54 protein-coding genes, 2 tRNA genes and 3 pseudogenes (2 of these 59 only partly in view) are annotated in these 57671 nt (G+C 67.6%); 35 read left to right on the forward strand and 24 right to left on the reverse strand.

What is annotated here, in order from left to right; all coding sequences use genetic code 11:
• On the reverse strand, positions 1-26 hold the beginning of the coding sequence (locus ACPPVT_RS14185; protein WP_426561303.1) for an ABC transporter substrate-binding protein. The gene continues 1381 nt to the left of window position 1, outside the view; the window shows 26 of its 1407 coding nt (coding positions 1-26); its start codon is at positions 24-26; its stop codon lies beyond the left edge, outside the window.
• A gap of 245 nt (positions 27-271) precedes the next feature.
• On the opposite strand from ACPPVT_RS14185, the gene ACPPVT_RS14190 reads away from it, so the two are divergent.
• The 6 genes from ACPPVT_RS14190 (at position 272) to ACPPVT_RS14215 (ending at position 5600) form a co-directional block, all read left to right on the forward strand.
• Complete coding sequence (locus ACPPVT_RS14190; protein WP_426567162.1) at positions 272-1354, forward strand: Gfo/Idh/MocA family protein; 1083 nt, start codon at positions 272-274, stop codon at positions 1352-1354.
• A gap of 71 nt (positions 1355-1425) precedes the next feature.
• Entirely contained in the window at positions 1426-2319 is an 894-nt protein-coding gene (locus ACPPVT_RS14195; protein WP_426561305.1) for a sugar phosphate isomerase/epimerase family protein, read from the forward strand.
• On the forward strand, positions 2316-3359 hold the full coding sequence (locus ACPPVT_RS14200) for a Gfo/Idh/MocA family protein (protein ID WP_426561307.1): 1044 nt from the start codon (positions 2316-2318) through the stop codon (positions 3357-3359). Before ACPPVT_RS14195 ends, ACPPVT_RS14200 begins: the two co-directional genes overlap by 4 nt.
• Positions 3356-4177 carry a hypothetical protein gene (locus ACPPVT_RS14205; RefSeq protein ID WP_426561309.1) on the forward strand — a complete coding sequence of 274 codons (822 nt, stop codon included), beginning with the start codon at positions 3356-3358 and terminating at the stop codon, positions 4175-4177. Before ACPPVT_RS14200 ends, ACPPVT_RS14205 begins: the two co-directional genes overlap by 4 nt.
• Positions 4178-4189: 12 nt before the next feature.
• A complete protein-coding gene (locus tag ACPPVT_RS14210; RefSeq protein WP_426561311.1) occupies positions 4190-5041 on the forward strand; it encodes a 3-keto-disaccharide hydrolase in 852 nt (283 codons plus the stop codon).
• Between the two features lie 64 nt (positions 5042-5105).
• Positions 5106-5600 carry a heme-binding protein gene (locus ACPPVT_RS14215; protein ID WP_426561313.1) on the forward strand — a complete coding sequence of 165 codons (495 nt, stop codon included), beginning with the start codon at positions 5106-5108 and terminating at the stop codon, positions 5598-5600.
• Positions 5601-5612: 12 nt separating this feature from the next.
• Here the strand turns inward: ACPPVT_RS14215 and ACPPVT_RS14220 are convergent, their stop codons facing one another.
• Positions 5613-5777 (reverse strand): hypothetical protein, encoded by a 165-nt coding sequence (locus tag ACPPVT_RS14220; protein ID WP_426561315.1) that lies wholly within the window; start codon positions 5775-5777, stop codon positions 5613-5615.
• A 127-nt stretch (positions 5778-5904) separates the two neighbouring features.
• Here ACPPVT_RS14220 and ACPPVT_RS14225 point away from each other — a divergent pair, with 127 nt between their 5' ends.
• A complete protein-coding gene (locus ACPPVT_RS14225; protein ID WP_426561316.1) occupies positions 5905-6942 on the forward strand; it encodes a Gfo/Idh/MocA family protein in 1038 nt (345 codons plus the stop codon).
• A 46-nt stretch (positions 6943-6988) separates the two neighbouring features.
• Here ACPPVT_RS14225 and ACPPVT_RS14230 read toward each other — a convergent pair.
• A pseudogene (locus ACPPVT_RS14230) lies at positions 6989-7155 on the reverse strand (SDR family NAD(P)-dependent oxidoreductase); the annotation flags it as partial.
• Positions 7152-8332 (reverse strand): annotated as a pseudogene (locus tag ACPPVT_RS14235) (phytanoyl-CoA dioxygenase family protein). The pseudogenes ACPPVT_RS14230 and ACPPVT_RS14235, both read right to left, overlap by 4 nt.
• Before the next feature lie 117 nt (positions 8333-8449).
• On the opposite strand from ACPPVT_RS14235, the gene ACPPVT_RS14240 reads away from it, so the two are divergent.
• Positions 8450-9502, forward strand: coding sequence for a LacI family DNA-binding transcriptional regulator (locus ACPPVT_RS14240; RefSeq protein ID WP_426561318.1), 1053 nt, complete (start codon positions 8450-8452; stop codon positions 9500-9502).
• On the opposite strand, the gene ACPPVT_RS14245 is transcribed toward ACPPVT_RS14240, so the two are convergent.
• Positions 9400-9735 (reverse strand): DUF1990 family protein, encoded by a 336-nt coding sequence (locus ACPPVT_RS14245; RefSeq protein ID WP_426561320.1) that lies wholly within the window; start codon positions 9733-9735, stop codon positions 9400-9402. The two genes, ACPPVT_RS14240 and ACPPVT_RS14245, sit on opposite strands and share 103 nt — an antisense overlap.
• Before the next feature lie 16 nt (positions 9736-9751).
• Positions 9752-10000, reverse strand: a complete 249-nt coding sequence (locus tag ACPPVT_RS14250) for a hypothetical protein (protein WP_426561322.1) — start codon at positions 9998-10000, stop codon at positions 9752-9754.
• A 139-nt stretch (positions 10001-10139) separates the two neighbouring features.
• Here ACPPVT_RS14250 and ACPPVT_RS14255 point away from each other — a divergent pair, with 139 nt between their 5' ends.
• Positions 10140-10658 carry a hypothetical protein gene (locus tag ACPPVT_RS14255; RefSeq protein WP_426561324.1) on the forward strand — a complete coding sequence of 173 codons (519 nt, stop codon included), beginning with the start codon at positions 10140-10142 and terminating at the stop codon, positions 10656-10658.
• Positions 10659-10968: 310 nt separating this feature from the next.
• Here the strand turns inward: ACPPVT_RS14255 and ACPPVT_RS14260 are convergent.
• A tRNA-Ile gene (locus ACPPVT_RS14260) sits at positions 10969-11042 on the reverse strand.
• Positions 11043-11082: 40 nt separating this feature from the next.
• A complete protein-coding gene (locus ACPPVT_RS14265) occupies positions 11083-11259 on the reverse strand; it encodes a hypothetical protein (protein ID WP_426561326.1) in 177 nt (58 codons plus the stop codon).
• A gap of 422 nt (positions 11260-11681) precedes the next feature.
• Here ACPPVT_RS14265 and ACPPVT_RS14270 point away from each other — a divergent pair, with 422 nt between their 5' ends.
• Positions 11682-11837, forward strand: a complete 156-nt coding sequence (locus ACPPVT_RS14270) for a hypothetical protein (RefSeq protein WP_426561328.1) — start codon at positions 11682-11684, stop codon at positions 11835-11837.
• A 12-nt stretch (positions 11838-11849) separates the two neighbouring features.
• Here ACPPVT_RS14270 and ACPPVT_RS14275 read toward each other — a convergent pair whose 3' ends face one another.
• The 3 genes from ACPPVT_RS14275 to ACPPVT_RS14285 form a co-directional block, all read right to left on the reverse strand.
• Positions 11850-14153, reverse strand: a complete 2304-nt coding sequence (locus tag ACPPVT_RS14275) for a putative bifunctional diguanylate cyclase/phosphodiesterase (protein WP_426561329.1) — start codon at positions 14151-14153, stop codon at positions 11850-11852.
• Positions 14154-14310: 157 nt separating this feature from the next.
• Positions 14311-15414, reverse strand: coding sequence for a branched-chain amino acid ABC transporter substrate-binding protein (locus tag ACPPVT_RS14280; protein WP_426561331.1), 1104 nt, complete (start codon positions 15412-15414; stop codon positions 14311-14313).
• A gap of 1061 nt (positions 15415-16475) precedes the next feature.
• Positions 16476-16907 carry a DUF6584 family protein gene (locus ACPPVT_RS14285; protein ID WP_426561333.1) on the reverse strand — a complete coding sequence of 144 codons (432 nt, stop codon included), beginning with the start codon at positions 16905-16907 and terminating at the stop codon, positions 16476-16478.
• A 169-nt stretch (positions 16908-17076) separates the two neighbouring features.
• On the opposite strand from ACPPVT_RS14285, the gene ACPPVT_RS14290 reads away from it, so the two are divergent.
• A complete protein-coding gene (locus tag ACPPVT_RS14290; protein WP_426561336.1) occupies positions 17077-18030 on the forward strand; it encodes a DUF2971 domain-containing protein in 954 nt (317 codons plus the stop codon).
• A 249-nt stretch (positions 18031-18279) separates the two neighbouring features.
• Here ACPPVT_RS14290 and ACPPVT_RS14295 read toward each other — a convergent pair whose 3' ends face one another.
• The 4 genes from ACPPVT_RS14295 to ACPPVT_RS14310 form a co-directional block, all read right to left on the reverse strand.
• Positions 18280-18918: a hypothetical protein gene (locus ACPPVT_RS14295; protein ID WP_426561338.1), complete on the reverse strand. Its 639-nt coding sequence runs from the start codon at positions 18916-18918 to the stop codon at positions 18280-18282.
• A 263-nt stretch (positions 18919-19181) separates the two neighbouring features.
• A complete protein-coding gene (locus ACPPVT_RS14300; protein WP_426561340.1) occupies positions 19182-20054 on the reverse strand; it encodes an IS3 family transposase in 873 nt (290 codons plus the stop codon).
• Entirely contained in the window at positions 20054-20347 is a 294-nt protein-coding gene (locus ACPPVT_RS14305) for a transposase (RefSeq protein ID WP_426561342.1), read from the reverse strand. Before ACPPVT_RS14305 ends, ACPPVT_RS14300 begins: the two co-directional genes overlap by 1 nt.
• 301 nt (positions 20348-20648) lie before the next feature.
• Positions 20649-21890: an IS110 family transposase gene (locus ACPPVT_RS14310; RefSeq protein ID WP_426567163.1), complete on the reverse strand. Its 1242-nt coding sequence runs from the start codon at positions 21888-21890 to the stop codon at positions 20649-20651.
• A 698-nt stretch (positions 21891-22588) separates the two neighbouring features.
• Between ACPPVT_RS14310 and ACPPVT_RS14315 the strand changes: the two genes are divergently transcribed.
• From ACPPVT_RS14315 to ACPPVT_RS14335, 5 genes and pseudogenes are all read left to right on the forward strand, one after another.
• Positions 22589-23881: an AlbA family DNA-binding domain-containing protein gene (locus ACPPVT_RS14315; protein ID WP_426561344.1), complete on the forward strand. Its 1293-nt coding sequence runs from the start codon at positions 22589-22591 to the stop codon at positions 23879-23881.
• A 415-nt stretch (positions 23882-24296) separates the two neighbouring features.
• The gene (locus tag ACPPVT_RS14320; RefSeq protein ID WP_426561346.1) at positions 24297-24911 is read left to right on the forward strand and encodes a hypothetical protein; all 615 of its coding nucleotides are present in this window, start codon (positions 24297-24299) and stop codon (positions 24909-24911) included.
• A 952-nt stretch (positions 24912-25863) separates the two neighbouring features.
• Positions 25864-26310: pseudogene (locus ACPPVT_RS14325) on the forward strand (hypothetical protein); the annotation flags it as partial.
• 466 nt (positions 26311-26776) lie between these two features.
• Entirely contained in the window at positions 26777-27985 is a 1209-nt protein-coding gene (locus tag ACPPVT_RS14330) for an IS30 family transposase (protein ID WP_426561348.1), read from the forward strand.
• A gap of 124 nt (positions 27986-28109) precedes the next feature.
• The gene (locus ACPPVT_RS14335; RefSeq protein ID WP_426561350.1) at positions 28110-28838 is read left to right on the forward strand and encodes a zinc-ribbon domain-containing protein; all 729 of its coding nucleotides are present in this window, start codon (positions 28110-28112) and stop codon (positions 28836-28838) included.
• A 147-nt stretch (positions 28839-28985) separates the two neighbouring features.
• On the opposite strand, the gene ACPPVT_RS14340 is transcribed toward ACPPVT_RS14335, so the two are convergent.
• Entirely contained in the window at positions 28986-30140 is a 1155-nt protein-coding gene (locus tag ACPPVT_RS14340) for a hypothetical protein (protein ID WP_426561351.1), read from the reverse strand.
• A gap of 567 nt (positions 30141-30707) precedes the next feature.
• Between ACPPVT_RS14340 and ACPPVT_RS14345 the strand changes: the two genes are divergently transcribed.
• From ACPPVT_RS14345 to ACPPVT_RS14390, 10 genes are all read left to right on the forward strand, one after another.
• Positions 30708-31670, forward strand: coding sequence for an AAA family ATPase (locus tag ACPPVT_RS14345; RefSeq protein ID WP_426561353.1), 963 nt, complete (start codon positions 30708-30710; stop codon positions 31668-31670).
• Positions 31671-32037: 367 nt separating this feature from the next.
• The gene (locus ACPPVT_RS14350; RefSeq protein ID WP_426567164.1) at positions 32038-34203 is read left to right on the forward strand and encodes a S8 family peptidase; all 2166 of its coding nucleotides are present in this window, start codon (positions 32038-32040) and stop codon (positions 34201-34203) included.
• 411 nt (positions 34204-34614) lie between these two features.
• Complete coding sequence (locus ACPPVT_RS14355; protein WP_426561355.1) at positions 34615-34917, forward strand: hypothetical protein; 303 nt, start codon at positions 34615-34617, stop codon at positions 34915-34917.
• A gap of 17 nt (positions 34918-34934) precedes the next feature.
• Positions 34935-35318 carry a hypothetical protein gene (locus ACPPVT_RS14360; RefSeq protein WP_426561357.1) on the forward strand — a complete coding sequence of 128 codons (384 nt, stop codon included), beginning with the start codon at positions 34935-34937 and terminating at the stop codon, positions 35316-35318.
• On the forward strand, positions 35315-37873 hold the full coding sequence (locus ACPPVT_RS14365; RefSeq protein ID WP_426561359.1) for an ATP-binding protein: 2559 nt from the start codon (positions 35315-35317) through the stop codon (positions 37871-37873). Before ACPPVT_RS14360 ends, ACPPVT_RS14365 begins: the two co-directional genes overlap by 4 nt.
• Entirely contained in the window at positions 37870-39906 is a 2037-nt protein-coding gene (locus ACPPVT_RS14370) for a hypothetical protein (RefSeq protein ID WP_426561361.1), read from the forward strand. Before ACPPVT_RS14365 ends, ACPPVT_RS14370 begins: the two co-directional genes overlap by 4 nt.
• Entirely contained in the window at positions 39903-40511 is a 609-nt protein-coding gene (locus ACPPVT_RS14375; RefSeq protein WP_426561363.1) for a hypothetical protein, read from the forward strand. Before ACPPVT_RS14370 ends, ACPPVT_RS14375 begins: the two co-directional genes overlap by 4 nt.
• On the forward strand, positions 40508-41545 hold the full coding sequence (locus ACPPVT_RS14380) for a M23 family metallopeptidase (protein WP_426561365.1): 1038 nt from the start codon (positions 40508-40510) through the stop codon (positions 41543-41545). The genes ACPPVT_RS14375 and ACPPVT_RS14380 overlap by 4 nt, the downstream gene beginning before the upstream one ends.
• Positions 41542-41799 carry a hypothetical protein gene (locus tag ACPPVT_RS14385; protein WP_426561367.1) on the forward strand — a complete coding sequence of 86 codons (258 nt, stop codon included), beginning with the start codon at positions 41542-41544 and terminating at the stop codon, positions 41797-41799. The genes ACPPVT_RS14380 and ACPPVT_RS14385 overlap by 4 nt, the downstream gene beginning before the upstream one ends.
• A 1-nt stretch (position 41800) precedes the next feature.
• On the forward strand, positions 41801-42205 hold the full coding sequence (locus ACPPVT_RS14390) for a hypothetical protein (protein WP_426561369.1): 405 nt from the start codon (positions 41801-41803) through the stop codon (positions 42203-42205).
• 336 nt (positions 42206-42541) lie between these two features.
• Here ACPPVT_RS14390 and ACPPVT_RS14395 read toward each other — a convergent pair whose 3' ends face one another.
• From ACPPVT_RS14395 to ACPPVT_RS14415, 5 genes are all read right to left on the reverse strand, one after another.
• The gene (locus ACPPVT_RS14395) at positions 42542-43726 is read right to left on the reverse strand and encodes a hypothetical protein (RefSeq protein WP_426561370.1); all 1185 of its coding nucleotides are present in this window, start codon (positions 43724-43726) and stop codon (positions 42542-42544) included.
• A gap of 271 nt (positions 43727-43997) precedes the next feature.
• Positions 43998-44579: a hypothetical protein gene (locus ACPPVT_RS14400; protein ID WP_426561372.1), complete on the reverse strand. Its 582-nt coding sequence runs from the start codon at positions 44577-44579 to the stop codon at positions 43998-44000.
• Between the two features lie 141 nt (positions 44580-44720).
• Positions 44721-45293, reverse strand: coding sequence for a flavoprotein (locus tag ACPPVT_RS14405; protein WP_426561374.1), 573 nt, complete (start codon positions 45291-45293; stop codon positions 44721-44723).
• Positions 45290-46483, reverse strand: coding sequence for a helix-turn-helix domain-containing protein (locus ACPPVT_RS14410; protein WP_426561376.1), 1194 nt, complete (start codon positions 46481-46483; stop codon positions 45290-45292). Before ACPPVT_RS14410 ends, ACPPVT_RS14405 begins: the two co-directional genes overlap by 4 nt.
• A 105-nt stretch (positions 46484-46588) precedes the next feature.
• Complete coding sequence (locus tag ACPPVT_RS14415; RefSeq protein WP_426561378.1) at positions 46589-46900, reverse strand: GntR family transcriptional regulator; 312 nt, start codon at positions 46898-46900, stop codon at positions 46589-46591.
• Positions 46901-47104: 204 nt separating this feature from the next.
• Between ACPPVT_RS14415 and ACPPVT_RS14420 the strand changes: the two genes are divergently transcribed.
• From ACPPVT_RS14420 to ACPPVT_RS14460, 9 genes are all read left to right on the forward strand, one after another.
• On the forward strand, positions 47105-47614 hold the full coding sequence (locus ACPPVT_RS14420) for a hypothetical protein (RefSeq protein ID WP_426561380.1): 510 nt from the start codon (positions 47105-47107) through the stop codon (positions 47612-47614).
• Between the two features lie 107 nt (positions 47615-47721).
• Positions 47722-47961 carry a WhiB family transcriptional regulator gene (locus ACPPVT_RS14425; protein WP_426561382.1) on the forward strand — a complete coding sequence of 80 codons (240 nt, stop codon included), beginning with the start codon at positions 47722-47724 and terminating at the stop codon, positions 47959-47961.
• Positions 47958-48212, forward strand: a complete 255-nt coding sequence (locus ACPPVT_RS14430) for a hypothetical protein (protein WP_426561384.1) — start codon at positions 47958-47960, stop codon at positions 48210-48212. The genes ACPPVT_RS14425 and ACPPVT_RS14430 overlap by 4 nt, the downstream gene beginning before the upstream one ends.
• Positions 48209-48415: a hypothetical protein gene (locus ACPPVT_RS14435; protein ID WP_426561386.1), complete on the forward strand. Its 207-nt coding sequence runs from the start codon at positions 48209-48211 to the stop codon at positions 48413-48415. The genes ACPPVT_RS14430 and ACPPVT_RS14435 overlap by 4 nt, the downstream gene beginning before the upstream one ends.
• 1399 nt (positions 48416-49814) lie before the next feature.
• Complete coding sequence (locus tag ACPPVT_RS14440; protein WP_426561388.1) at positions 49815-51452, forward strand: cell division protein FtsK; 1638 nt, start codon at positions 49815-49817, stop codon at positions 51450-51452.
• A 222-nt stretch (positions 51453-51674) separates the two neighbouring features.
• Complete coding sequence (locus ACPPVT_RS14445) at positions 51675-52700, forward strand: bifunctional DNA primase/polymerase (protein ID WP_426561389.1); 1026 nt, start codon at positions 51675-51677, stop codon at positions 52698-52700.
• On the forward strand, positions 52697-54370 hold the full coding sequence (locus tag ACPPVT_RS14450) for a hypothetical protein (protein ID WP_426561391.1): 1674 nt from the start codon (positions 52697-52699) through the stop codon (positions 54368-54370). The genes ACPPVT_RS14445 and ACPPVT_RS14450 overlap by 4 nt, the downstream gene beginning before the upstream one ends.
• 271 nt (positions 54371-54641) lie before the next feature.
• Entirely contained in the window at positions 54642-54881 is a 240-nt protein-coding gene (locus ACPPVT_RS14455; protein WP_426561393.1) for a helix-turn-helix domain-containing protein, read from the forward strand.
• A gap of 89 nt (positions 54882-54970) precedes the next feature.
• A complete protein-coding gene (locus ACPPVT_RS14460; protein WP_426561395.1) occupies positions 54971-56170 on the forward strand; it encodes a tyrosine-type recombinase/integrase in 1200 nt (399 codons plus the stop codon).
• Positions 56171-56347: 177 nt separating this feature from the next.
• Here ACPPVT_RS14460 and ACPPVT_RS14465 read toward each other — a convergent pair.
• The 3 genes from ACPPVT_RS14465 to dnaG form a co-directional block, all read right to left on the reverse strand.
• Positions 56348-56422: transfer RNA gene (locus ACPPVT_RS14465), tRNA-Asn, on the reverse strand.
• Positions 56423-56464: 42 nt separating this feature from the next.
• A complete protein-coding gene (locus ACPPVT_RS14470; protein WP_426561397.1) occupies positions 56465-57013 on the reverse strand; it encodes a hypothetical protein in 549 nt (182 codons plus the stop codon).
• 104 nt (positions 57014-57117) lie between these two features.
• On the reverse strand, positions 57118-57671 hold the end of the coding sequence (dnaG, locus tag ACPPVT_RS14475) for a DNA primase (protein WP_426561399.1). Its footprint extends 1363 nt past the window's final position; only the last 554 of its 1917 coding nucleotides appear in the window; its start codon lies off the right edge, out of view; its stop codon occupies positions 57118-57120.

The following is a 57671-nucleotide window of genomic DNA, read 5'->3' on the forward strand; positions in this document are numbered from 1 at the left end:
AAATGCCCATCCACGTATGCCTGCAATGTCTGAATATTGCTTTCTGCGGACCTAACTCAGTCCTTGTACCCACTCTCGTGCGTCCCTAGCGTCAGCCTCACCCCGATGCCGTGCGACTGACGCGCCGGACGGCCTCGACTAAAAGCTCGCCAGATCAAGAGGTGGCGCCGTGGCAAGCGACCTGACGGTGGACGGTCCGCACCCGACATCGACGCAGGTCCCGCGCCAGCGCGAACACCCAGCGCCACGCGTCGCCATCATCGGCACCGGGATGATCGCAGCCGTGCACCGGCGCAGTGCGCTGATCGCCGGCGGGCAGGTCGTGGGTGTCCTGGGGTCAAGCCAGCAACGGTCGCGGGAAGCCGCCCAGGCGTGGGGCGTCGCGGATGGCTACTCGAGCCTCGAGCAGCTGGCGGCCAGCGAGGCCGAGGTCGTCCACGTGTGCAGTCCCAACGCCACGCACGCGCCGTACGTGCAGGCACTTCTGGCGGCCGGTAAGCACGTGATCTGCGAGAAGCCTCTCGGTGTCACCGCGGCACAGGCTCAGGAGATGACGGACCTCGCCGCACGCGCCGGCGTGGTGGCCACCGTGCCCTTCGTCTACCGCTACCACCCGGTCGTGCGGGAGATCCGAGCCCGCGTGCAAGCCGGCGAGTTCGGCGACTGGAACCTCCTGCACGGCCACTACCTCCAGGACTGGCTGCGCTCGGCGCACGCGTCGAACTGGCGTGTCGACCCCGCGCAGGGTGGTGCCTCCCGAGCGTTCGCCGACATCGGATCGCACTGGTGCGACCTGGTGGAGTGGGTGAGCGGCCAGCGGATCCAGGAGCTGACGGCACAGCTGTCGATCGCCATCGCCGAACGACCTGACGGCGGCGGCGCCACGTTCGGCGGTCGTGCCGACGGCAAGACCGCAGCGGTGTCCACCGAGGACATCGCAACCGTCCTGTTCCGGACGGCGGACCGGATCCCTGGGTCGGTGGTGATCTCGCAGGTGGCCGCGGGGCGAAAGAACCGGCTGTGGTTCGAGCTCGACGGTGCCGGCGGCAGCGCGTCCTTCGACCAGGAGAATCCGGAGTCGTTCTGGCTCGGCAGTAGCGAAGGAAGCCGCTGCGTGGTCCGCGACTCGGCGTCCGGGTCGGCCGAGCAACGTCGGCTCAGCTACCTGCCGGCTGGGCACGCCCAGGGTTACGGGGACTGCTTTGCCGCCTTCGTCGCGGACACGTACGCGGCGGTGCGCGGCGAGCAGCCCGACGGGCTGCCCACCTTCGCCGACGGAGCCCGCTCGGCAGTGATCGTCGACGCCGTCGTCCGATCCGCGCGCGAGGCAGCGTGGACGGCGGTGACCCCTTGAAGCTCGGCGTGCTGACCGCCCCAGCCTGACCCGCTCGAGATCAACCCCTCAACGAACGGAGTACGTCTCACATGGCACTCGCATCGAAGGTCGCCGTGAACCCGCTGCCGTGGGTGCTCGGACCGGATGGCTTCGACCTCAGCCCGACGACGGTCCGCGCCGCGGTCGCTGGAATCGCCGACGCCGGCTTCACGGCGATGCACTCCGACGTGCCGGAGCAGTGGTCCGCCGCCGAGTACCGCGCCGTCCTCGCCGACCACGGCGTGCGTCCGGCCCCCGGCTACTTCGGCGCATACTTCGACGTCCCGGTCGACGAGCTGCCCGCACTGGTCGAGGCGGCGAAGGCGCACGCCGGTGTCCAGCTGGAGCTCGGCCTGAGCGAGGTGTTCCTGGCCAGCCACCTCAGCCCCGAGCGGATCGCCAGTCCGGCGGTCGGCGCGGACTTCGACGCGTCCCGCCTGGAGCTGGTCATCGAGCGGATTGCGTTGGTAGCCGGGGCGATCACGGCTGAGGGCCTAACCCCGTGTTTCCACCCGCACGTCGGCAGCTGGATCGAGACCGAGCACGAGGTGCGCGCCATGCTGGACACCATCGACGCCTCCGTGCTGTCCTTCGGCCCGGACACCGGCCACCTCTTCTGGGGCGGCAGCGACCCAGCCGCCCTCGTCGGGGACTACGCGGACCGGGTCGGCGCGGTGCACCTCAAGGACGTCCACCGGGTCGCCGCCGCAACGGCCCGCGACCAGCAGGACGACTACATGGCTGCCACCACCGTCGAGCACGTCTGGACCGAACCGGGCCGAGGCGACGTCGACTTCGAGGCCGTCTTCGCAGCCCTTCCGGCGACCTACGACGGCTGGTTCGTGGTAGAGGTCGACGTCCCGGACCTGCCCAGCAAGGAGGAGTCGACTGCCGCGTCGTTCCGCTGGATCACCGAACAGCCTGAACAGGCAGGGTCGGCATGAGTCAGACGCTCGGGGTCGGGATCCTCGGTGCCGGGCCGGTGACGCAGGCGATCCACCTGCCGACCCTCGCCCGGCAGGCCGACCGCTTCCGCGTCGTGTCCGTGATGGACGTCGACGCGTCGGTCGCGGAGTCAGTCGCCGCCCGGGCGGGTGCCGAGGCGGCGACCACCATGGAGGCCGTTCTGGACAACCCAGAAGTCGAGGTCGTGGCGGTCTGCAGCCCTCACCAGTTCCACGCCGGGCAGGTGGCCGCGATCTGTGCGGCCGGCAAGCGCGGGATCCTGTGCGAGAAGCCGTTGGCGACCACGCGGGACGAGGCCACCCAGATCGCCGAGGCAGTGACCGCGGCGGGCGTACCGCTGGTGGTGGGAGCCATGCACGCCTACGACCCGGGCTGGCTGGCAGCACTGGACGCCTGCGCCGACCGGATCGACAGCGCGCACACCGTCCGGTCCACGATCGTGCTGCCGTTCAACGACCGGTACGAGGACTGGGCGACCCAGATCGCCAGCCGCCCCGCTCCGCCGGCACCGTCCGGACCGCCCGACACGCAGGCGCGGATGGATCGCATCCGAGGCCTCGTCCTAGGACTGTCCGTGCACGACCTCTCGCTGGTCCGCACCTTCGCGCCGACGTTGGACTCCATCGACCACGCCGAGTTCTTCACGCCGTTCGGTGGTGCGATCTCGCTCACCGCCGCGGGACGCCGGGTCGACCTGCTCGCGTTCATGCGACCGCTGTGGCGACCTGACTGGCGCCTGGAGGTCTGGGGGGACGACTGGTCTCTGCGGGTGCAGTTCACCCCGTCCTACGTGCATGGCGGGTCGGCCACCGCGATCATCCGCGGAGCGCTCGGCGAGCAGCGGCTCGGACCGTGGTCGCACAACGGCTACGAAGGCGAGTGGATCGAGCTGCACGACTTGGTGACCGGGCAGACGCAGCCGCACCATCCGCTGAGCGACGTGCTGGACGACCTGACGTTCACGACGGACATCGCGGACGGCGCCGCCGCCGCCATCGAGCGCGGGGCTGCGGCATGAGCAGGCTGCTGCAGGTGGGTGTGGCCGACCGGTCGGGGGACGACTTCCTGGCTTCACAGCGCATCGTGTGGGCCAGCCTGCCGCTGTCGCTCGGTGTCGCCGCGTCCGAACCGGCGCAGCTGGTTGCGGTCGACGGCCGGCAACGGGACTGGCTCACCGTCGCCACCGAGACTGCGTCGTCCGGCGTGCTCGGCATCCTCGTCGTGCACCCACGTCCCGGACCAGCCGCCGCCGCCGTCCACGAGCTGGCCGCTCGGGCCCGGGACAACGGGCTCCCGGTCGTTGTCGAGACCGTCTGGGCAGCGCATCCGGCGGTGGCCCAGCTCGCTGACTCGACGCGGGCGCGGTTGGACGACGTAGCCCTCGCCGACAGCGTGGCCATCGTGGCGAAGGACGATCCCCGTTCTCCGGCAAGCGTTCTGCTCGACCAGCTGGCCCTCCTGCGCGCCGTCCTCGGGCCGATCGACGAGGTGACATTCAGCGCGTCAGGGGCAAGCGGCCATACCGTGAACGCGCGGCGCGGGGCGAGCGCAGTTGCGTTGTCGGCGGTCCGCACCTCGGTCTCCCCCGCCGGGGCGCGACTGGCCATCTACACGGCGTCCGGCGAGGCCCACCTCGTCGTCCCCGAAGGCGGGACGGCGGCGCCCGCCAGGGCATCCGTGGTCGACGACCAGGGTGAGTCGGTGCTGCCGTCCTGGTACGAGTCGGCGTCGCGCGCGTCGTGGCGGAGACTCGTCGAGGCGGTCACGTCGCAGCAGGCGTTGGCGGACCTCGACTTCCTCGCGGACGACCTGGACCGCATCGCCAGCCTGACCTGAGGAGGAGGGGTAGTGACCGGTCGAACCGAGCCCGGCTTCGAGCCAATCTTCGACGGCCGTTCGCTGGATGGCTGGTTCGCCGTGCCGCGGACCTACGGGACGGTGTGGCCGGGCGGCCCGACGGTGCGCGAGGTCAACCCCGACCTGCCTGCGGACTACGAGGTGAACGCGGCCGCGCATCCTGCCCGCTGGGAGGTCGTGGACGGCGTGATCGAGGGCTACCAGGACCCTGAGCTTCCCGGGTACGGCGGCTACCTCGTCAGCGAGCGCGAGTTCGGCGACTTCGAGCTCGTGCTGGAGATGAACCCGGACTGGCCCGCCGACACCGGAGTCATGGTCCGCCGTCGTCCCGACTCGTGGGAAGGCTTCCAGGTCCTGGTGGACCACCGGAAGTCGGGCTCGATCGGCGGCTTCTTCGGGAACGGAACCGGCAGCTTCCATGCCGTCCCGTTCGTCCTCGATGCTGTGTACGACATGAGCGGCCGAGCGAGCGGGCTCACGCTGGAGGACCCCGCGACCAGCGTCGAGCCGATGACCGAGGACAAGCTGGCTATGTTGTCCCGCAAGGGGGACGGCGCAGAGTTCCTGTCGCGCTGGCGGTTCGGCGACTGGAACACGCTGCGTATCCGTTGCGTCGGCGCGAAGCCGGTCATCACCACCTGGGTGAACGACCTGCTGGTGGCGGAGATAGACCTCGGCGCCATCGACCACCCCAACTACGACGCGGACGCCGTCGCCGCAGCGCTCGGACCCGCCGGCCGGCTCTCTCTCGAGGTGCACGACAACGATCCTTTGATGGGCGGACAACGCTGGGGACCCGGCGCACGTTGCCGCTGGCGCAACATCGCGATTCGAGAGCTCTGACACCTCGTGCGGCCACGATCGCGACGCGACCACCTCACCGAGATAGCCGAGCCAGGGAGTCGTCATGGCACAGGACAGCCCGAGCAGGGCCGCAGAGCTTGCTTCGCGAGAGAGTCAGCTCGTGCTCGACTCCTTCGACAACGCCGCGGCGTGGCGGCTCGGTGAGCAGATGGTGGCACGTGCCCTGCGCGAGGGCGCGGCCGTGATCATCGACGTCCAGCGTCCGGGCCTGGTCCTGTTCCGTTCCGCTCTTGCCGGCGCCACTGCTGAGAACCAGGCCTGGCTGGACCGCAAGGCTCGGACGGTCTTTCGGTTCGAGATGAGCACGGCCCTGCTGGCGGAACGCTTCGCGGCGCAGGGAGTTGATGTGTGGACCGCGGGATGGTTCGACTCCCAGCTGTACACGAACGCCGGAGGCTCCTTTCCCCTCAGGGTCCGCGGGGTCGGGGTGGTCGCGGCCGTCACCGTCTCCGGACTCACCTCGGATGAGGACCACGACTTCATCGTCGCCTCGCTCCAGGAGTACCTGGATCAGGGCCCGTCGACCTCGGCTGAGTGAGGACGACCACCGTCAGCGGTCGTTGACAGAGCCACCAGTGACCGGGAAGGTGCGCGGGTTCTCATCAACTCGGCCGCAGCGCAGGCACTTGTTGTAGAAGTCTCGACTGCTGGTGCTGCCGGGTGCCCGGATGTGAGCCCAGTCGTGTCCGAGGACCATGCAGATGATGCGCGTCATGCCTCACCTCCCGCCTCAGCTGACGATCCACGTCGGCGACTACGTCGTCAACCTCATCATCTCCCATCTCGCCCAGGTGCGAGACTGTCGCGCTCCTGGACACCGAACGCGAGGGTGAGGCCCGACGATGACCCAGGCTGAAGGCAAACCCGACGAGACGACCCAAAACCGAGCTCTGCGCTGGGGCGTGGTCGGCACCGGAACGATCGCCCGGCGGGTCATGTCCGACCTGCTCCGCCTCCCGGACGCGGAGCTCGTCGCGGTGGCCTCGCGCTCGGCCGAAAGAGGTCAGGCGTTCGCCGCCGACCTGCTCGTCCCGGAAGGTGGCCAGCGACCCACCCTCGCGGTCTTCGAGCAGGTGGCCGACATGCTGCCGGAGATCGACGTCCTCTACGTCGCCACGCCGCACCCCTTCCATGCCGCCGCGGCCCTGCCTGCGCTCGAGTCCGGCACTGCGGTGCTGGTGGAGAAGGCGATCACCTCGCGGTACGCGGACGCCGTCGAGCTGGTGGCAGCCTCCCGGACACACGGTTCCTTCCTCATGGAGGCCGTATGGACGCGGTTCACGGTCCTGTCGACGAGGGCACGAGAGCTCATAGCGGACGGCGTGCTGGGCGACGTCATGAGGATCGTGGCCGACTTCAGCTTCCAGTTCCCGCCGGCGGACGTCGAGCACCGGCTGTGGAACCCGGCACTCGGTGGTGGCGCGCTCTTCGACATGGGGCCGTACCCGGTCTCGCTCATCCAGTCGCTGCTCGGCGAGCCGACCGAACTGTCGGTCGTGGGCTCGCTGGCCGGCACGGGCGTCGATGAGAGCGTCACGCTGCTCATGGGCTATCCGAACGGCGCCGCGGGCGTGGCAACGTGCTCGCTGCGACTCGACGGCCCGAGCAGCGCGCTGGTCCAGGGGACGTCGGGCGCCCAGATCACGCTCGGTCCCCCGCTGTACAACTCGGAACGGATGACGCTGCACCGACCCGGGCGGGCTCCCGTCGAGTTCCTGGCCGAGACGGAAGGATCCGGCTACCTGCCGCAACTGCGCGAGGTGCAGCGAGGCGTGCGGGCCGGGGACATCCAGAGCCCGGTCATGCCGCACGATGACACCCTCGCCATCCTGCGAGTGCTCACCACGGCTCACGCGCGGCTCGGAGCCGTCAGCGCGTGACCTGAACTGGCCTGGCCACAACCCTTCCTGGCGCGAACAGGGCGCCGCGGCCACCTCGCTTCTGCAGCTCGGCCGCTAGGTCGCGGCCGACGTCTTGGCGTCGCCCGAAGACGGCAACGGTGGCGCCGGCGTCGACTGCGGCACGGGCCACGGCTGCGCCGACTCCCTGGCTCCCCCGCTTACCAGCACGACCTTGTCGTCCAGCAGGGTCAACACGAGCCTGCCGTCGAGCGTCGACGGGTGTGGTCCTGGAGGAGGTCCGACAGCTCGGCCTCGGGGACACCGGCGTCCAGGGCGTCCTGGACGATCTCGGCCTGCGATCGGGGAGTGAGGCCGCCGATGGGCTGGTCGAGGTCGAGGTTGGTGGGGAACGGATAGCCCTCGGCAGCCGCGGCCAGCGCGTTGGCCACTCCGGCTTCGGTCAGGCCGTTCGCCTTGCGGCCCAGCAGGGACGGGTAGAGGGCCCGGACAACGCGGGCACGGTCGACGGACTCCATCGCGCGGCCTAACGCGGACGACACCTGTAGCAGGTTGGCGACGCGCTGGATGTCAGCGGGACGTTCGTCCCGGCGCCGTGGAACAGCGCAGGGTTGAAGAACACGGCGTCCCCCTTAGCCAGCGGGAGCTGCACGAAGTGCTCGCCGAAGTAGCTGCGGAACTGCGGAAGGCGCCAGGCCAGGTAGCCCGGGACGTACTGGTGCGAGTACGGCAGGTACATCGTGGGTCCGCTCTCCACCGGCATGTCCGAGTGGGCGACGGCGCCCTGCAGCGTCAGTACGGGCGAGAGCAGGTGCACGTGGGTCGGGTACCGCTCCACGAGCTCGTTCTCCAGGAACCCGAGGTGGTAGTCGCGGTGCGGGTCCTGAGCCTGCCCACCAGGCCGGACGACGTTGACCTGTGAGGTGACCTGGTAGGCAGGGCCGAGCCAGGCGCGCGAGAGCAGCGCGATGATGTCGTTGGCGTAGTAGTCCACGAACGTCTCGGGGTCGCGGACTGCCAGTTTCTCCAGCGCGTTCCACACCCGGTCGTTGGCGCCCGCCTTCGCGAAGTGGTCCCCGACCGTACCCCCGGCCTCCTTCTCCTCGGCGATGATCGCCTCGAAGGAGACCGTCGCGCGGTCGACGAAGGCCCCGCGAATGGCCACCACGCCCGGCCCGTCGGTGAGGGCCCGCACGAGCTCGGCGGCCACTCGCTCCTCGCCGTCCGGGCTTGCCACCTCCTCGCGGAGCCGGCCCGCGTCGTAGATCAGGACGTTGTCGACCACCTCGCCGGCGCGGGGGAAGTTGGCGAGGTCGGTGCGCTGCTGCACCAGGCCGATGAAGCCCTCGACGTCGCAGTCGGCGCTGCTCAACCGCGCCGGGTGGTGATCGAGAGTGGGGAAAGTAGCCATCGCGTGCCCTCCGGCGTCGTCCTCAGGTGGGGTGGTTCATGCCACGCTAGGCCGGATCAGAGACATGATGAGGCCTGGAAGTGCCTCAAGAACGCCTCATCCCAGGACGGGCTGACCATGACCACGACGGGGCGGCCGCACCGGATCAGCGACATCGCTGCGCAGGCCGGGTTGAGCCGGGCCACCGTAGACAGGGTGCTGCACGCGCGTTTAGGGGTGCGCCCTGCCACCGCGTCACAGGTCGAGCAGGCGATCGTCGAGCTGGACCGTCAGCAGTCGCAGGTGCGGCTGTCCGGGCGCACCTTCCTCATCGACCTGGTGATGCAGACCCCGCGCCGGTTCGGGTCGGCGAGCCAGTCGGCTCTGGAGTCCGCGCTGCCGGGACTGCGCCCGGCCGTGTTCCGGGCACGGTTCCACCTGACCGAGGAGTCCGACGCCGATCGGGCTGCCGCCACGCTCGATGCCATCAGGCATCGGGGTTCGAGCGGCGTCATCCTCAAGGCCCCGGACGACCCACGCGTCGTGGAGGCCGTGCACGACCTCGCGACCGCCGGTGTCCCCGTGGTCACGTTCGTCACCGACCTGCCCTTCAGTGGCCGGGTGGCTTACGTCGGCGTCGACAACCGGGCGGCCGGCGCGACTGCCGCCTACCTGGTCACGCAGTGGGCGACCGGCGACGAGGGCGGGGTCCTGGTGACGTTGAGCAGCTCGTCCTTCAGGGGCGAGGAGGAGCGTGAGATCGGTTTCCGCGCGACGCTGCGTGACCTCGCGCCCGCGCGAACGATCCACGAGGTGACCGGCACCGATGGCCTCGACAGCACCATGCTCGAGGCCGTCGGCGCCGCCCTCGAGGCCGGGCGCAGTATCAGCGCGGTCTACTCCGTCGGCGGCGGGAACAGCGCAACCCTGGCCGCGTTCCGTGCGCTCGGACGGACTCCGCAGGTCTTCGTGGCGCACGACCTCGACGACGACAACCGCGCCCTGCTCAGGACGCGTCAGGTCTCGGCCGTTCTGCACCACGACCTGCGGGCCGACATGCGACGGGCTTGCCGACTGCTGATGCAGGCTCAGGGCGCTCTGCCGGGCAGTCCGTTGAGCATCCCCTCCCAGGTGCAGATCATCACCCCGTTCAACGAGCCGGCAGGGTTGATCGCCGCCGATTCCCGCTGACCTCCGACCAACGGACCCTTGAGGCGTTCTTGAGGCAGCAAGCGCCAACTGGTTACGGTCGAGACTCTGATGCCACCTCCTCGAGCTGCACCCCGGCAGACACCGCCTGCAGTGCCGGAACTGCGCACTTGCAGCCCGGCGCTCCGGTGGACCTGCCATGACAACAGCGCAGCAGCGGCTTCCTCGAAGCGGGCCGAGCTATGTCCGATCGTGGGTGACCGTTCCGGGCACACGTAACCGTCGGGCGGGCTACTCCTCGTCGTCGCCCTGAAGGGCGGACTTTCTCCGCTCCAGCAGCCAGTGGATCTCGTGAGTCTCCGGGTGCCGCCACTCGCGCAGCCGGAACTCGAAACCTGGCAACAGCACGATCGGGATCGGGTCTGGTGACGCCGGTGCGACCGCCCCCACGACGATCTTCGCGTCGACGGGGATGAACGGGGACTGCGCGGGAATCGGTGCCGTCACGATCTCTACCGGGTCTCCATAGGGGCGGGCCATGCGGGTGACGTTAGCACAGGGGTCACAGTGGGTCGAGATAGAACTGGTTAGCGCTCTCATAGAAGCTTGATAGAGTTCTATGCAGCGTCGGTCGCCATTAGGGTCGCCGGGCGAACGACAACCAACGAAGGTTCAAAACATGCGCAAGATCATCCTCGGCATCGCGGCAACCGCCGCGATCGCCGCCCCGCTCGCAGTCGCTGGGACCGCCTCCGCCACCCCGGCCCCGGCCGGCAAGGCGACCGGCAGCGTCACGTGGGACTTCAACCACGGCCAGGTCACCGGCCAGGTCATCTTCAACGCGAACGCCAAGACCGGCGGCACGCTCGACTACCAGGCCAGCAACGGCATGTGGCTGCACGGCGTCGTCACCGCCAGCTCGTACCACCAGATCGACGCCGACACGGCCGTCTTCGCTGGCGAGATCACCAGCGGCAGCGACGACTACACCGTGCACCACGCAGGTACCGACTACTTCTCCGTCAAGGTCGTCGACGGCGGCACGTCCGGCAGGAACGGGGACATGATCGCGGTGCTCGCCAACATGGACGGCAACGGCCAGTGGCTCACCGGCCCGAACGCCGACACCACCGTCGACTACCCGATGACGCCGGCGACTGCCGGGATCGTCACCGGCGGCAACCTCACCATCCACTGATCCACCCGCATCACCGCAACGCCTCCGGCCGCAAGGCCTGGGGCGTTGCCTGTTTCGGATCTGCCACAGCACCGGACCCGGAGCACGATTTCGGCAGATCCGGAGCATCAGAGCCGCGGCTGGTTGTCGGGCCGGACTCAGCGCGCGCCAGCCTCGGGCCACGGCGTGGGCACGACCTACCCGCACGTCACACCCGACGCGCTGAGGGCCGCATCGGGCGTCACAGAACCCGGCCATCCCGTAACACGGACCCTCGGGAGGTCACTCGACCCCTAGCCCAGAACCGTTGCGCCACAACACAATCCAGCGGTGGGGCGGGAGGGGCTCGAACCCTCGACCGACGGATTATGAGTCCGCTGCTCTGACCGGCTGAGCTACCGCCCCGACGACCTGCGTCAGGGGCGAGGTTACGGCACCCGACCGTTCAGGCCGCGCGAGGCTCACTGGGCTGCGACGGCGCTCGCATCGCGAGCGTGCGTCGGCGGTTGCGCCGCTGGGCGGCGCTCTCCACCGCCATCGCGGCCGGCACGCCCACTGCGGCTGCCAGCAGGCCACCCAGCACTCCCCCGGCGACGGCGAGGCTGCGTTCGGTCCCGTTCATGGTGCGCTTCCTTCCAGTGTGGTCAGGAAGTAGACCCGCTACGGGACCTCGCTGATACCTGCCGCCTGCCGGCGATCCTGCTCTGCGCAAGTCGCAACCCCGGACTCGCGGAGTCGAGCACCTCGGACGGGACAGCCGGGTGGCCAGCCGGGCGGCCAGCGCCCCGGTCAACTAGGCCAGCAGCACCGCAGCCTGGACATCGTCGACGCCTCGCGACCACCACCGCAGGGCGACCAACGCCGGGTCGTCGGAGCCACCGAGGCGATGGGCCACCAGGCGCGCCGAAACCACCCGGGAACAGATCCACGTCCGCGAGCGCTGCACACCATGGACGGGACGCCGCCGCGGACTTCGAGCCGCTGAGCGCGACCGCCCACAGCGCCGCCGATCGAGTGGTGCGCCAGATCCAGCGAGGAGACACCATGAGCACGCGTACCTGCACCCAGAACGAGACCGACGAGCGCACCGACAACGTGATCGACCTGCGGGACCTGCCGCTGGCGACCCAGGGCCGCATCGCGCAGCGCCTGTTGGCCACCCGCGGCAGCGGCCGCATGTCGGCCGCGACCCCGAGCTGACGGACGACCTGGCTACGGGAGGCGAGGCGCCGGTGGCAGACCGGCGCCCACGCTGACCGCCGGAGTCCACTGCTGACCCACCAGCTCGGCGGCCTGGTCGGCCGGCAGCGGCCGGCCGAGCCACCAGCCCTGACCGCGGGTGATGCCGAGCTCGACCAGCGACTGGCACTGCTCCTTGGTCTCGATGCCCTCGGCGACCACGTCCAGCCCGAGCGCCTGAGCCATGGCGGCGGTGGCTCGCACGATGGCGTGGTCCTCCGGCCGCGTCGTCAGTCCAGCCACGAACGAGCGGTCGATCTTGACCTCGTGGACCTGCAGCTTGCTGACGTAGCTCAGTGAGGAGTAGCCGGTGCCGAAGTCGTCGACCGAGACGCGCACACCGGCGCGCCCGAGGTCGTGCAGCGACTGGACGGCGACGACGTCGTCCCCGACCAGCGTCGACTCGGTGACCTCCAGCCGCAGCGCGCACGTCGGCAGCTCCCGGTGCGCCAGCGCGGCCAGCACGCGTCCGGTGAACTGCGGGTCCTGCAGCTGGCGGCCGGACACGTTCACGTTGACGCTGAGGTCGCGCGGTGAGTCCGCGCGCCAGCGCAGCAGCTCGTCCAGTGCCCGACCCAGGATGAAGTCACCGATCGGCAGGATCAGGCCGTTGTCCTCGGCCGCAGCGATGAACACGTCCGGCGTCGACGGACCGGCGTCCGGGCGGTTCCATCGGGCCAGCGCCTCGAAGCCGAGCAGCGTCCCGGTGACCAGGTCCACGATCGGCTGGTACGCGACGTCCAGCTCGCCACGACCCAGCGCCTGCCGCAGCGCACGGTCCAGCTCGACCCGGCCGCGAACCAGTGCTCCCATCGAGGCCTCGTAGACCACCGCACGGTTGCGACCGGCGTCCTTGGCCCGGTACATCGCGGTGTCCGCGTCCCGGATCAGGTCGGTGGCCGACTGCCGCACCCCCTTGGTGGACGTCGCGATTCCGATCGAGCTGGTGACGACCACGTCGCCGACCGAGAGGGGGAACGGCTGGGAGAGCTCGGCGATCAGGTTCTCAGCGAAGACCAGTCCATCGGGATCCTGCTGGCGGACCGGGGCGACCAGGATGAACTCGTCGCCGCCGCCCCGAGACAGCAGCACGTGTTCGGGCAGCGCGTGGCGCATCCGCTCGGCCACCTGCACCAGCAGGTCGTCACCGACCGAGTGCCCCCACGAGTCGTTGACCAGCTTGAAGCCGTCCAGATCGACGAAGTGCACGTTCACCGCGCGCCCGAGGGACATCAGCTCGTCCAATCGGTCGTTGACCGCACTGCGGGTCATCAGCTCGGTCAGCGAGTCGTGCGTGGCCATGTGCTCGAAGGCGCGCCGCGACTCGGTCTGCTGGTGCACGGCACGCCCGGCGCGGACCAGCACAGCGGCGAACAGCGCGACGACGCCGACCGCCTGGACGACGCGCACCCGACCCGGCAGGGTGCCGTCCGGCAGCACGAGCACCGAGGGCACGAGCAGAGCAGGCACCAGCATCGCGAGGCGCTGCCAGGACCAGGCCTGCACCGGCTCCTGCCGGCCGGCGCTCAGCTGCGTCATGGACGGGTGCAGCGCGGACGCACCGAGCAGCACGAACGCCAGCAGGAACGGCAGGTTCAGGATCGGCGGGCCCGACAGTTGCCCGCCCCAGGCGTGCACGTTGTAGGCGACGTCGCCGACGAGCAGCGAGACCGCACCCGCCCGGATCAGCAGCACCGAGAGCACCCGGCCGCCGGTGGTGAAGGACAACGTGATCGTCAGCGCGAGCAGCGCGACGTCCAGCACCGGGTAGAGCGAGGTCATCACCGCGACCCAGGTCGGCATCGCGGTGTTCGTCAGCATCGGGGGGATCAGGAAGCTGATCGACAGCAAGGTCGCGCCGACCGTGATCACCGCGACGTCGAGGATGGCGTCGGGGTTGCGGCCGCCGCGCAGACGCAGCACCCGCCAGAAGGTGGCCAGCAGAAGCAGGTACCCCGCGAGCATCACCAGGTCGGGCAGGGCGACGACGACGCCGCCGGCGTGCTCGAGCAGGCGGCGTCCGGGCGGGCTCAGCGAGAAGAGCAGGCAGACCACGAGCAGCCGGCGCCAGGTGACTCGGTCCGGCGAGCCGAACAACCGTGGGCCGGTGGCCATCGCGGCTGCGGTGGCGACGGCAGTGAGCGCGAACGCGACCGTGCGCAGCAGCGTCGAGACGTCCAGCACGGCGACCAGCAGGCACACGACGGTGAACACCAGGTACGCGCGGAAGGGCAACTGGGCGCGCTGCTCGCCGATGCCGGCGCGGCGCTCGCTCATCCCTGGGCCCCCGAGGTCAGGGCACCGCCAGGGACCACGGGCCCCGCGATGCTGTGAGTGCTGTCCTCCGCCTCATCGGCGGCCGGCGCGATTTCTGTAGGACTGCCGACAAACTCGCCGGGTGAGGAGGCCGACGGGCCAGCGGGCCTCCCCCCAGTCAGCCGAGGGGTCGCAGGGGGGTGAAAGCTCCGCCGCGAACCTCGTAGGCCCAGACCGTGGGGTCGAGGGGCTCGCCATCCGAGCGCCAGCCGACCTGCCCCGCGGCACCGTTCGCTCGGAAGGTGCCGAGAAAGCGATTGAGCGCCGCTCGGTCGGTGGCACCGGCGTCAATTCCCGCGAGCAGTGCCTTCGCCCCGTCGTAGCTCTCCGCACCGTAGGTGCCGGGATCGCGGTGATACGCGGCGCGGTAGGCGCTAGCAAAAGTCTTGGCTCGCTCGGCCGGTATGCACGGGCAGGTGACGACGGAACCCTCAGCCGCGTCGGCCCCAGCGGTCTCGATCATCGCCGGGTCTTTAGCACCGTCGTCACTGACGAACCTTGCGCGCACTCCCGCCTGGCGGAGTTGGCGGAGCAACAGTCCCGCTTCCGCGTAGTAGCCACCGAAGTAGACGGAGTCGACATGTGCGGCCTGCACTTTGATGACTGTGGAGGAGAAGTCGGTCTGCTTGGCCTGAACGGTGTCGTGACCAACCGCAGCCTTGGCTAGCTGATCCCGCACGATGTCAGCCAGCCCAGACCCGTACTCAGAGGCATCATCGACGACGAAGACTCGCCTTGCGCCGGAAGAGATCAGGTAACGCACTGCGGCCGGGGCCTGGGTCGCGTCGTTGCCGAGGACGCGATGAAACGTCGTCCAGCCGTTGGAAGCCAGAGCAGGATTCGTGGCGGTTGTTACCCAAGGCAGACCTGCCTCGTTCAGGAGCGGCCCAGCCGCCTTGGACTCACCGCTGAACGCCGGCCCAACCAAGCCAACCAGGTCCTGGGTGTCGATGGCCTTCTTGGCCAGGGCAGGCGCCTGAGCGGGGTCGGCCTGCGAGTCAAATGTCTTCAGCCGCACGTGACAAGGGTTGGCTTCGGCCTCGTGCTGGCGGACTGCGAGCTCAACCGCCTGCCGGATGTTCTGGCCCAGTCCTGCGTAATCGCCAGTCGTTGCCCCGAAGAACCCGATGCTGACCTCACACTCCGCTGGGCGAGATGATTTCGAAGTCACTCCCCCACACCCGACTAGCGATACGGCGAGAACCGCCGCCCCCACAAGCATGACTGATCGACGCACAGTCTTACCCCCCAAGAGACACGAGCGACAACGTTCGCTTTTCGGATGATTCCGGTACATCGTACGCAGTTCGAACACACTGTCGTCGGCCGGCGTCTGGGACCGCAACCCCGGCGACCAGCTCTTCCAGTAGGCGGATCTTCTCTCACCCCACGGCGCTCACGTTTGCCGCGCTCGCTCGAGCGTCGAGCGACCCCTCCCCGGATTCGCCGTCAGCGACCGGTCGAGCACCTCGCTCGCGCCCAGGTAACGTCCAGCATGTGACCAGGCGCACGCCGCACCGGTGCAGCGTGAGCAGTCCGTGAGCGATGCAGCGCAGTTGGAAGGTGCACGCGCCACATGAAGAGGGCCCCTCACACTGCGTTTCGCAGGTGAGAGGCCCTCTGACGCTGGCTCCCGCGACTGGATTCGAACCAGTAACCGTCCGATTAACAGGAGGCGACCCGCGTGACACCCGACTGCATTGCATGATCGTTCTCCCCTCGTCCACGCACAAGAGGGCGATGCGGGATGCTCCTCCTGCCGTGTTCAGGCCAACCCGGCCGCCAGCGTCTGTGATCAATGCGTGATCGGTGTGCAGACATGGCCTGGCCCGGTCTCAAGCAAAGCTCACCGAGAAGACCAATTCGGGCCGTCGCTTCGCGACGCGGCGAAAAGAGGGTCGGCCGTGACCTCATGGCCGTCCACGTCTCAGATCAGGGGGCAATGATCAGGTATCTCCCGGACACGACCGAGCTGGTCTTGCGCCAGGCCTAATCGCCGTAGTCATCGCGCCGTCCGGCGTGGCCGCACCACCCGCTGTGATCGAGGGCGGTGGCTTCAGCTTCAACTTCGGTGCTGAAGTCAAGGTCGAGTCCGTTCCTCGCATGCCTGCGACGTTTCCCAAGGGGTTCAGTTCGCAGCAGCGGCGACACTGGACGGACGGCGCCTAGCACGTACGCGTATGGACCTCGGCGACGGCAGCCGGCGTCTGACCGAAGTCCGTTTGCGGCGGATAGACGCACGCCCACACCGCGGCAGAGTGCGTGGTTCGTTTGGAGGAACGCTCAGCGCCAGGTCCGCTTCGACCGGAAGATGGCCGCGCCACGACTGAGTGCGGCGAACGGCCCCTCACGGCGATCCCGATCGCGCTTGCGAGGGAGGTCTCGCAGGAGGCGCCGCCCTGAGTCGTCCGCGATCGCCGCGAGATCGTCGATCTGGAGCAGCCAGCGTAGTCGGGCCTCCGTGATCCGAGTCCGCCGGCCATAGGCGCTGTGCCACTCGAAGGCCCGGCGCTCCCTGTCGGTGGCAGCCAGACCGATGAGGTAGCCCCACCTCCCGGCCTCGGGCCACTGCCGATCGCGTCGGTACGCCTCGGCCAGCAGCGTGCGGACCTCCCGGCTCTGCGGGTAGGTAACGAGGAGCCCCTTGAGACGGTCACGCGCCTTGCGTACGTCACCGCGCTCCAAGTCGTTGACAGTCCGCGCGAGTCCGTCCACGCCTGACAGCATGCCCTGCCATCACCCGTGGCGCGCACACCCTCATCGCGGCAGACGAGTGCACACGGTTGACACTCGCGACCTCCCGGCTCAGCCAGCTCACTCAGGTGTTGGATCCGCCGGCCGTGTCAGCCGCGGGCCGACCCCTGTCGCCTGACATCCTGGTTCGGTGGACGCAATTGAGCTCGAGGGACGAACGCTCGCCCGATTCTCCTTTGACGATCAACCCGAACCGGATGACCGATGCATGTTTCACTACACCTCTGCGGACGCTCTCGCCTCGATCATCGACAGCGGACGATTTCGATTCGGACAGCTACGGCGCATGAACGATCCACGGGAGAACCGAACGTGGGACTACAACATCCAGTCGCCTGCAGACATCAGTGAGGCTGAGCGTCCCGCGCTGCAGGCTGAGTTTGATCAACTGGTGCGATCGCCTGTTCGCATCATCGCTGCCACAGTTGAAGACCCGAGGAAGGTCGGGGATTCGGACGACGCCACGTTCCTGCGAGGCTTCTCAAGATCGAGGAACTGGGCGCAGTACGCAGACGATCATCGAGGCGCCTGCCTGGTCTTGGACCGTCAAGCGTTGCTGCGCGCAGTATCTGCGGAGGCAGCCGGATACGCCGGCGCCACCGTCCATGCTGAACGCGTCATTTATGAGGACAGGCAGGCCACCCGCCTCGAGGCCGGTCCGTTTATCGAGGTCCGGCGCTCCCCCGGGGACTGGTCAACTAGCGCGGCCGCGGAAGCGGCCCGCTGGCATGCAGAGCACTGGCGCGACCTGTTCTTTCGCAAAAATCTTGACTGGGCAAGTGAGCGCGAGTACCGGATAGCTGTCATTGGTGTCGCGGAGAGCGAATCGTTTGAAGTCGACCTCACGGATGCGCTGCTTGCGATCGCGCTCGGAGTGGAGTTTCCGCCTCACCACGAGAGCGTGCTGGACCACCGCCTGAACAGTGGTGGATTCCCATACACAGTCGTCGGCAAGATGACCTACCGCAACGGCGCACCCGACGTGACAGGTGCCCGCTTCGGGCTTGAGCCTCGGATGTTCAACGACGCCTCCCTGATGGAGCAACTCGAGGAGCTACGGCAGATCGGTCATCGTTCGCCGTGATGGAGAAAGGCATTCGCGGGGGCAACGGCTGCGGCGGTATGACTGTGAGGATCGCCTGCTGCGCAGGCCGACGGTGGTGGTCTGTGGGTTGGTGACCGCGGGTGTGACCCCGGAATGACTGGCTTTGTGCCTTGCTGCGACATCTCCACTCGCGGTTGCCGGCCCCGGCCCGGTTAGAGGAGCTGGCTCCCTACTCGCCGCGATTGACTTGCACACTTGTGCTTTAGGCCCCCATCGATTAGCGGGACCTCACGCTGAAGGCGAGACTGGATAGGTCATCGGCGTGGACTGCTTCGAGCTTCGAGTCCCAGGAAATATCGCACCGAATGCGATTAATCCGCCCCCGATAAGCAACACATAGGTGCCGGGCTGTACGTCGATATGTATCGTCTGCAGGCTCGAGAGCCTGTCCAGCCCCTTGGCGACCCCACTCGCGGGATCGGCATCCTCGGTCGACTCCGTGTCACCATCGCCAACTGTCACACTGACGGTGGACGTGGCATCGAAGATGTTCCCAGTCACAAGGACGTCCGCATAATTCTTCGACGGATCGACAATGATGTACGCCGCCAGCGCGGCGAAGCCCACACCGAGTATCAGGGCGAGCAGTCGGCAGATGAGGGCTCTGCCACGACTAGACCACAAGGTGAAGATCGCGCACAGTGCCACGACACACGACAGGGCGAGCAGAACCCAACCCCCGTCATGTAAACCTCCCACAGAATGCTTCGGGGCGAAGTCAAGCCGGAGAACCCGCCAATCGACGTGAACATTCACGGTCTGGAGGGCAATCCACGGTAGAAGTGCGCCGACCGCGACACACGCCGCGCCGAGAATCATCAAGGTGCCTGCGGCCTTGTTGCTGTGGACATAGTCCCGTCTTGCCACGATGCCTCCCCCACACGGCGGAATCACAGACTGACCTATCTTCCGAGACGTCGCAAGGGTTGTTGCCCCACCTGGTGGCCCACGAATGTTGCGGCCCCGCGTGCCGTTCTGCGCTCGCGTTGCCGTCGGCAGTCGCTGTCCAGCGAAGCAACCGGATCAGGGCGTCAAGAGGGGCCCGCTCTGGATTAGCCTCGATCCACCGTTCCGGTTGAGGTGAGCGGCGGGAGCCTGACCCGGTCTCCCGGACACGTTCGGTGTGTTGATCATGCCGCCGGAGCGGCGGTGGTGTGAAGGGCTTCGTACTCGGCTGGGGCGAGGTCTCCGAGGCTGGTGTGCCGGCGTCGGGGGTTGTACCAGCCCTCGATCCACTCGAAGATCGCCGAGGCGAGCTGTTCCTGGCTGTCCCAGCTGCGGACGTCGAGGAGCTCGCGTTGCATCGTGGACCAGAACGATTCGATCATCGTGTTGTCCACGGAGGAGGCGACCCGGCCCATGGAGCCGAGCAGGCCGGCGGTGCGCAGCCGGTGCCCGAAGACCCACGAGGTGTACTGCGGGCCGCGGTCGGCGTGCACCACGGTTCCCGGTTCGGGGTGGCGCCGCCAGGTGGCCATCTGCAGGGCGTCGACGACCAGCTCGGCGCGGATGTGGTCGGCGATCGACCAGCCCACGATCGTGCGGGAGTACACGTCCAGCACCGCGCAGCAGTACACCTTGCCGGTGCTCGTGGGATGTTCGGTGACGTCGGTGCACCACAGCTTGTCGGGTGAGTCGGCGACGAACCGGCGTTGCACCAGGTCCTCGTGCGGGGCCGGCAGCGGCCGGTGCCGACCCCGCTTGCGGCGGTGGCAAATCCCTTGCAGGCCAGCGGCTCTCATCAACCTGGCGACCCGCTTGCGCCCACACGCCAGACCCAGCCCGAGGCGCAGCTCGGCATGCACCCGCGGCGCACCATAGGAGCACCGCGACATCTGATGGACCTGCACGATCGTGGCGGTCAGCGCAGCATCAGCCACCGCGCGCGGTGATGGCGGGCGACCCAACCACTCGTAGTAGCCCGAACGCGAGACCCTCAACAACCGGCAGGCCACCGCGACGGACACTCCGTCGCCGGCGAGCTCACGGACCAGCCGGAACACTATTTTGGGTTCGGCAGCACGTTCTCTCGAGCGAAGTAGGCCGAGGCCCGCTTCAGGATCTCGATCTCCATCTGGGCCACCCGCAGCTCGCGGCGCAACCGAACCAGCTCCGCCCGCTCGGAACTGGTGACGCCCTCGACGCGGCCGGCCTCGACATCGTCGACCTTCATCCAGCGGCGCAGACACGACTCACTGATGCCCAGATCATGAGCGATCTGAGCCACCGGCTTGTCTCCCTGACGAGCCAGTTCCACCGCCCGACGGCGGAACTCCCGCGGCTTGGCAACAGGCATCCAGACTCCCCTCGAAGGTGACATCGTCACCTCAGATCGGGTGTCCGGGGAAGTGGGTCAGGCTCCGGCGGGTCGTGACGCACGAATGCCCTGCTGCGCGAAGAGAATGTGGCTTGCGAAGGTCACAAGATCAAACGCACAGAAGGGCATCCGTTGGATGCGAGTCTGCCATGGCGTCAACGCCGTCTTTGATGATCCCAACCTCGTGTCGTGCGCGGGCCTGGCGCCGGTGCTGGAGCTCTTCGGAAGGCGGTGCCACTGCCCTAATGCGGCCGGGACAGAGGTGTCCCTATCTGATTCGTCAAGCCGCGGAGGGTGACTCGGAGGTCGGCGGGCGTGAAGGGTCGAGCCGGTCGGCTTGGTAGCACTGGCGGTCTCGGATCATCGCGTGGAGAACGTCAACTCGGCGCCGGGCCAGACAGGTCAGCGCCGCGGTGTGCGTCTTGCCTTCGGCTCTCTTGCGGTCGTAGTAGGTGCGGCTGGCTGGGTGCCTGAGGCTGGCGAACGCAGACACGTACAGGGCGCTGCGAAGTGAGCGGTTGCCGCGTCGAGCCTGCTGTTCTCCGCGGATGCTGCGCCCGGACTGGCGGGTCGTCGGCGCCAGACCGGCGTAGGAGGCGATGTGTGCGGCGCTGGCGAAGTTCGACCCATCACCGATGGTGCGCAACAGCTCGATGGCCGTGCGCGGACCGACGCCCGGCATCGAGGTCAGGATCTCGGCCATTGGGTGGGTGTCGAGCAGCTCTTCGAGCTCGGCCGCCAGCGCCTGGCGTAGTTCCAGGACCGACATCAGCTGTGCTGCCAGGGCGCGGATGACCTTGCCGTACTGCTCGGTGGCGGGGACCACGACCGTCTGCTCGGACAATGCGGTCAGGATGTCGCTGGTCACGGCGGCCGCGATCCGTGGGGACCCCGCCGCGATGATCTTCTTGATCCGAGCGTGGCCGAGGTTTGCGATCGCGCCCGGAGTGCCCGTCGCGGCCAGCAGGCGCAGGACGCCAGGGCGGCGAAAGTGCCTGCCCAGCAGCCGTTCCAGCGCCGGGTGGACGTGGAGCAGTGCGTCATGCAGGCGGTTGGTCACGCGGGTGGCCTCGGTGGCCAGGTCGGCGTCATAGCCGGCCAGCACGGCAAGCTCGACGGTGGTCTGCTCCTCGAACCCCACCCGGCGCAGCGCGTGCGGCAGGGTGCGTGCTGCGTCGGCGATGATGTGGGCGTCGCGTGCGTCGGTCTTGGCTTCTCCGGGGTAAAGGTCGGCGATTCGTCTCATCGACAGACCAGGCAGGTAGGCCACGGCCACACCTCGTGAGCGGGCGACGGCGACCGCCAGCGCGCCGATCGAGGCAAGCTGGTCGACCACCACCAAGACCCGTCCGTGCACCTCGAGCTCGGCGAAGAGCGCGATCAGCTCAGGTTCGGCGTTCGGCAGTGGGCGGTCGATCAACCGCCGCCCACCAGGATCGAGGGCGACGGCGTGGTGAGTCTCGCGGGCGACGTCGATCCCGCAGAACACTTCGAATCCGGCCGCGGCCGGCGGGTGGGACAGGCTGGATCTGGACAACTGGCTTCCTTCCTCCGAGCGGGCAGACCAGCCCTGGACGAAGCGCCGGCAGCCACGTTACGAGAAGGCATCCACAAGTGGGCCCAAGTCCCTATCAGCGGTCACACACGTCCTGCGATCCCCGGTGACAACACCTCTGTGATCATCAACGACAGGAGCCAGAAGTCATGCCGAGGAACGCTGGCCTGCACCCTCAATCTGAGGGTCCGAAGAAGGTAACGGGAGCCGGAAAGCAGTCGGGTCTGCTGCACGGATAGGTGACAGGTTGGGTCACGCGGCCTGAGTGGCCGGTGCGGTCATGCCTGCGGCGGCGGTGGTAGGTCCTCTCGATCCAGGGACACGACTCGCTGATCCCGAAGTCGGCCGCGATCTGCTTCAAATGCTGGCCAGGCTCACGATCACGGGCAACTCGCACGACGTCGTCGCGGAACTCCTTGGGAAATGGCTTCGGCACGGTGCACACCCTTCCAGCGGCACCTCTCGGCACCACAGATCAGATGTCACCTATCCGTGCAGCGGACCCAGGCCCGTGGAGTGTCTGGACTGTCTTCGTGTATGGCTCCTTGGTCCTGTCTTGTCCGCCTGACTGAGCGCCCATGATCTGTCAGCCTTAGCCGGCGTGACGATGCACTTCGGGTACATCCGACGCAACGGCAGGTGCAGAGCCGCACTAGCGTTGGGCCGTGCCATGGACCCCGCTGCATGCCGCCCTGGGGGTGAGCAACGTCGACTTGTCGTTCGATCTGATCCAAGCGGCGACTGCCCAGCGCCTCAGTGAACGAGCGGATCTCGACTGGAAGGCGCAACTGCCCCTAACGTCCGCGGACAGCGAGGGTAAGAGAGATCAGCAGGCGGAACTGGCGAAGGATGTCGCCGCCATGGCCAACTCAGGCGGCGGCATGGTGGTTTACGGGGTCCGCGAGGCGCAGGACGGCGATGGCCCGCGAGCCGACTCCATCGAACCCGTAGGACAAGTTTCGGAATCTACCCTTCAACAGATCCGACAAGTGGCTGGCAACCTGATCTACCCGCCTGTGGCTGGACTCGAACTAACGCCCCTGGCACCGGCGAACGCTCCAGCCGACGGTGTGCTGGCCATGCTCGTTCCGGACAGCCCGGAAGCGCCGCACCTCATCCATCCGAAGGGGCGTGGTGAATGGTTCGCATCGCCATGGCGCGACGGACCACACACGAGCTGGATGGTGGAGCGGCAGATCGCCGCGGCGTACCGAGAACGCGAACAGTTTCGTCGGATGCGAGCGGCGGAGTTGCTCGACCTCCACGAGGCACTTGGCCGGGCCAGCGGTACTGCTGGAGGTGCTTCGTGGATCTTGGCCGTCGCCACACCCGATCGCCCCGTGGCCAGGCCGAGGGCCCTAACTCCGCCTCGTGCCGACTTGTCGTTGGCTACAGCGACCAACTCGGAGCTTGTCGGCTATGGCGCACTTCGGCTCACAGCCCAAGCCCGGACGCGGCGGGGTCTGCGGCTGTTCTACCGGAGCGCCCAGGACGCCGGCTTTTACAACTCACATCCGAGAGGACGTGTCGAGGTACACGGCGACGGATCGGTGGCCGTCGCGTTCACACGGGATGGCAACTTTCCTGGGGAACCAGGTACTCAGAACCACATCGCGATCGAGGACCTGGAGTCCGTTGCCCGGGACTTGTTGGTTCTGCTCCTGACGCACCGACGGGCCGTCCAAGTGCCGGGGGACTATGTGTTTCGGCTTGGTCTGGCCCCGTCGACTCAGTTGTTCAGGAGGCGGGACCCCGGGGAGGCTGCCTTCATCCCCTTTGACGAGCAGCAGCGGGTGCTGGACTTTCGCACCGTCGAAGGGCCGATCCTGCTCTCGCACGGCATCGAGGCGGGGGTAGAGACTTGGTTTGAGGTGATAGAGGACGCCGTTCATCAGACTGGTACTGAGCTCTGGTATCGACCTACGTACATCGTGAGCGAGCTCTCGCTGGATGGGTGAGCACAACCCGAGGCGTAAGACGGTGCTTCGACTCGACGCGAACCAGCCGTAGAGAAGGTCGCGCGAAGCTGCGATCGTGAGCTGGCATGCGCCGACTAAGGGCGGGTCGGAACCGAACGCGATCCAAATCCTGAAACGTCTGGCATGCCGTCGATCTTGGAAACCATCAAGCTGGCCACAACGGCATTGGGACGACTCAGCAGCGAGGGGCCGGACGTGCTGTCGGTACCCGTTAAGAAGGCGCGGTAGGGAACAGCAGGGGCATTCTGGAAGACGGGGACCCATACCGACATGGAACGCAAGCTTCAGTCGCTCCGCGCCGGCCTGCCGGCGCATGGCCAGACAGACTCATGCCGGCCCTGAACGGCGCGCACATCTCGGAGGGCATGTGGACCAAGGGACAGCAACGCTGATAGTGGGGATCGCCAGCAGCGCAGTCGCCGCGGTGGCGGTCGTCACTGCCGCTGTCACGACCACCTACGTGACGCGCAAGACGCTGCACTCGCAGGCGGCGACCGCGAAGGAAGAGAGAGCTTCGGAGCGTCGTAGCGCCGCCGAGGCCCGGTTGTGGGAGACCCGCGCGGACCTCTACCGGAAACTTTCCGAGTGGCTGGTCGACGCACGACAGGCGGGCAATGGTCTTCACCCAGCCGACGCCGGCTTCCGAGGGCCATACTCCGTCGAATTCCCCGCCGATCTTCTACCCGCGGCCGACGTGTTCGCTGGGAACGAGGTCCGCATCGAAGTGCACACCTTGAACCTCATGGCGGCCAGGGAGGAGGAGCAGCTGCGCATTTACAAGGACATCGAGATGGCCCTCCCACAGCCCTCAAAGACCGAAGCGGAGGTTTACGCCCAGTTCGGAACGCACCCGTTCAATTGGGAGAACGGCGCCGACGCCATCCACGAAATCCTCCAGACGCGTGGCAGGTGGTTAGAAGCTCGAGCGGCCCTGGCACAGGCCCTGCGGGACGAGTACGAACCGCACGGGCAAGGGCCTGCGCTGCCCAACCAGGCGCCGGACCAATAGCACCGCATTTGCCCGGGCCCGGGACTACTGCGCACGGCTCGCCGCGGTGTACGCGGCGTACGGCGTTGCAAAGCACGCGGACCGTGGCTCGGACAGCGGCAGAGCCAACCCAAACTTCATGCGGAGGCAGCGATTCTGGAGTGGTGGCGAGTCGAGCTCGCCCCCCACGGCCTTGCGGCACGCACAGATGCCTCAACGCGGAGCGAGCGAGATCGCGGGCCTCGACTTGATCGACTTAGACGCCGCCGCCGGCCGAATCTCAGAACTGGTCGACCGGGACGCCGAGCACCACTCGTCAAGCTGAGACGAGGGCTGGCGGCAAGTTCTGGGTTGCCCCACAAACGGCGACCCGAATCTGGCTCCCGATGTAGCCGACCCACGGCAAGGTGTTCATCCCTCACAGCGCAGCACCCGAGATGCGGCCGCATGAGGCGGGTCGAGTTGGGCACTCGCCCGTGCTGTGCGTCCCGGGACCGGCAGCGCCCCACCAGCACGGCTCAAAGAGCACGCGGGTGGAGACCTGGCCGAGCTACCGTGTTCGGCCCGTATGGTCACTGCGGTTGCTAGGGCCCTAACGCGATTCGGCCTTGGCCCGAGAGGTGCCGACCGGGACCTGGCCCGCGCCTCTCGCCGGTACCCGACGAGATGAGCCGAACCTGGACGAGTGGATCCCGGCCGGAAGGCGCAGCCACGCAGCCGACGGTTCTGTCACCATCTTTCAATGGTTGCTGAGTCTCAAGGGTGCGCGGAGCCCGGCTGCAGCGAGCCCGCTGCCTACAAGACGCGCACCAAGCCCGCGTGGTGCGACAGCCACATCACCGACATCTTGAGGCGCGGCGGGATTGAGCCGCTCGAGCCGTTCACGCCACCCAAGGCGTGGCGACTCACGCGCTGCCTTGCCTGCGGGTCAGAGGCGCACTACCGGTTCGAATACACACTGGACCAGAACTCCATGGGCAAGCCGACCTGCAGGGCCTGCCACTGGCGCAGATGGGCAGAGGACGCCCGCACGCTCCAAGGCGCGTGGGCGAATCGGACACCAGTGCCGGCAGCCACCGCCCGAGCTCACGCCGAGCAGCACGGGTACGAGTACCTGGGTGCGCTGACCGACCCATCTCTGCAGGACGACCCGCACCGGACACGATGCCTGCACTGCGGGCGCATCACTGTTGAACGGCTCGGCGACATCGGCTTCGGCTGCTCATGCCAGTCCAACCCGCGCCGCGACGCGCAGACGACGAACGTCTCCGGACCACGGAGGAAGGACCTCCTGAAGGATGCCGGGCTGCCGGCCCTCCAATGGTGGGACCACGATGCCAACGACGAAGCCCTGCTCGCGACTGTGCCCGTACGTGGGTATCGCGAGGCCGCGTGGCGATGCCCGGACTGCGGCCACAGCTTTCGCGCGCGCGTACTGGATATGACCGCTGCTGGGCCCCAGTGTCCGATCTGCGAAGGGAGCAGGCGGGCCACGTTCGATGAGCAATACGACAGGTACACCCGGACGCCGGTCTCGGAGTTCCCCGAACTAGTTGCCGCCTGGGCGGACGAGGCCGACCCGTCGACCGTAATGATGGCCGGCGAATGGCAGCTGCGCCGGTTCCGGTGCCCCAAGGGTCATCACCCCCGTGTGCGGCCGTGGCGTTTCCTTGAAGACGGCTGCCCGTCCTGCCGGGGTAACGAGACCCGCGCAGCCAGGCTCGAGGCGGTCGAACACGACCCGACAGCCCACCAGATGAACCGGGAAATAGCCTCCCAGTTCGACCCCACCCGAAATGTGTCGACGACGCTCGAAAACGAGGCCATAGCGACGCGGTGGTTTCCAGTGACCATCGCAACGAGGACCACTCGAAAGGGGTTCTCGTATGTCTGCTCGTCGCGTTCCGAAGGGTCCGGGGCGCCGGCCGATGTCGCAGAAGCGACGTCAGTTCGTGGAGTTGCTGGCCAAGGGTTGGTCGCTGAACGCGGCCTGCCGCGAACTCGGGATCGGGCGCTCGACGGGTCACATCTGGAAGAACGGCACGGTGGTGCGCCGCAAGGATGGCACGGTCAAGGTCGTGCCACCGCTTGAGCCGCTCGCCGTCCGCGTCATCTCGCCGAGGTTCCTCTCCGAGCAGGAACGGATCCAGATCGCCGATCTCGCCAGCCGAGGACACGGCCCCACCGTGATTGGGAGGGCGCTGGGGAGGTCGCCGTCGACGATCAGCCGCGAGTTGCGACGGAACCTGCACACCTCTGGGCAGTACCGGCCCTTCCACGCCCACGCCGTCGCGGCCACCAGACGACGCAGGACCCATCCCCTCAAGCTGAGGGCCGACTCCGTCCTGCGCGCCTTCGTGATCGAGCGGCTGCGGGAGCGTTGGAGTCCACAGCAGATCAGCCGGGCCCTGCGGCTGGCGCACCCCGACGATCCCGCGCGCCGACTGGCCACCGAGACGATCTACCAGGCGATCTACCGCCCGGGCTCTGGCATCGTCCGCAAGCCGGCGCCGTCGCCGCTGCGCACTGGACGTGACCATCGCCGCGGCCACAGCCGCCAGGTCCGCGCTGGACGACGGTTTGCCCAACCGATGCTGTCGGTCCACGACCGCGGGTTCGAACCCACCGACCGATCAGAGGCCGGGCATTGGGAGGGCGATCTGATCGTCGGTCCGCACAACCGCTCAGCGATCGGCACGCTGGTCGAGCGGCAGACCCGCTACGTCAAGCTCCTGCATCTGCCTGCCCACAACTCGAGCGAGTTGCACGCTGCGCTCGTCCGGGTGTTCGGGCAGCTGCCGCCCCGGTTGCGGAGGACCCTCACCTGGGACCAGGGCACCGAGATGGCCAAGCACCTCAACGTCACCGCCGACACCGGCATGCGGATCCACTTCTGCGACGCCGCCAGCCCTTGGCAGCGCGGCAGCAACGAGAACGCAAACGGGCTCCTGCGCCAGTACTTCCCGAAGTCGACCGACCTCTCAGTCCATACCGCACGAGACCTCGCGCGAGTCGAATCCGAACTCAACAAACGACCCCGCATCGTCCTGGACGACCGCACGCCCCACGACCTCTTCACCGCATTGCTAGCCTGACTACCTCACGGTTCGTTGCGATGACCGCTGGAATGCAAGGCGTCGCATCGGCCTCAGATTCGAGCGTCGCCGACAAAATGGGAACCTGGCCAAGGAGAAACTGTCGCCCAACTCTAAGCGGACGGTGTGGTGGCATGACCCAGACTGCGGGCACGAATGGCAGGCTACGCCAGCCGAGCGTGAGAAGGGGCAGCGGCTGCGCTGTCCGACCTGCCGAACCATCCTGGATTCGCTGGCCTACCACTACCCCGAGCTGGCCGCCGAGTGGGCACCCACCAACCCCCTGTCGGCGTGGCAGGTACGACCTAGCGGACAGACGGCGTTCACGCCGCAGTGGGTGTGCTCGCACAACCCCGACCACACGTGGGTAGCCACGTTGGGCTCGCGAGCAGCCGGCTCGGGATGTCCGGAGTGCCGCGAGACAGGAAAGTCCAAAGTCGAGCTCGACCATCACGCAGCGGCGCAACGACTGTTTGGCCGAGCGTCCTCCGGCCAGGCCCTGACGAGCGCTGCCTTCCAGCGACGAGCCCGCTGGCTCGTCGACATCACCACCGTCACACCCGACGGCACCCCACTTGCCGTCGAGTACGACGGCTCCTACTGGCACGCGGACAAGATCGACATCGACACAGCCAAGTCGCTTGACCTGCTCGCCGCAGGCTACCGAGTTGTCAGGCTGCGAGAGCATCCGCTACCACGTCTCCGTATCGACGACATCAGGTACTTCGAGCTCGTTGTGTACGCGAGCTCTCCACGACCTGAGGAGACCATGCGGCTCGTGCACCGATGGGCCACGAGCGAGTCGTCTACCTGGGCCTTGGCAGTCGACGCTGCGGGCGAGATGGAGGCCTGAACAGTCGCGTGACGCGCCTGCTCGTCGGTAGTTGATAGCGTCGGGACCGGGCGTGGTCCACTTCGGGTGGCACGCACACGCGGCGGTGTGACGCACCACAGGGAGTCGCGGGATCCCGAACCCCAAGGCAACCCATCCAGGGCAGTCTCACTGGCGTGGAATGACCACGGCGATGAGTGTCAGCTTTATCGCCCGTCGTTTGTCATTCGGCGAGTTGAGAGTGAAGTCTCTGGGCTCGGCGACATCCGCGGTCGAGGTGGGACAGCCAAGCGTGCTCGGGTGGGACTCAAGGACCTTGTGCGCCTCGCGTATTGCCGCCGAGACATTCTTGGTGTCTCGAATGAACAGAATCATTGCCACGCGCGTGTCGCGCCAAACCACGTACCGGTCGAGCAGTTGATCAACTCCCTCGCGAAACTTCGAGGCCCCATCCCAGATCTTGCACTCCGCGATGAATGCATCACGATCGCGCCAACGCAACAGGATGTCACTCTTGCCACGGTTGACGAAGGTCTCGCCAGTGGCTTGGCCGGACCAGTTCGCATTCAAAATGAAGAGGAGCACGTCACGCAGGCTCTGCTCGTCGGCCCCCGCGACTCTGTCTGCGGTGACGGGAGACCGCTCCAACGCCTTGCCAAACGCCTGAATCTGAGCCACCAGCGAATCCGCAATGTCGACCGCAAGGCGATATTCGGACGCCCCCGATTCAGCCAACTTTTCGACCCTTTCAAGGCTGAGGGCACGAGGTGAGAGCTGGACGAGTTGCGGTGTGTCTGAAGGCGATAGGCGCACGTCGGCAGCGGCGATCGCCGCATGGACCAGGCGGAGCCTCGCCGATCGTTGGCTCAGGATGTCTCGAACTGCAAGCCGAGCCGTCTCGCGATGCGCATCGACCTCGATGTTTGCTTTCGCGGCCCCGTCGAGCAACTTAGTCCGCCACTCAGCGATGACTCGCTGCAGGCCGAGTTCGACCTCGGATGAATCTGACTCCGAGACTTCGCCGAGGGTGAGCCCCATCGACACGCGCCATCCTTGCTTGCCAGGGCCTAGGGGATAGGTGCCAGCGCTCGTATACAGATTCTTACGGTCCAGCATTTGCGCGGCGCCCGTAACCGGCGCGTGAATGAGCAGTTCGAGGGGCGGCATTGACCCGTCTGGATCCGGGTCAGCGGGGCGAGCCACCTCGCGCCGCTCGCTCCACATTTGATCGACGATTACCTCGACGGTCGCGGCCGCGCACTCGTCGATGATCGCGGCCGTAAGGACATCAATATCGGTCGTCAGCAGTGTGGACTCGCCCACGTCCCGAGCCTCACGTGTTGCAAGCGACAACCTCTGCGTCAAGTCAGCTTCCCACTCGGGAAGCCTCAAGACCGTGCGGCGTCCGTTCACATTGTGACCGTAGCGTCGCTGGCAACATGTCGGCGCCTCTGTCGAAATCTTGGCCGTGGATGATGTCGAGTGGGCGAAGCATTCAGGCTCAACTAACCCGCCGGAATGGCAGGTAAGTCGAGTTCTGATGCCAGGCTGGACAACTGCAGCCAGGCAGGTCGGTAGGTGCCGACGGTGAGGCCCGCCAAGCGCGACGTCCCGGCGCCCCATGGACTGGAACGGCGCTGGCGCGTGGACGAACGATTGCGGTCTTGTCCAAGTCCCACATCCCGCAAGCGGCGGAATGGCGCGCCCATCTCTCCGAGCTCGCGCGTGCCGCGGACACGATTCCCACCTCCGGCGCTGGGCGCCCCGTGCCGTTGGAGCCGTCCAATCTTGCGGTCCGGCGACCGTCCCTGCAGGACGTGTTCGGTCCATTTCTGCGGGTGGTGCCCCCTAGACTGCGCTTACGGGGACAGATGCGGCGGGAGGTGTGTTGTGGCGGGTAGTGCTGAGCATTTCAAGGCGCTCGTGCGCACTCATGCTGCTGGTGACGACGCCGCGTTCTACTCGGTCGCGATGCAGGTCGCGGCGCAAGAGGCGCGCAAGGGGCACCACAAGATCGCGGCCGACCTGAAGTCGGCGGTCGAGTCGTCCCGTACTTCGGGCCCGAAGGTGACATCGATCGCGCAGCCGCGCGGCGACCTCGCGGATCTGGTCATCGCGACGCATCCCGCTGTCGCGCTGAAGGAACTTGTGCTGCCGCCAGGGTTGGCGTCCCAGGTCCGACGGATCCTGACCGAGCAGCGCCAGCGCAAGGACCTCTTGGACCATGGCTTCGAGCCGGCACACCGACTGCTATTGGAAGGGCCTCCGGGAACGGGCAAGACGATGACCGCAGCAGTGCTCGCCCATGAGCTTTCGATGCCCCTGCTGACGATCCGCCTGGACAGCTTGATGAGCAAGTTCATGGGCGAAACAGCCAGCAAACTGCGGGTGATCTTCGACGCAGCCGAGCAGCAGCGCGCGGTCTACCTATTCGACGAGTTCGACGCACTCGGCGGCGACCGTACCGGCAACGACGTCGGTGAAGCTCGCCGGATCTTGAACTCGTTCTTGGTGTTCTTGGAAAACAACAGGAATGAGAGCCTGATCATAGCTGCCACCAACCATCGCCAGATCCTTGACCGAGCGTTGTTCCGGCGTTTCGACATGGTCTTGGACTACGCACTCCCAGACCCCAAGCAGGGAGCTGCTGTGATTCGCGGACGCCTGGGGACACTGGCGAAGGGCGTGCGCTGGGCGAGCCTCGCGCCGGTGATGCAAGGTCTGTCGCACGCAGATCTCGTGCGGGCAGCCGAGTCGGCTGCCAAAAGCGTGATCTTGAACGGCAGCACTCAGATCACGGCCGAGGATCTACGCGATTCGCTGGAGGCCCGGAAGGCCGCCAGCCTTGGCTGAACCTCGTCAGCATCTGAGCCATCTCCTAGTTGAGAACAGGTCCACAGATGAGGAGTTCCGGCGTCGCGGCGGAGGCGATCCCAAGATTCGATCGGTCGAGAGCCGCTCTGGACACGGCGGAGGACGCCTCGCTGAGACTCGAACAGCACTGGATGCTGCCGATCAGGCACGAGCCGAGCTGCTGACCGAGGAAGAGCTACGCGCGCTCGGAACCGTGATCACCCTGGAAGGGGCCAACGCCGAGTACCCGCTTGCGATCGAACGCCTGGAACGTATGTCCACGCACCGCAAGACGCCTAAGCGTCCGCAGTGGCTGCTCCTCGCGGTACTCCCGGCGCAGCCTGACCTAGACCTTCCGGAGCGAGCGATGGTATGGGTCAGTGACGGATATCGAACCCAGTTCCTGAAGCTCTTCGAGGACTATCTCGAGCGTTCCACTTCTGCTGGGAATCCGAGGAACAACGAGCTGGTGGCGAACATCGCCCGGATCCGTCAGAGCGTGCTCGCCGACTTGTGGCAGTCCGACGGCCAGCCCGCGCAGACCGGGAAGCGTTGGTGGGAAGTCTGGCTTCGGCCTACGGCTGACGGTCCGGAGCTCCTACGTCGCTACGCGCAGGTCGCAGACCTTCGCGTCTCGCCGCGCGTCTTGCGATTGATCGACCGCAACGTGACGTGGGTGCAAGCCACCTGGTCTCAGCTCGAAGCTCTTCCGTTCACGGCGGTCCCGGTAGCGGAGATCCGTCGCCCTGAGTTTGTGGACACGATAGAGGACCTGACACTGGAGGAGCAGCAGGAATACCTCGACGATCTCCTACAGCGGCTTGAACCGGCGCCGGAGACCGCGCCAGCCGTCTGCCATCTCGATACCGGTGTGGCGCGCACCCATGTACTGCTGGGCGAATCGCTCCCCGAGCAGGACCTGCACACCGTGCTCGGAGTCAGCGGCTTCGACCAAGACGGCCACGGAACCAAGATGGCCGGAATCGCCTTGTTCGGCGACCTGGAAGCACACCTTTCAGGATCCGCTCCCGTGGTGCTGCGGCACCGCCTGGAGTCGGTGAGGATCATCCCGCAGAATGGTGAACCGCAGCACGACCCGATCACCTATGGCGACGTGACCGCCCAGGCGGTCGCGATCCCCGAGACAGTCGCCAGTCGGGGCCGCGTGTTCTGCATGCCTGTCAGCGTCAAGTCCGATACCGCTGACGTACCGGGTCAGCCAACCCTCTGGTCGGCAACCGTGGACGCGCTCGCTGTCGGGGCTGAGGTTGTCCGTAACGGCGACGAACTTGACCTGCTCTCCGCGCCGGATCCTGAACGGGCACGGCTGCTGGTGGTCTCGGCCGGAAACACCGACCAGTGCGTCGCTGATCATCTTGTTCAGTCTGATCTGTCGGCGGTCCTGGATCCTGGACAAGCCTGGAATGCACTGACTGTCGGCGCACATACGGAGCTCACCGATCCGCCGACGGACCCTGCGTACACGGGGTGGGAGGTGGTCGCCGAGGACGGCGAGCTTTCCCCGTACAGCCGTACCTCGTTGCTGTTTGGGATCAAGCCATGGCCGATCAAGCCGGACATCGTGATGGAGGGCGGCAACGTCCTTCACGACGGGGCTTCGCTGTTCGAATCGGGATTACCGGCGCTGTCGACCAGAACCACCGGACATGCCAACGATCTCGCGCTGGCGTCGGCTCACGCCACCAGTGCGGCCACTGCTCAAGGTGCGCGTCTCGCTGCACTGGCGATGGCCACTTACCCGGAGTACTGGCCGGAGACCATCCGCGCGCTTGTGGTGCACGGAGCAGAGTGGACCGCGGTGATGAGGGCTGCCGTGAAGGAATCCGGTAAGTCCGGCAAGAAGGACCAGCAGGCCATGTTGCGGCGATATGGCTGGGGAGTTCCGACCGAGGACCGAGTGCTCTACTCGACGAACCAGGCGGTGACCCTGGTCGTGCAAGACGAGTTCATTCCGTTCGAGGGTGACGAGTTCAAGATCCCCTCGTTCCGTCTCCACGACCTGCCCTGGCCGACACAAGTCCTCCAAGACCTAGGAGAAGCCCAGGTTGACCTGCGGGTCACACTCTCCTACTTCGTCGAGCCCACCGCGTCGCGCCGCGGATGGCGCCGCCGCTACAGCTACGCCTCTCACCACCTGCGCTTCGAGGTTCAAGATCCCTTGGAATCCGAATCGCAGTTCGTACAACGGGTCAACCATGACGCCCGAACGGAAGAGGCCGGCGGACGCCCCGGGGGCGGACAAGTCAAGTGGCTGGTGGGCGCCAACCAGCGCAACCTCGGCTCGCTACACCAGGACATCTGGCAGACCTCCGGCGTCGAGCTTGCGCACTCGGGGAAGCTCGCAGTCTTCCCGGTCGGTGGCTGGTGGAAGAACAACGCTGTCAAAGCCCGAGTCGACCAGCCGGTTCGGTATGCACTCGTGATCTCTCTGAGGACCGCCGAACAGGACGTCGACCTGTACACCCCGGTTGCGAACACCCTCCAGATTCCAACCCCGATCGTGATCGAATAGCTCTCGTTAGCGGACGACCGGTCTGAGGACCCGCGTCCGTTGATCAGCCAGTCGTGGGCGACGAGCACAACCCTGCCGCTGCCTGGTTGAGTCAATCTGGGCGGAAAGCCCCCTCTCGTCGGCTGCTTGTTGATTGACGCGTGGCCGGGTGCCGCCGCCCGCACCACGGTGAGCGACCGGTCCCGAGCCGCCGCTGGCTATCCAGGCGTCGGGCGTGGCCAAGGACCGAGCGGGTCCCGGGGCAATTCGTGCGGCGAGTTTCCGCAACGTGGAACAACGAGAACCCGTTGCGTTGGGCGTGGCGCGTCACGCCCCTTATATCCGCTTTGGCTGAATAGAGTGAAATCGGCACTCAGGCACAAGCAATCGCTTGTACGCCCAACTTCGTTGCAGTGGGGGAGTTTCATCACCATGACCACGCTTTTCGTCACCTCAGCGCAAGAGCTTCAGATCGCCGCCGACAGCCCCGCGGGCAAGGCCCCGGGCTTTCTGAATGGTGACTCGATCACCGGACTGATGATCTTCGCGTTCTCGGTCATCTTGTCGTTCATCGCCGTGCGGGCGCTGCTCAAGCACGGCGCGGCGGGGAACATCAAGGGCGCCAGCAACGTCACTGTCGCGAGCCTGATCTGCGCGATTCCGTTGGCGTTGGCCGTAACGGCGGGCTGGTACAGCATCGCCGCCGACTCTTTGAGCTTCTTCACCAACTCCTGACATGGCCAGTTCCTGACATGGCCAGGCTGCGCACAGATGATGCGGCCCGCCGGTTGGACTTCCCGGTCGGACCTCCACTGCTGAAGGCGCCGTTCCCCGTCTGGGGCGTCTTCTGCACGGTCACCGTCGCCGGTTGGGTGATCGCCGGCCTGCTGGTCAGCCACCTGGCCCCCGCGGCGCCGGGCCCGATCCTGTTGGCCGCCTGCGTCCCGCTCGCGCCGGCCACGATCCTGGCCCTGATGTCCAAGCGGTGGATCAACCGGGTCACCCCACTGCTGTACCACCTCAGAACGCTCGTGAACGAGGTCCGCGCGCCGCGACCGGAAAGCAATGAGCCGACCGCCTACGAGACATGCGTATCGGTCGACCTGTTTGCACCGTCAATAGGGAGTCATAAGTGAAGCTGCCCGTCATTGCGCCGTTCAAGCGCACCGGCCCGAGCGAGCCGGCCCAACCCGCGAACGCTCCGTTGAGGACGACGGCCATTCGGGGCAACCTGGCGATCTGCGAGGACGGCCTGTGGGCCTGGTTCGCGTTGACCGAAGCCGACTGGCTGTTCACCTCAGCGGGCAGCCGCGACCAGCTGCGACACGCTCTGGCCGTGCGCTTCGCCAGCCTGGCTGGCCATCGCATCCACCTGCGGATGACCAGCCAGCCCCTTCGCACCGACGAGTGGGCGCGCAACCTCGATGAGGACTCTCCGAACCGACTGCCGGATGAGCCCGGGGCCGAGACGTGGCAGCACTACCTGGTCGCCCAGCAGCTGCAGGTTGATACCGAACGGCTGGAGGAGGCGGCGGTGTACCTGGGGGTGCGGGTGACCGAGCAGAAGGTGGTCGCGGACCAGCTGGAGGCGATTGCTGGGATCCGAGCCATCGAGCGCGACGTCGCCCCGGTCCGCAAGGTGCTTCGGACCATCACCGAGTCCCTGCGCCGCTCGGGAACCGAGGCCAAACCCGTCACTGCTGTCGGGCTGGGATGGCTCTACCACGCATCGATCGCGCTCGGCGCCCCGGTCAGCAGCAACGCGCTGCGCGTTCAGGGCGCGGCTTGGGACGGTCATGACCTGAAGTCCGTGACGGCGCCTGTCCGTGTCGTGGCGGCTGCCTACTCACCCCATGTGGAAGTCATCGCCCGCCGCGACGGGCATCAGCATCAGCACTACGCAACGATCCTGACGCTCGGGAAGATCGGCGAGCGAGACACCGAGAGCACCGAGACCTGGCCCTGGCTGTCCTACCCACGTCATCTGGCCATCCCCTTCGAGCTGTCCGCGGTCCTCGACGTGTTCTCCGGAGAGAGTGTGCGCAAGGCCGCCGAGTACTTCCGCTCCCGCGCCGAGCATCTGGCCGACTCCTACGTCGACGACGAGCGCCGTCCGCCCGCGCATATCGAACGGGCGATCGGCGACGCGTACCGCATCGAGGACGAGGTGGTCTCCGGCACCCGCGAGGCTTCGGCTCGGGTGTATGGCACCTTCTACACCGCGCTGTGGGCCAACACTGCAGAGGACCTCGAAGAGGTCGTCGCGGAGTTCATGGATGCCACCAGCCGTGACCTGCGCGATGAGTGGGTGCAAGCCTTCGGCCAGTGGGCTTGTGCCCGGTCGTTCATCCCCGGCGAGGGCGCACCGGATGACGGCGGCTACGAGACGATGCAGCCGGCGACGTTCCTGGCGGCCGGCGTGCCCCACGCATCAGTTCAGCTGGGCGACAACGAGGGCTCCTACTTCGCCAGGCCGGTTAGCTTCGGCCGGCGTCCGATGTTCCTGGATCCCACCTGGGGCCCACGGCACAACAGGTCCGGCGTCATCTTCTGCGTCGCTGACGTGGGCGCGGGAAAGTCCACCGCCGAGGGCGCTTTGGCCGACGACAGTGCAAGACGAGGCCGGCGAACCGTGATGTTCGACCCGGCCGGGCCGGCGGCGGCGCTGACCCGCCTGCCGCACCTGGCGCGGCACTCCCGGCACATCGAGTTGGCCAGCATGGCGGACGGCGTCTTGAGCCCCGGCACGATGATCCCCGAGCCGAACCGCGCGGAGTATGAGAGTGCCGTTGAGTGGGAGGCGGCGCGCCGCGAGGTCGCCGGCGAGCGGGTCGAGCTCATGGTCGACAGCATGCTCGGGCTTCTGCCTCCCGCCCAGGTTGACGGCCAGCTCGGTGTGGTCAGCGCGGTCGAGACCGCCTGCGGCGCAGTCGGTGGCGAGTATGGGGTGAACCCGTGGCAGGTGCTGGACCAGCTGGCTCATCAGGGCGGTTGGCAGCGAGACATCGCTGAGTCCCTGCGAACCGCCGCCGGGATGCGTGGCGGCACGCTGATCTTCGCGCGGCGCGACTGCGAGCCGGACGTCGACTTCGACGCCGTGCTCACCGTGATCACCATGCAAGGCATGGTCGTACCGCCCAGGGGCGTGCCCAGGACGGCCTGGTCCCGCGCCGAGCGGATGTCCGTTCCGCTGCTACGCCTGGCCTCGCACCTGGCCACCAGAGCGATGTACCTGGATCTCGAGCCGAAGCTGATCACCTCCGACGAGGCCGGGATGAACGCTGCGGGCAACTCCTCCTTCGCGTCGTCGCTGACCAGGTGGTCCCTGGAGACGCGCAAGCGCAACTGTGCGGTGGTGGTGGCCGGGCAGAACCCCTCGCACCTGACCGGGATCAGCGACGAGGTGGCCAACCTGGCCGGGATGGTCATGGTGGGGCGCATCACCGACCAGGCGGTGGCCCGCGCGGGCCTGGACCTGCTTGGCATCCCTCAGGGCTACGGCTACGAACGGACCTTCGCCGGGCTGGAGTCCGGGCAGTTCGTCATCCGGGACTGGGAACACCGGTTCGGTGTCCGCCAGGTGGACGTCTCGCACCGGCCCCAGCTGGCCGCCGCGTTGAACACGACGCCGCCGGCGCTGTCGGCCCGTGAGGACCGCGATCGACTGCAGTTCGTCGAGGACGTCGCGTGATGCGGCGCCTGGTGACCGCACTGGTTCTGGCCAGCGCCCTGGCCATCCCGGTGACTGGCGCGCTGGCTGTTCCGTCGGCGGCGCCGGCGGCGGCGATACCCAACCCGGTCGGCGGGCTCACCGACTGCACCAACCCTCCGGTGCCGGCGTTCCCCGACACTGGCGCCGGGTCGATCGACGCCGGTCCCGCCACCATCACCGCGGACGCCGATCCCTTTGCCAAGGACGCGAAGGTCTCCATCTACGACGTCTACGGGTGGGGGCCTTCGGAGGTCACCAACTACGACCTTGGCTGCGGAGCGGATGCGTTGCGCGACCCCGCCGCGGCGACCAACGGGACCTTCGCCAACGCCGGGCTTCGTAACCTGCTCAGCGCGTGTGCGGCGGCGGTCGTCGTCCTGCGGTGGGCGACGAATCCCAGCACTGTCTCGGCGTTCGACCCGGTGACCACGCTGATGACCAATGCCTTCGGGAGCCACATCTTCGTCCCCCTGTTTGGGCTCAGCCTGATGCTGCTCTCCCTCCTGCTGCTCGGGCGAGCCCGCATCGGCGACGTCCGGGATTCCAGCCACGGTGTCGCCTGGGGTGTTGGTGTGGCGGTCGTCGGCTTCGCAGCCATCTCTTGGCCGCTGGCCGCTGCGCCCTTCGTGGTGGGTAACACGACGAAGGCGGTCAGCATCGTGAACTCCGCCGTGGCCCAGGTGACCCCCGGCATCGATGCCCCGGACATGGCATCCGCCGCGGCCGGAAACCTGCAGCGCACCCTTGCCTACAACACCTGGCTGGCGATGTCGCTGGGTGCATCCAATGGTGCCGCTGCCAAGGAGTACGGACCTCGCCTGTACAAGGCGTCCGCGTTCACTCGGGCCGAAGCGGCGCGCATCCGCGCCAACCCGAACCTGGCCAAGCCGCTGACCGAGGCCAAGCAGGAGGAGTTCAAGCGAGCAGCAGCCGAGGTGAAGGACAAGTACCCCGACGCCTACCAGTACCTGTCTGGCCATCAGAACGGGGACCGGCTGACCTCGGCGACGATCGGCTGGGCCGGCTGGGCGGCCACTGCCGCCCTACCCGCCGTCCTGGGAGCCATGATCCTGTTCCTCGGAGCCCTGGTCGCCCTCGGCATCGGGGTGCTGCCGCTGACCGCCCTGGCGGGCGCCCACCGCCGCTTCGCTGGCCTGATCACCGGCCCGGCGAACTACCTGGGCGGCGCCGTGATGGCCGTCGTGGTGTTCGGTGCCGTCACAGCCGCCCACATCGCGGCAGCCGGTGGCCTGCTGGAGCCCGCGGCCGGAAAGAACCAACTGCTTGCGCTAGCGCTGCTCGCCGTATTGACGATCGCAACGTTCATCCTGTTGTGGCCAGTGTTCAAGATGGTCTCCCCTCGTCGCCTCGCGCAGGCCGTCAGCACCGGCAACAGCCGAGCCCGGCAGAGCGCAGACGAAGCCGGGCGACGCGAGGCCGTCGCCGACGTCGACAGCGACAAGCTGATCTATGACGCGGCGGGGAACGCCATCGGTAGCGCAGCGGGGTCCACCCACGGCACAGGTGCCGCAGCGCCTGCGGAGGCTCGCCCACATCGACAGCTGGGTCGCTCAGCCCTCACCGGAGCCGCACAGGGCGCCATCTCCAGCGTCGCCCTGGGCGCCGCAACCGGCGGCACGGCGACCGTCGCCGCCGCGGCCGCCGGCGCCGCCAAGGGCGCCGCCGCTTCGGCCGCGATCGAGGCGGCCGGCCCAACCGCGGGCCGGGCACTGGATGCGGGCGACCTCGCGCGAGGCAAGCACCGAGCCGCCAGGCAGGACAGCCGAGCCGCCGCGGCGTCCGGCGCAGCGTCCGCCCCGAGGCTCACCGCCGGGTCGGCCTCGCCCGACCCGGGTCAGGGCGCTGGCTCGTCCACTCGAACGACCGCCGGGGTCCGCATCTACCGTCCCGGAGACGACATTCCGGCGGGCTCCCTGAGCGCGAACGAGGGACGTCTTCACGAGGGCAGAACCACCTACACGATCTTTACCCCAGTCGGAGCTGCAACATGATCTCCGCAGCGCTGCGCTGGATCGTCACCACACCTCGTCGAGCGTTGACGGTCGCCGTGCTGGCAGCCGTCCTGCTCATTTGCCTGCCAGGGCTACAGCTGGTCAGGGCCGCCGGCCACGCCAACCTCGTGGCCGGCCAGCTGATCGCGCAGTCCCGGGCCGCCCGGACCACTGACCCGGCCACCGCGGGCGCCACTGACGTCGGACCAACGGACAACCCGTCGTCCACGGACGCCGCGACGGCGGACCTGCATGCTGGGGCGTCGCCGGCCGGCGAACGCCCGGCGCCCGAGCCCCCGCAGGGGGCTGTGAGCGCCGCGAGGAGTTTCGCCACTCTCTGGCTGGCTGGGCGGACGGCGACGAGCACCTCGGCGTGGCTGGCTTCGCTCCGCCCTGTCGTGGCGCCGGGTCTGGTGCCGTTCCTGTCGACGACGAACCGTCAGGAGATCCCGCTCGGGCAGGCGGGGGCGCCGGTCCCGGACCTGCAGGGAACCGCCACGACCCAGCGCTTCACCGTGGCTACCACCCCCACGACCAAGCTTGAAGTGGATGTGGACTTCGACGGCACGCGGTGGATGGTCACGACGTTCGGCCCCGTTGCGTGAACGCTGTCCCCAAGGTCGCCGTGCTTACCGCCCTCGGCAGTGGCTTGCTGGCGGCCATCCTGGTCACATCTACCGTTGCCGGCGATTCGTCGTCCGCCGCCCTGAACCTGGCTGCTGATCTGAACGGCAACAACAACGCCAATTGCTTGGTAACGGCGGATGGAACCGCGCTGCCGAGCCTGGACGGCGAACAGTCGTCCATCGTGCGCGTCATCTACGCGGCAGCCATCACCGCGGGCGTGGGCCCGCAGGGGGCTGTCGTCGGCGTCGCCACGGCCAAGCAGGAGTCCGACCTGCGAAACCTCGAGTACGGGGACCGTGACTCCCTCGGGGTGTTCCAGCAGCGGGCTGCCTGGGCACCGGCCGGCGACCGGAACGACCCGGTCAAGGCAGCCCGCATGTTCTTCACCGGCGGTCTGGCAGGCCAGCCCGGGCTCACCGACGTTCACGGCTGGCGCGCCATGCCGGTCTGGCAAGCGGCCCAGGCCGTGCAGGTCTCGGCGTTTCCGACGGCCTACGCCAAGTGGACCGCGCTGGCTGTCTCCGCGGTCACCGCCGTGTCGGGGTCGAGCATCAACGTGGCCGACTGCGGCCAGGCACCAGCGATCCTGCCCGGAGCCTGGACAACACCAGTAGCTGAAGGCGAGTACCGGATCACGAGTGACTTCGGACCCCGCCAGTCCCCAGGTGGCATCGGCTCCACCTTCCACAAAGGGCTCGACTTCGCCGCCCCCATCGGGACGACCGCGCGGGCGGCCGCGGCGGGTTCTGTCACCGCGGTCAAGGGCGTTGAGGTCTCAGGCGGGTACGGCAACCTCATCATCATCGATCATGGCGGTGGCACCAGCACCTACTACGCCCACCTGTCCGCGGTGGACGTGCGTCCGGGCCAGCGGGTGGTGCCAGGCATGCCGATCGGGAAGGTCGGCTCAACAGGTGACTCCACCGGCCCCCACCTGCACTTCGAGGTCCGCCGTGACGGCGTGCCCATCCCACCCAACCCATGGCTGCGCCAACACGGAGTGACACCATGAACGACTCCCAATCAACAGATGACCCAACGGTTGAGGCCGCCCGAGCTGCGCATCAACTCCTGGGTCGAGCGCGCACCACGCAGGTGCAGGCACTCAAGGAATTGGAGAGAGCCGTCCGTGCCGCCTATCGCGCGCATCCCGAGCTTGGGCCGACCGCACTGGCCCGGGCCATCGGCATCCCGGAGGGCACACTGCGCGGGTATACCCGTGACCTCGCGCGCGAACGTCGGCAGACCCTCAAGGAAGTCAGCTGACGTGAGCCCGCCCACCGAGTCGCGTGGGCTGTTCGCCCAGGCCTCGGTGGCGGCGTACTCCACCTTGCGCCCTCACGGACGAGCCCGCTTCGACGCAATGCTCGGCGCTGACGCCGGCCCCGCGGCAGCGGTCCGATTCCTCGCCTCAGCTGTCCACAGCGACCGTTGGGCAGAACGCATCATCCCGTGGTGGAACGCGCATGCCGACTACCTCACCGAGGCCCTGATCTTCCTGACCGGTGTCTCAACTGAGGACTCACGCGCTCTTCTCACGGCCGTCCTCTATCTGGACGCCGGCCAAGATGATGACCTCGCCACGCACGCTGTCCTCAGACATGCTGAGCGGGCCGCAGCCTTCATGGCCGGAGAGCGCCTAGCGTCCGCTCGCTCGCTCGAGGGTGCCTGATCCACCTTCGCCCACCTTCGCGCGCGGCCACCCAGCCCAATGAAACGTGTCGGGACGCCGCGCGACCCCTCGCACTTCCGGCGCGACTTCCGCGCAGCCACCCGTGAGGCCGAGGGCATCGATGCCGACACGTGGACGCCCCCGCGGACTGCGGCACAGCCTCGTCTCACTGCTCCCCGACAGCGGCGTGCCAATAGAGCCCCCGGCCCCGTCGGCCACAGCAGCACGACCACATGACAAGAGCGCCACGGCAACTTGCCGAGACGCCTGTCAAGGAACCGCTAGCCAGTCCTCCGAGTTGTGCTTCTATGAAAGTCAAGGCAGGGGCGTAAAGAGCTAATCCTCCGCACCCTGGGGCAGAAGCCCGACGGCTGACCGCAGCGCGGCGAGCCGGGCGGCCGACACGTGCCCAAGCGTTCGCAACTCCAGCAGCGCTACCGCGAGACTCTCGACCCCTTCCACAGCCACGCGCGCGACCTCGCGAATGGACCCGTGAACCAGTCCGTTGCGGATCCCGTACATCCTGCCGACAGACTGGTTAATGATCTTCCGCTCGACGCCGAGCAGGTCAGCGACGGCCACCTTCACTGGGCCGATGTTGGCATTCTCTCCCAGTTCCAGGGCTTCCACACATAGCCAATAGGAAATATATCGCTGAACAAGCTCCTGCTCGGCATCAGCGTGCCAGTACCACTGAGCAGCAACTTTGATCCTATTCCGCATCTCCTCTGGCATTCTCAAGAAGGCGTCCATCGCAGGCGATAAGCGATCAATGACGCTCTGCCCGTCGATGAAGTCCAGTCGCGCCTGGCTCTCCATGGCGATCGTTCGACCGCCAAGCAGGCGATTCCAGTGCCAATCTTCGAAGATCGCGCCAACCTCCTCGGTAAGCACAGGACCCAGGAGTCGCTCGCCGTACATGAAGTCAATCATCGCTCTGAGTGACGCCACTCCCGCTCGCCCAGCAGCCATCATCTCGTCGAAGCGTTCCCAGTCTCCCTCGGGGAGGTGGTAGAGGATCTCGATATGGTTTGCATACGGGGTAGTTTCCTGATGCGCCTGAATCCTAATATTGACGTTCGGCTCATACTTATATTGCCACTTCGGGGGGACCCTTTCCATGGTCCCCCACTCAGGCACTAGGAAGCTTCCAGACCGTCTTCCTTCGATGGCCCCGGAAAACCTGGGTTCTCCCAACGTGACGGGTCCATTCTGAAAAGTGATTCTGAGGTTCGACAAACCGATTTCCACGTCTTGAATCGGGACGGTCCGAATGGTCTTGTGTACGACCCGGTAGCCGGGCTTCCCATCGCCGGCAGGGTGGCTGTCATCCGCCATCTGCCAAGCGGAAAACAGCATCTCGTGCGGCACTTCAACGTAGTGCTGCCACGAATCAGCGAACGAATCGAGCCCATGGATCTGAGCCTTCGGCACGGGCCTACTTTCCCCCGTAAGCGCGTCCACGATTCTTGCGCGAGGCTCGAACTCATCCTCGGAGGCCCTGGTCCCATCCTCAGTCATATCGAGAGCATGGCAGGGTCTGCCACGGCCTCGGGGACGTAGATCAGGGCGCATTTTTGACGCAAGACGTTCACCCAACTGGTCTGTCGCCGCCGTGGCCGCCTGGCCGGAGGCGCTCCGCGATCTCGCCCCCCTTGCGCGTATTAGAACGGCAGCGACCTGTAGGACGAACTCAAGCTGGGGCCGAACTGCCTCTCATCTCCGATCTAGGTGGCCAGTAGGCGCAGGTCACGAACTTTGGCGGATTGCTGGTCAGGCGTGCTGGCGTGCCCTACTCGCCAAAGATCTCCTGTACTCGTCGATCCGATTGTCCCAGCGCTACTGCGGGTAGAGCCGCCCTGAACGAGCGTTGCGCGACACGCCAAGTCGCAGCGATCTGCGCCGTACGGCTTGGCTTTGCGAGCTGGGGCGCGTCGTCCGCGCAGGCGGCAAAAGCGTCCCGCCACACCCGGTTGTGTGCGAGGTACGCCGCTTTGGCCGTCCGAATCTTTCGGTGCCAAGGCAGCACACCTACAGACTCAACCAGAGCACCCGCCGCCTGGACATCTGTGGCGGCGGTCCCACATCGAGCCGAGACAACGTTGAGCGCTTCGTTTCGAGTCTGGGCGTCAGCCGTCGGGGTCAGCCTTCCGGCGGCAACGTCTATATCCGTGTTCGCCGAGCGCATGGGGGCCTCCGAGGCCTGCACTGCGTCCAGCAGATGATCCATCTCGCGATTCGACAGCAAGTCGTCGGCCGCGACGAGGATCAGGAGTACCGCGGCGGCGATCGCGAAGAAGCGGACCCGACCGAACCGTCGTTGCAACCCGACGTGGGGGCTGTCTACGGGCTGGTCCTGTTGCGTGGCGGCCACGTCAACAAGGTAGAGCGCTAGCCGTGCACACATTTGGGGTTTCCCCCAAGGAGGCACTTCCGGCTCTTCACAGTTGAGGGTGTGCGGCGGGTGAGGTCGTCTGGGCGGTCGTCGTCGGCGCGGCGAGGGCCGGGTAGGGGGTTAGCCCTCGTCACTTGACGAGAAGTCACGGCCAGGCGAAGCGGACTCGTGACGCTCCAGGGGGTCGAGAGCCCACTCCCAGCGGAATGCACGAGCGATCGACTCACCGGTAGTGCTCTGGATCGGCTCTGCTTGCGCCAGCGCTCCCGTATGCGCATCAACTATCGTCACGCCGCCATGCCGTAGCACGGCGAGGGAGGCCAGCCATGCTGGGTGGCCCGCTAGATCGTGCTTCGCGAAAGGCACCGCGACGGTAGGGCAACGTGCACCAAGAGCCGCGCACAGCGTGGTCAACGCGAACGTGTCAGCGCGTCCGTTGGCCCACGCATTCAGCGTATTAAAGGTCGCTGGCACGACGGCGATGGCCGCCGCTGGCGGCACGTCGTCTTCCGACGAAGCCCCGGCACGAATTCGTGCACCGTTGAGATCGACTTCATCGACCCACCGGCGCGACGCCTCAGTGGGGACGACCACTGGAATCCACCCCCGCGCCCGCGCCTCTCGTACTCCGTCCCCGATCCGTGCGGCAAGCGGCGCGCCGCACACCACGATGTACAACGCCGGCGCACTCACGCGAGCACCCCACTCCGCTTGGCCAAGGCAGTTAGCGCAGGCATGGGTCGACGCGCCCGCTTGAGCAGCTCGCGCAGCAGCTCGCGCGCCACGGAGTCGAAACGTAGGACTTCCGGGGCGATGCGTTCAGCCTGCTGTAGATGCAGTACGGCCTCCAGGTCGCGCTTGGCCTGCGTCTGCGCCCACGCGAGATCGAGATGCAGGCGGGCACGTCGACTGTTCAGCCCTTCCGGCATGTCGTCGACGTCGATCTGACTGGCAAGTTCGAGCACGGAGCCAGCATCCCCCAGCTCAGCACCGACTGAGGCGCGATGGATCAAAACGTTGGTCCGGCCGAACGCCGTCCAGCCATGGTTTGCGTCGCGGGCGAGGAGTTGCGCGAGTTCGTCAGCGTGGCCAAGCCGCTGCTCGGCAGTGCGACGGTCGCCGTCACGGCCAGCGATGACTGCTCCGAGCAACCAGAGCGCGCCGGCGATCGATACCACTTCGGGCGCCTCCGCGGCTGTGTTGGGCATCAGCTGCTCGGCCACACCGATGGCGACGCGCTCGGCGTCGCCGCCGCGGTCATCAGCCAGCATGGCGCCGGCTACCTGGACCGCGGCCATGCCGCGCCCTGTCGGTGAGCCCGCCGACAGAGCCGCGTGGGTCGCGCGATCTGCAGCGATCCACGCGAGCTTCGGCTCGCCGACCTTAGTCAGCAGCTTGGCGCACACGCTGTAGACACTGCACCGGGCTAGATGAACCTCGCGGTCGTTGCGCCCGACAAAGCCGATGTAGCCGTCAGCGGCCGACAGGACACCAGGCAGCATCGCCGCGGCGTCGGCGTACCGGGCAGCCTGGTAGGCCTGGTTCACCTGCACGGCGGCGTTGCGCAGCTGCGGCAGCGGCCATGGGCTGTCCGGTTGGCCGATCAGGTGGTGGTAGCCGGCAAGCTGCGTCCGGATGGCGTCGAGTGCTCGCACCTGTGGCGCACCGTTCGACGCGAGCCGCCAGTCGCCCGCAATCAGCTCGCCGACATCGACATGGAGAGCCTGGGCCAGCGCGCTCAGGGTCGAAAGCCGGTCGACACCGCGCATCCCCCGCTCTACCTGGGACAGCCAGGATCTGGACCGTCCGGCGAGGCCGGCGAGCGCGTCCTGCGAGAGCCCGCGGCGCTTGCGGTAGCCGGCAATGCGTTCCCCTACGTGCATCAACTCCCCCTCCTGCTTGCTTGGTGGCAGTGCACAGAAAAGTGCGCAGCAACAAGGGTGCGCATCAGTGCATCGAACTGCCCTCAAGGTCGAGACATGGCTACCTCACCGACGCCGCTTCTCGAGCTGGTCGACCCGGCGCCGCAGCTCATCGAGTTGCTCCTGCAGTGGAGGCCGCATGGCAGGCAGGTCATGGACGACGGTCCCCCGGCCGGTCACAACCGCCACGACGCCTTCGTTCTTGAGCAGGGTCATCGCCCGAGCCGCAGTCGCGTTTGCAACGCCGTGCTCAGCCGCGAGTGCACGGACAGATGGCAGCCGCGCGCCCAAGTCGTACTCACCGTTGGCGATCGCGCGGCGCAGGTGCTCTGCGAGCTGGAGGTAGGGCGCGCGCCCGTCGTCGACGTCGTGAGGCATGGCTCAACCCTACGACCTAGGACACCCGATACGGCGCAGCTCTTGACGAAACCATGGTGTACCAGGTGTACTGCTACACGTACTTCCGCAATCAACCCGAGGAGAACGCATGACGGCCCGAGGACGACGCACCCGGCCCCCCGCCGAGAACCACCAACGACAGGGCGTAGAAACAGGTCTGGTGCGGCACGAGCGTGGTGCGGCATGACGGCGCCGGGTCAGCAGCGTGTGGATCCATGGGACGCGTACTGGCTGACCGTAGGTAGCGAGCAGTACCTGGCTGCGCGGGAGCTGGTCGAGCTCTCTTCGCGACTGCGGACACTGTTCGCCTCGTTCGTGCGGTGGGTCGAGCCGGACCCGTCCTGGTACGAGGCCGGCGAGCAGTTGCCCCCCGGCTCGTGGGAGCTGGACTGGGAAACCGCTACCACCTACGCGCTCACGAAGGCTGGGCTGTCCGGAGGTGAGCGGCGCCTGGCCGCCGTCGTTGCCGCGCTCACCACGGCCGGGCACACGGTGCAGCTGGACTCCTTGTCCATCGATGGCAGCTGGACGCAGTCCATGTGGCGGGTCCTCGTGGAGTGGGGAACCGACGGCGCGCTGACCGTCACCGGCGGCCGAGGCGACACCCCGGCCAAGCGCGCCGCGCGCCGCGTCAGCACCACCGCCTCGGCCGACCCGAATGCCGCCCCCGCCACCGACCGTGGAGGTCTGTGATGCCCCCCGGCACGACGAGCGCGATGCATCTCCAACCTCGTGACCTTGGTTTCGGGAGACCAGCGCCTCCAGTGGAGTGGCGGGACCGTCTGTGCACCGAACTTGGGGTGGACGTGTTCTTCCGAGCCGACGATGAGTCCGCTCGAGAGTGGGCCCCGAGGGAGGCCGCGGCGTTGGCGGTCTGCGCAGCCTGTCCGGTCCGTGCCTGGTGTCTCGCCGAGGCGCTCGCGCTCGAGGACGTCGAGGGCGTGCGGGGCGGACGAACGGGCGCCGAGCGGCTCGAGCTGCTTAGCGCACACGATGTGCTCGCCGGCGACGGGCCGAAGTCCGAGGCGACAGCAGCATGAGCGCGCCCTGCCTGCGCGATGTCGCTGTCTGTCTCGGCGTGACGACGGCGGAGCTGGCGGACGAGCTTCGCGGCCGTCTCGAAGCGGTGCTCGATGCCGCTATGCGCGCTCACCAGGTGGGTCCGGCACAGGCCGTGGTCGTTCACTGCGACCTCGACGCCCTGGCCGAGTTCGTTGCCGCTGTGCGCATGGACCTACCGATTCCAGATCGTCCGCGAAAGCACCGCAATCTCCTGGGAGGTCGTTCGTGAGCATCACCTACATTCTGTTGTCCTTACTGCTGGTGGCCATCATCGTCAGCCTGCTGGCAGGAGAGCTGTCCCTGATCGGACTCGTCGTCTGCGCCGCGTTCGGGCTGCTGCTCGGGGGCACCCCGATCGGCGTGAGCGTGAAGGCGGCTCTGATCGGTGCCGGACAGAACGCAGTCACGGCTCTTGTGCAGCTGCTGCGATGAGCCGAGAACGCAATGCCTTGACTGCAGCGTCGTGGCCGCTGCGGGTGCTTGCCGCGCCGGCATTCGTGGCCATCTGGACAGGCTGGGTCGGACTGGGGACCCTCACGGGCTTTGGGCTGGTCCAGCCACTCCCGGGTATCTGGGACGGGCTGAGGATCGATTCCCGGGCTCTTCTGCCGGTCGGCGTGGAGGCATCCGCCGCGCTGGCACTGCGCGCGTGGCTGGACCAGGCCACGCCATCTCGGGCCCGAGTCTTTGCGCGTCAGAGTGCGATCGGCTCCCTGGTGCTGGGGGCCGCGGGTCAGGTCGGCTACCACCTGATGGTGGCTGCCGGCGTCGCACGTGCCCCCTGGCCCGTGACCGCCGCCGTCGCGTGTCTGCCCGTCGCCGTCCTCGGCATGGGTGCCGCCTTGGCCCACCTGCTACGCGCCGACCCCGGAAGGGACGCTGAGGCAATGGCCACGGCCACGCGGACGACGCTCGATGCCGCCGGCAGTGGTCCTGCACCCTCAACTGGTCACTCCCTCGCGACACAGAAGAGGCCCGCGCGAACTGTGTCTGGCGTTCCGCTGGCCGCCCGTGGAGGCGACGGCGGACGCCACGACACGGCAACGCGCGTGGTGCTTCTGGCGGCCGCCGACCCTGAGTTGTCCAACGAGGAGCTGGCAGTCCGACTGGGCTGCTCGGCGCGCACGGTCCGGCGGCACCTCGCTGTGCACCGCGCACAGCAGTCGCAGCGCTCAGCGTCGGCCCCGCACAACGAGTCCGGCGATCGGCCGGCAGGCGAACTACCGCAGTTGCACCGAAGGGAGTCGGCGTGAGCACCCAGGAGCCGCCCCACGGAGGCCAGCCGGACGGGGACCGCCAGGACGAGCTCTTGCTCTTTGCTCGACTGGAAGCCGACCTCGCGGACGGCGACGAGGAGTCAGTGAGCTCGGTCGATCCGGCCGACTGCGAAGGTCCGCCAAAGGGGAGGCGGCTGGCACTCCTACCAACGTGGCTGACAGACCGGGCCTCGTTGCGGTCGGCAGCCGGGTGGGCGGTCCGGCAAGCCATGCACGCAGCTGCATTCCACATACTGCGACTGCCGCTGTACTGGGCGCGGTTGGCCGCGAGGTCACCTGTCGGTGCCGGCAGGCTGCTGGCCGCGTGGTGGTCCTGGGCGCTGGACACCAGGGGCCGGCGGCTCTGCCGAGCACTCACTGCGGACGTGATCGACTCGCGGACAAGAGAAGGCCGGTCGCTTGGCCGCGGGCTCATCGCTGTGGCCGGAGCACGTTCGTCCCCTTCGGACCCGGGGCAGCCCACAGCGTTGGACCCCGAAGCCTTCTTGCGGCTGGCCAATGACCACCGGTCAACCGTCCGCAGGCGGATCACCTGCTCGGCCACCGTGGTGTGTGTGACCGCGCCGATGACGCTGGTCATGGCCACGTCGATGTCCTTGGCCAGCAGGTTGTTGGTCGTGGCCACCGTCCTTCCGCTTCTCGGGTTGGCCGGCCGCAGGGCTGACCATCCGGTGACCTCGCGCGCAACCGACTCGACGTCCGCACCACGCCTGACGTCCGACCTGATCCTGACCGCCTTGGGCAGCCTGGGAATCGGAGAGCTGAACAAGGGTCTCGCCAAGGGCGAGGGGGTGCGGTTCCCCAGCCCGATCACCCGCGATGGCCCGGGCTGGCGCGCCGATCTCGATCTGCCGCCCGGTGTGACCGCTGGGGACGTGATCGAGCGCCGTGACCGGCTGGCGTCGGGGCTGCGTCGTCCGCTCGGCTGCGTATGGCCAGAAGTGGACCCCGATGTTCACGCCGGCAGGCTGATCCTGTGGGTCGGTGACCGGCCCCTGGCCGCCGGTAAGCCTGTGCCGTGGCCGATGGCCAAGACTGGACGCACCAACAGCTTCGAGCCTGTGGTCATCGGTCAGGATCAACGCGGCCGGCCGGTCGAGGTCACCCTGATGTTCGCGTCCGGAGTCGTCGGCGCGATCCCCAGGATGGGAAAGACGTTCGTCCTGCGGCTACTGGCCCTGGCCGGCGCGCTGGACCCACGCGTCGAGATCCACGCGTACAACCTGAAAGGCGGCTCGGACTTCGACCCACTGTCCGGGGTGGCCCACGCTTACCGAACCGGGGACGACGTCGAGGACATCGAGTATCTGCTGCGGGACATGCGGTCCCTGGCCACCGACCGCCGCCGCCGCTACAAGACCTTGCGTGCCCTGCCGCGTCAGGTGTGCCCGGAGTCCAAGGTGACCGACGACCTCGCCTCCCGACGCGACCTGGCACTGCACCCCATCCTGGTCGTCATCGACGAGTGCCAGCTCGCGTTCGAACACGACGTCCACGGCCCCGAGCTGGTGGCCCTGGTCACCGACCTGGTCAAGGCCGGCCCAGCAGTCGGGATCATGGTGTGGTGCGCCACTCAGCGCCCTGACGCGAAGTCCCTTCCTCGGGACATCTCCGCCAACGCCGTGCTGCGCCTGGCCCTCAAGGTCACCGGGCAGGTGGAGAACGACATGATCCTGGGCACCAGCGCGTACAAGAACGGCACCCGCGCCACCATGCTGTCTCGGCGAGACCGCGGGGTCGCGATCCTCGCTGGGGAGGGCGACGACCCCAGGATCGTCCGGGTCGCCTACATCGATGGACCCGCGGCACAGGCGGTATCCGCTCGAGCCCGAGCCGCCCGCAAGCTCGCCGGCCTGCTCACCGGACATGCCATCGGCGTCGAGCCGGAGACCGACGCCGAGACCGCATCCGTGCTGGACCACCTCGGCGAGATTTGGCCGCCCAGCGAAGGCAGGGTGTGGTGCGAGACGTTGGCCCAACGACTGGCCACCGCCTTTCCCGGCACCTACGACGGGTGGACCGGCGAGCAGGTCACCGTCGCCGTGAAGCCACACGGGCTCAGCACCGTGCAGGTCAAGCGAACCGTCGAAGGAACACCGATCAATCGACGAGGTCTGGACCGCGCCGATCTGCGCGCCGCAATCACCGAACGTGATGGGCGCGGTGGCGCCGAGCCCGTCCCTGACGATTGACCACGGCCGCCGTTTCACCAAGCCACCACTGCTACCGGTAGCGCCGCTGCTACCTAGCCAAACGACCCTCTGACCTGCGAGGTAGCGCGGTAGCGCCCTCAGGCGGCCAACGCCAGAACACCCGTGTATCGCGGGCTTACGACGGATCGCGCCGTTCTTCACGTCCACCGACCCTTCATCCCCGCATGCCCTCCTTCGATCACACACAGTGAGGAGTTATCGATGTCCCGCAATGATCGACTTCTAATCGCGACCAGGCACGCGGCATTGGCGTACGCCGCCCAGGGGTGGCACGTCTTCCCCCTGCGACCGGACGACAAGCGGCCCGCATGCCCTGGACACGCCGCCGCCAAGTGCGACCGCAGCGACCCCTGGTGCTCCGACGGCCACACCGGCTGGGAGACCCGCGCCACCACCGATACGTCCCGGATCACTCGGGCCTGGTCGGGCTCGTCGGACGGCGGGCAGCCCTACGGGATCGGCATCGCGACCGGCCCGTCCCGGCTGGTCGTCGTCGATCTCGACCAGCCGAAAGACGGCGTGGACACCACCCCACCACCGAGCTGGAACGTGGCCGGTGTCCGCGACGGGCACGACGTTCTCGCGCTGCTCTGCGATCGGGCCGGCCAGCCCATTCCCTGGGACACCTACACGGTGCGCACCGGGCGCGGCGGGACGCACCTCTACTTCACGGCGCCAGCCGACAGTCAGCTGCGCAACACCAGCAGCTCCCTTGGCTGGCTCGTCGACACACGGGCCGGCGGCGGGTACGTCGTCGCCGCCCCCTCCACCGTCGCGGGTCGCCCGTACACCGTCATCGACGGCCGCGACCCCGCTCCTCTTCCCGCTTGGCTGGCAGACGCCCTCGGACCGCGCCGTCCTCAAGGTGCAACGACCGGCGCGGCGGCACCGCCACGCAGGCCGCCAGCCCCGGGCGCAGTCGGTCGCTACGTCGAGGCCGCGGTCTCCGGAGAGGTGAGCCGGATCAAGAGCGCGACCCCCGGCCAGCGCAACCAGGCCCTCTTCCTTGGCGCAGTGGCCATCGGCCAGCTCGTCGGGGCAAATGCTGTGTCGAGACCCAACGCGCAGGATGCGTTGCTGGCCGCCTCGGCGGACCACATCGCCGCCGGCGCCTTCAGCACCGCTGAGGCCGTCGCGACGATCCGCTCCGGCCTTTCCCGAGGCATCGCTGAACCACGACAGCTGCCCGACCCGAAGACGAGAACGACGAGTCGAGGAGCGGCATGACCAGGGGTGGCAAGACCAGGAGCGTGGCGACTCTGCGGCCGATCGCCGCCGGACGTGACGTGCCGGATGAAGCACAGCTGGTCGTCCGCTCGGACCCGGACGCCATCCGCGTGCTGACCGAGGCAGTCGACGCCGGCATCATCCCCGAGTCCTACGTGCGCGACGGTCACCCCGTCGTCCTGGAACGAGTCTCCGGGGCGTTGGACGCGGTCGCCGGCGACGAAGACGCACCGCTGCCGATGTCCGTGACGCCGCTGCGCCCACCGCTGCTGGCCGGCTTGCTTGCCGAGCACGCCGACGTAAGCCGCCGACGCCTTCACCCGCGCACGGGGGAGTCCATGCTCGAGGAAGTCACGCCGTCCCAGTCGGTCCTGTCAGCGGTGCTGGCTCGGCGTTCCTGGCCGGGCCTGCCGGTCCTGTCCCGGGTCATTTCCACCCCGGTGCTGCGCCCCGACGGCAGCCTCCTGCAGACCCCTGGCTACGACGCCGCCACCGGGTTCTATCTCGCTGGTCGAGTCCAGCTCGACCCCATCCCGGACCGGCCAACCGCGGCCATGGTCCAGGAGGCGCGGGGGTTCCTGCTGGGGCGATTCCTGGCCGACTTCCCGTGGCGCACAGCGGCGGACCGCGCCAACTACCTCGCGCTGCTCGTTACACCGATTCTGCGGCCGTTCACCCGGACGCTGTCCCCGTTCGCCGTCGTCGATGCCACCATGCCCGGGTCCGGCAAGACCATCCTGACCTGTTGCGTTGGGCTGCTCGTGGGCCAGCGGGTGTTGACCTGGACGGACTCGGAGGAGGAGCTGCGCAAGTCCATCACCACGGTGCTCGGCGACGCCGCCGGCGTCGTGGTCTTCGACAACCTGTGTGAGGGCTCCGTCATCGACTCCGCGGTCCTCGCTCGCCTGGTCACCGAAAGGACGTGGACCGACCGCCGGCTGGGGTCGAATACCGCCGCGAACTTCACCAATGACCGACTGTGGCTGGCCACCGGCAACAACCTGCGTACCGGCGGCGACATGGCTTCCCGGTCGGTCTGGGTGCGTCTTGACCCCGACTGCCCGCGGCCCGAGGCGCGCACCGGCTTCACGATCCCCAACCTGGACAACTGGATCCTTGACCCGACCAACCAGGCCGTCGTCCTGCGGCACCTGCTGGTTCTGATCCTGGACTGGACCGTTCACGGAGCGCCCACCAGCACAGCAGTACCCGCGATGCGTCAGTTCAGTCGGTGGGCGCAGTACCTGGGTGGATTCCTGGACCACCACGGCGTGTCTGGGTTCCTGGCCAACGCGGAGGACTCACGTCAGCTCGATGAGGACGCCGCCGACTGGCGGGCGTTCCTCCTGCGCTGGCACACCCTGCACGCCGACCGTCGCCTCACGGCGTCCGAACTTCGCCGCTCTGCCGAGCCCGAGGTCGGGCCCGATCCCTGGGACGGACTGTTCCCAGCTCTGCCCTCAGGGCGCCTGCCTTCGGTCAAGAGCCTCGGACGGCGCCTGACCGGGCAGGTCGGCAGATGGCGAGCAGATGTCGTCCTGCGCAGCGTGCCCGATCCCCACGGACACGCCCGGACGTACTGGGTCGAACGAGAACGCGTCCAGCCCGAACGTCCCAAAGAAACCGCTCAAACCGCCATACCGCTTGAACCTAGGAGTGACCTGCGATGACCGGCCTGCGAGCCTTCAGAGGTTTGGTCTTGCCCTTCAAAGCGCAAACCGCCAAACCGCGCGGTAATGCGGTTTGCGTCCCCACCACTGAGACCAAACCGCAGGGCTGCCAGCAGGTCATCCCCCCAGGTCAGCGCTCTGGTCCAGCGGTTTGGCGGTTCAAACCCGTCGATTCGCACCTGCTCCAGCCTGGGACCGCAGGGTCCTGGCTCGCGTCGGCAGCACAAGGCGGCGGTCCAGCGACATCGTCGCGTCGTGGAGGAACCTTCTGATGAGCAACGTCATCGACTTGACCTCGCTCCATCCGCAGCTGGCGGCGGCCGCGCGGGCGACGTACACCGTGAGTGAGGTCGCCACCCTGCTCGGCATGTCCCGCGCGAACACCTACGTGCTGCTCAAATCCGGTGAGATCCCAGCGCGCCGCCTCGGCTCGCGCTGGATCATTCCGCGCCATCGTTTCCACCAGTGGCTCGACACTGACCCGGCTGATTTCGATGGAGGCGACCGTTGAGGGGCTCTGTGCGCAAGCGATGCACGTGTCGCACCGAGAACGGCGAGTCCGTCAGGGACTGTCGCAAGCCCCACGGGTCGTGGTCGTACGTGATCGACGCCGGGACCGATCCAAGCTCCGGGCAGCGCAAGCAGCTGAGACGGTCCGGGTTCCGCACCCGAGCGGAGGCCGAGGACGCGATGACCAAGGCGCTGGCAGCTGTGAATGCTGGCGTCTGGACGGACGATCAGGGCATCACCGTTGGGGATTGGCTGGACCAGTGGCTTGCGGAACTGCTGGAACGCGGGCGTTCACCTAAGACGTTGGCCAACTACCGGGGGCACGTTCGTGACGTCTGGAAACCCAAGCTCGGGCGGCTCCGCCTTAGAGACCTGAGGAGGGCTCACATCGAGCGCACCCTTGCCGAACTGGGACGCCCTGTGGTTGCGGCTGATCGAGCCAAGGGCAACGTCGGACGGCGCATCGGGCAGAGAACGCCTTCCACCATCGACGGCTACCGGCGGACTCTGCGGTCGGCGCTGTCAACGGCGCAGCGGCGCGGGCTCATCACCATGAACCCGGCTGAAGGTCGGATGGACGCGATCCCAGACCGTCATGACGAGGACGACAGGACCGTCTGGGAGCCAGAGCAGACTGCGCGATTCCTCGCCCACGTCGCCACTGACCGGCTCGCGGCTCTGTACGAGCTGGCGGCCTACGCCGGCCTCCGTCGCGCCGAGCTCTGCGGGCTTCGCTGGTCCGACCTCGATCCCGGAGTCGGCGCCGGCCTGACTATTCGACAGACAGTTGTGGAGGTGTCCTTGTCTCAACTGACGCCGGCCCAGCGGATCTGCCCGTACTGCGCGAGTGAGCATGCGGGCCGGCTGTTCAAGCGGCCGAAGTCCCGAGCAGGGCGCCGGTGGGTTCCGCTCGCTCGTCCAGCTCGTGAGGCGCTGGTTGCGCATCGTGCACGTCAGATGGAGGAGCGAGCGATGTTCGGTCCCGACTACTCGGACCACGACCTCGTGTTCTGTCGCATGGACGGCGCGCCTCTGCGGCCTGGCGCTGTGACCGTGGCGTTTGAGGGACACGTCATCGCGTGCGGCCTGCCTACGGTGCGGCTGCACGACACCAGACACGGCGCATGCTCACTCATGCTCGCCGGAGGCGTCCCGATCGAGGTGGTGCAGATGATCATGGGTCATTCGTCCCCGGCGGTTACCCGGAAGGTCTATGCACACGTGATGCGTCGGGCAACCGCCGACCAGGTAAATGCAGCGACCGATCTGTTGACACGACTCCGTGAATGAACGGCACCAAGGTCGAAAACCTCGCTCGCCCAGGCAACGTCCAGCGGCGACCGGAACCAGGCCGCAGCGGCGCTGTGTGACCAATCCGTGACCAATGCAGGGCAATTGGAGGGTGCACGCGCCACATGAAGAGGGCCCCTCACGCTGCGTTTCCGCAGGTGAGAGGCCCTCTGACGCTGGCTCCCGCGACTGGATTCGAACCAGTAACCGTCCGATTAACAGTCGGATGCTCTGCCGTTGAGCTACGCGGGATCGGCGGCGCAAACACTAGCAAGGAAAAAGGCGTGGTCCGAATCAGGGCCTGAGACCTACCTGCTCACACAGGTCCCGGGTCAGCGCGGCCACCTGCTCGGCCACGGGTTCGTGGCTCGGGTTGACCCCAGAGTCCGGAACGGTCTGGGTGAACAGTGAGCCGTTGACGGCGTGCCGGCGCACCGCGACGGTGACGCCACGGCGGCCCTGCACGGGGATCCGTTCGGAGAGCACGAACGTGCTCATCACCCGCTCGCGCAACACCTCGGGGAACCGACCATGCGGGGGGATCAGCTGGACCGTCGTCCCGGCGCCGCCGTCCGCCCAGCGGATGTACACCGCCTCCGCGTCGGGGTCCCAGCCGGCCTCGGCGACCTCGTGCCACAACCGGCGCAGCGACGGTGTGCCCGGCCCGGGGGTCGGCCCCTCGACCGGATCGACCAGGACGACGGCGGCGGTGGTCGCGATCGCCCACCCGCCGTCGGGGCGTCCGCCGTGCGCGAGCAGGCGTTCGCCGCGCCGCAGGCCCAGGCCCGCACGGACCTGGGCCGGCAGCGGCGGAACGCGCTCGGCGCGGTGCCACAACGACATGCGAAGAGCCTAAGCAGACGAAATGCCCCACCCGGTCCGAGCGGCATCACATCTCGGCAACAGGTTGGACACGCAGGTGTCCACCCCTTGGACTGACCCGCGGATCAGTCCGTTCGGGCGGCCAGAGCCCGCCGCCGCTCGACCAGTACCTGGGCCTCGCGCAGCGCTGCCATGTAGCCGACCGCGTCGCCGGCGGCGTCCAGCCGCTGCATCCGGCTGTGCACGTCGCGCTCACGCCGGACCAGGTCGCGCTGGGCGATCTCGACCTGGAGCGAGGCGCCCAACCGGGACAGCCCCTCCTCCGAGATCACCGGCAGCTCGCTGACGGTCAGGTCGGTGACGTAGCTGCGGGCGTCGTCCGGCACCTCGGCGGCAACCCGCTCGTGCCAGCCCTGACCCGCTTCGGCTAACCCGCCCAGCGACCGGACCGCGCTGTGCACGACACGGTGCATCTCGGCGGTGAAGGCGTCCTCGCCGAGGGCGTCGAACTCGTCCGTGTCGAGCACCCAGGGCGCCTGCAGCACGCACTGCAACAGTTGCCGCTCCATGGCCACGGTCGGGTCTCGAGGGTCGGGTCGGGGCAGTACTGGGCGCTCGACGACCTGATCCGGGGCGGCCGGCTCGAGCTCGAAGCCCGGACGGCGCTCTGACGGCCCGC

It is taken from the genome of Angustibacter sp. McL0619 (genome assembly GCF_049994355.1).
Taxonomy (GTDB): domain Bacteria; phylum Actinomycetota; class Actinomycetes; order Actinomycetales; family Angustibacteraceae; genus Angustibacter.

Bases quoted from the DNA above. Each gene is read 5' to 3' on its own strand.
- ACPPVT_RS14190 (WP_426567162.1), top strand. From the start codon at position 272: ATGATCGCAGCCGTGCACCGGCGCAGTGCGCTGATCGCCGGCGGGCAG.
- ACPPVT_RS14195 (WP_426561305.1), top strand. From the start codon at position 1,426: ATGGCACTCGCATCGAAGGTCGCCGTGAACCCGCTGCCGTGGGTGCTC.
- ACPPVT_RS14200 (WP_426561307.1), top strand. From the start codon at position 2,316: ATGAGTCAGACGCTCGGGGTCGGGATCCTCGGTGCCGGGCCGGTGACG.
- ACPPVT_RS14205 (WP_426561309.1), top strand. From the start codon at position 3,356: ATGAGCAGGCTGCTGCAGGTGGGTGTGGCCGACCGGTCGGGGGACGAC.
- ACPPVT_RS14215 (WP_426561313.1), top strand. From the start codon at position 5,106: ATGGCACAGGACAGCCCGAGCAGGGCCGCAGAGCTTGCTTCGCGAGAG.
- ACPPVT_RS14220 (WP_426561315.1), bottom strand. From the start codon at position 5,777: ATGACGCGCATCATCTGCATGGTCCTCGGACACGACTGGGCTCACATC.
- ACPPVT_RS14225 (WP_426561316.1), top strand. From the start codon at position 5,905: ATGACCCAGGCTGAAGGCAAACCCGACGAGACGACCCAAAACCGAGCT.
- ACPPVT_RS14240 (WP_426561318.1), top strand. From the start codon at position 8,450: ATGACCACGACGGGGCGGCCGCACCGGATCAGCGACATCGCTGCGCAG.
- ACPPVT_RS14250 (WP_426561322.1), bottom strand. From the start codon at position 10,000: ATGGCCCGCCCCTATGGAGACCCGGTAGAGATCGTGACGGCACCGATT.
- ACPPVT_RS14255 (WP_426561324.1), top strand. From the start codon at position 10,140: ATGCGCAAGATCATCCTCGGCATCGCGGCAACCGCCGCGATCGCCGCC.
- ACPPVT_RS14265 (WP_426561326.1), bottom strand. From the start codon at position 11,259: ATGAACGGGACCGAACGCAGCCTCGCCGTCGCCGGGGGAGTGCTGGGT.
- ACPPVT_RS14270 (WP_426561328.1), top strand. From the start codon at position 11,682: ATGAGCACGCGTACCTGCACCCAGAACGAGACCGACGAGCGCACCGAC.
- ACPPVT_RS14275 (WP_426561329.1), bottom strand. From the start codon at position 14,153: ATGAGCGAGCGCCGCGCCGGCATCGGCGAGCAGCGCGCCCAGTTGCCC.
- ACPPVT_RS14280 (WP_426561331.1), bottom strand. From the start codon at position 15,414: ATGCTTGTGGGGGCGGCGGTTCTCGCCGTATCGCTAGTCGGGTGTGGG.
- ACPPVT_RS14305 (WP_426561342.1), bottom strand. From the start codon at position 20,347: ATGCCTGTTGCCAAGCCGCGGGAGTTCCGCCGTCGGGCGGTGGAACTG.
- ACPPVT_RS14330 (WP_426561348.1), top strand. From the start codon at position 26,777: ATGTCTGCTCGTCGCGTTCCGAAGGGTCCGGGGCGCCGGCCGATGTCG.
- ACPPVT_RS14350 (WP_426567164.1), top strand. From the start codon at position 32,038: ATGGTATGGGTCAGTGACGGATATCGAACCCAGTTCCTGAAGCTCTTC.
- ACPPVT_RS14355 (WP_426561355.1), top strand. From the start codon at position 34,615: ATGACCACGCTTTTCGTCACCTCAGCGCAAGAGCTTCAGATCGCCGCC.
- ACPPVT_RS14360 (WP_426561357.1), top strand. From the start codon at position 34,935: ATGGCCAGGCTGCGCACAGATGATGCGGCCCGCCGGTTGGACTTCCCG.
- ACPPVT_RS14375 (WP_426561363.1), top strand. From the start codon at position 39,903: ATGATCTCCGCAGCGCTGCGCTGGATCGTCACCACACCTCGTCGAGCG.
- ACPPVT_RS14385 (WP_426561367.1), top strand. From the start codon at position 41,542: ATGAACGACTCCCAATCAACAGATGACCCAACGGTTGAGGCCGCCCGA.
- ACPPVT_RS14395 (WP_426561370.1), bottom strand. From the start codon at position 43,726: ATGACTGAGGATGGGACCAGGGCCTCCGAGGATGAGTTCGAGCCTCGC.
- ACPPVT_RS14410 (WP_426561376.1), bottom strand. From the start codon at position 46,483: ATGCACGTAGGGGAACGCATTGCCGGCTACCGCAAGCGCCGCGGGCTC.
- ACPPVT_RS14415 (WP_426561378.1), bottom strand. From the start codon at position 46,900: ATGCCTCACGACGTCGACGACGGGCGCGCGCCCTACCTCCAGCTCGCA.
- ACPPVT_RS14420 (WP_426561380.1), top strand. From the start codon at position 47,105: ATGACGGCGCCGGGTCAGCAGCGTGTGGATCCATGGGACGCGTACTGG.
- ACPPVT_RS14430 (WP_426561384.1), top strand. From the start codon at position 47,958: ATGAGCGCGCCCTGCCTGCGCGATGTCGCTGTCTGTCTCGGCGTGACG.
- ACPPVT_RS14445 (WP_426561389.1), top strand. From the start codon at position 51,675: ATGTCCCGCAATGATCGACTTCTAATCGCGACCAGGCACGCGGCATTG.
- ACPPVT_RS14450 (WP_426561391.1), top strand. From the start codon at position 52,697: ATGACCAGGGGTGGCAAGACCAGGAGCGTGGCGACTCTGCGGCCGATC.
- ACPPVT_RS14455 (WP_426561393.1), top strand. From the start codon at position 54,642: ATGAGCAACGTCATCGACTTGACCTCGCTCCATCCGCAGCTGGCGGCG.
- ACPPVT_RS14470 (WP_426561397.1), bottom strand. From the start codon at position 57,013: ATGTCGTTGTGGCACCGCGCCGAGCGCGTTCCGCCGCTGCCGGCCCAG.